The sequence below is a fragment of the Simplicispira sedimenti genome, from assembly GCF_022760965.1.
Taxonomy (GTDB): Bacteria; Pseudomonadota; Gammaproteobacteria; order Burkholderiales; family Burkholderiaceae_C; genus Simplicispira; species Simplicispira sedimenti.
On sequence record NZ_JAKVIJ010000002.1, the window covers coordinates 336,345 to 383,065 of the forward strand.

Consider the following 46,721-nt stretch of genomic DNA (forward strand, 5'->3'; position numbering starts at 1 on the left):
GATCATCTTCACGCCGAGCTTCGGCTACATGGAGCCCACGCTCAAGGTGGCGCAGGATTTCCCCGATGTGAAGTTCGAGTCCATCACCGGCTACAAGCAGGCGGCCAACGTGGCCACAGCCAACGCGCGCTACTACGAGGGCCGCTACCTCGCGGGCATCGCGGCGGGCCGCATGAGCAAGACCGGCGTGGCCGGCTACGTGGCGGGCTTCCCCATCCCCGAGGTGCTGCAGGGCATCAACGCCTTCACGCTGGGCATGCGCTCGGTGAATCCGCGGGCCACGGTGAAGGTGGTGTGGCTCAACGTCTGGTTCGACCCGCCCAAGGAGCGCGACGGCGCCATGGCGCTGTTCAACCAGGACGCCGATGTGCTCGCCTTCCACACCGGCTCCACGGCGGTCATGGCGGCGGCGCAGGAGCGCGGCAAGCTGGCCGTGGCCTACCACTCCGACATGCGCCGCGTGGGGCCGGACGCGCAGATCGTGGCGGTCACGCACCAGTGGGGCGACTACTACACGGCCCGCGTGCGCGCCGTGCAGAACGGTACCTGGAAGAGTGGCAAGGTCTGGGGCGGCGTGAAGGAGGGCATGATCCGCGTGGGCGACTTCGGCAGCAAGGTGCCGCAGGCCGTGCAGCAGGAAGTGCTGGCGCGCCAGAAGGACATTGCCGCAGGCAAGCTGCACCCCTTCCAGGCCGCCCAGGCCGCTGTGCGCGACAACGAAGGGCGCGAAGTGATCGCCAAGGGGCAGACGCTTGGTGACGCCCAGATCCTCGGCATGAACTGGCTGGTTGAAGGCGTGCAGGGCAAGATCACGCGCTGACCCTGTTGCGGGCGGGTTTTTCCCGGCTGGCAACCCGCATTGTGCGGGCATAGAATCCACGGCTGCGCTACAGCGCAAAGAGGGGGATGCAACGCCAACACCCCGGTGCTGCATCCCAATCCCATAACGCAAGCGCGCGACACAATCGCGTGCGGAGACCGTGGATGACATCGCACACAGCCCTGCGGCTGCATGTGCCGGAGCCTACTGGGCGCCCGGGCTGCAAGACCGACTTCTCCTACCTCAGCGTCTCGCCGGCCGGCGCAGTACGCAGACCTTCCCCCGATTCCCCCGCCTTTGATACCGCCGACCTGGCCAACAGCTTGGTGCGCGTACTCGATGACGAGGGCCGCGCCGTCGGCCCCTGGGCCCCGGCCATCCACCCTGAGCGCCTGCGGCGCGGGCTGCGCGCCATGATGAAGACGCGCATCTTCGATGCCCGCATGCTGGTGGCCCAGCGCCAGAAGAAGCTCTCGTTCTACATGCAGTGCCTGGGCGAGGAGGCCATCGCCGTGGCCCATGCGCAGGCGCTCCAAGACGGCGACATGTGCTTCCCCACCTACCGCCAGCAGGGTCTGCTGCTCTCGCGTGACGACATCCCCATGTCCGAGCTGATCTGCCAGCTCATGAGCAACGAGCGTGACCCGCTCAAGGGCCGCCAGCTGCCCGTGATGTACTCGTACAAGCGCGCGGGCTTCTTCTCGATCTCGGGCAATCTGGCCACCCAGGTCATCCAGGCCGTGGGCTGGGCGATGGCCTCGGCGATCAAGGGCGACACCAAGATCGCCTCCGCCTGGATCGGCGACGGCGCCACAGCCGAGTCCGACTTCCACACCGCGCTGACCTTCGCCCACGTGTACCGCGCCCCGGTGATCCTCAACGTGGTCAACAACCAGTGGGCCATCTCCACCTTCCAGGCCATCGCGGGCGGCGAGGGTACTACCTTCGCCCAGCGCGGCGTGGGCTGCGGCATCGCCTCGCTGCGCGTGGACGGCAACGACTTCCTGGCCATCTACGCCGCCTCGCAGTGGGCGGCGCAGCGCGCGCGCGCCAACCACGGGCCGACACTGATCGAGTGGGTGACCTACCGCGCCGGCCCCCATTCCACCTCGGACGACCCGTCCAAGTACCGCCCCGCCGACGACTGGCAGCGCTTTCCCCTGGGCGACCCGATCGAACGCCTCAAACAGCACCTGATCGCCATCGGCGAGTGGAGCGAAGAGCGCCACGCCCAGGCCCAGAAGGAGCTGGAGCAGGAGGTGATCGCCGCGCAGAAGGAGGCCGAGAGCCACGGCACGCTGCTCGACGGCCGCGTGCCGAGCGCCGCCACGATGTTCGACGATGTGTACAAGGACATGCCGGAGCATCTGCGCCGGCAGCGCCAGCAACTGGGGGTCTGAGCCATGGAAACGCAAGAAAAAGACACGGCGGCCACGGCAGGGACCGTGCCGATGACCATGATCCAGGCGCTGCGCTCGGGCCTGGACGTGATGATGGAACGCGACGATGACGTCATCGTCTACGGCCAGGACGTGGGCTACTTCGGCGGCGTGTTCCGCGTCACCGAAGGCCTGCAGGCCAAGTACGGCAAGTCGCGCTGCTTCGACGCGCCGATTTCCGAGGGCGGCATCGTCGGCACCGCCGTGGGCATGGGTGCCTACGGGCTGCGCCCGGTGGTGGAAATCCAGTTCGCCGACTACTTCTACCCGGCCATGGACCAGATCGTCTCCGAGGCGGCGCGCCTGCGCCACCGCTCGGCGGGCGACTTCACCGCGCCGCTCACCATCCGCATGCCCTGCGGCGGCGGCATCTACGGCGGCCAGACGCACAGCCAGAGCCCCGAGGCCATCTTCACCCACGTGTGCGGCCTGCGCACGGTGATGCCGAGCAATCCTTACGACGCCAAGGGCCTGCTGATCGCCTCCATAGAAAACGACGACCCGGTCATCTTCCTGGAGCCCAAGCGCCTCTACAACGGCCCGTTCGACGGCCACCACGACCGCCCGGTCGTGCCCTGGTCCAAGCATGCCCTGGGCATGGTGCCCGAGGGCTACTACACGGTGCCACTCGACAGCGCCGCCGTGTTCCGCCCCGGCAAGGCCGTCACGGTGCTGACCTACGGCACCATGGTCTGGGTGAGCGAATGCGCCGCGCGCGAATCCGGCATCGACGCCGAGATCATCGACCTGCGCTCCATCTGGCCGCTGGACCTGGAGACCATCGTCAACTCCGTGAAGAAGACCGGCCGCTGTGTCGTGGTGCACGAGGCCACGGGCACCGGCGGCTTCGGCGCCGAACTCGCGGCGCTGGTGCAGAAGGAATGCTTCTACCACCTGGAAGCCCCCATCGAGCGCGTGACCGGCTGGGACACCCCCTACCCGCACGCCCAGGAATGGGCCTATTTCCCGGGACCCGCGCGTGTTGGCGCGGCCCTCAAGCGTGCAGTGGAGGCATGACATGGGTATTTATGTAATCCGCGTGCCCGACATTGGCGAGGGCATTGCCGAAGTGGAACTGGTGGCCTGGCATGTCCAGCCCGGCGACGTGGTGGCCGAGGACCAGCCCATCGCCGATGTGATGACCGACAAGGCCACGGTGGAGATTCCGTCGCCCGTGGCGGGCAAGGTGCTGGCGCTGGGCAGTGTGGTGGGCCAGTCCATCGCCGTGGGCTCCGAGCTCGTGCGGCTGGAGGTGGAGGGCGACGGAAATTTGAAGCCAAATGCAGCTCCAGCGCCCGTCCATCAAGCGCCAGTAGCTCCTGTTTCAGTAGCATCCGAGGCGCCCCCGGCGCCCACCCCCGTTGTGGCACCTGCGGCCGCGCGGCCCACGGCGGCGCCCCGCGCCGCCGTGGTGCCGCGCACTGCGGACGAGCGCCCGCTGGCCTCGCCCGCGGTGCGCCGCCGTGCGCTGGACCTGGGCGTGGAGCTGCGCTACGTGCACGGTAGCGGCCCGGCCGGCCGCATTGAGCACGACGACCTCGACGCCTACCTGGCCGGTGGCGGCCAGGCGCCGGGACAGGGCGCTTCGCCCTATATGGAGCGCCATGGCGAGGAAGCCATCCCCGTCATCGGCCTGCGCCGCAAGATCGCGCAGAAGATGCAGGAGGCCAAGCGCCGCATTCCGCATTTCAGCTATGTGGAAGAGGTGGACGTGACCGAGCTGGAGGCCTTGCGCCAGCAGCTCAACAAGCTCCACGGTGCCACGCGCGGCAAGCTCACGCTGCTGCCCTTCCTGGCGCGGGCCATGGTGCTGGCGCTGCGTGACTTCCCGCAGATCAACGCCCGCTTCGACGACGAGGCCGGCGTGGTCACGCGCCACGCGGCCGTGCACCTGGGCGTGGCCACGCAGACCGACGGTGGCCTCATGGTGCCGGTGCTGCGCCATGCCGAGGCGCTGGACCTGTGGGCCTGCGCGGCGGGCATCGCGCGCGTGGCCGAAGGCGCGCGCAGTGGCAAGGCGCCGCGCGAGGAGCTGTCGGGTTCGACCATCACCCTCACCAGCCTGGGGGCGCTGGGCGGCATTGCCAGCACGCCGGTCATCAACCACCCCGAGGTGGCCATCGTCGGCGTCAACCGCATGGTCGAGCGGCCCATGTTCCGCAATGGCCAGGTGGTGGCGCGCCAGCTCATGAACCTCTCGTCCTCGTTCGACCACCGCGTGGTCGATGGCATGGACGCGGCGCAATTCATCCAGGCCATGCGCGCGCTGCTCGAAACCCCGGCCCTGCTGTTCGTCGAGTGAAGCGGGAGGAATACACATGAAAGAAATCACCACCAAGCTGCTGGTCATCGGCGGCGGTCCCGGCGGCTACGTGGCCGCCATCCGCGCCGGCCAGCTCGGCATTCCCACCGTGCTGGTCGAGGGGGAGAGCCTGGGCGGCACCTGCCTCAACATCGGCTGCATCCCGTCCAAGGCGTTGATCCATGCCGCGCACGCGTTCGACGCTGCACGCCACCAGGCCCACGGCTCGCCGCTGGGCATCAAGGTGCAGGAACCGAGCATCGACATCTCGCAGACCGTGCGCTGGAAGGACGGCATCGTCAAGCGCCTCACCGGCGGCGTGGGCGCGCTCTTGCGCAAGGCCGGCGTGCGGGTGCACAAGGGCTGGGCGCACATCGAGGACGGCAAGTCCGTGACCGTGCAGCCCGCCGAAGGCGGCGAGCCCGTGCGCGTGCGCTGCGAGCACCTGCTGCTGGCCACGGGCTCCGAGCCGGTCGAGCTGCCCATGCTGCCGTTCGGCGGTGCCGTCGTCTCGTCCACCGGTGCGCTCTCGCCGGACAGCCTGCCGCGCCGCCTCGTCGTCGTGGGCGCGGGCTACATCGGCCTGGAGCTGGGCATGGCCTACCGCAAGCTGGGCGTGGAAGTCGCCGTGGTCGAGGCCGCCGAGCGCGTGCTGCCCGGCTACGACGAGGAACTGACCCAGCCAGTGCTCGACGCTCTGGAGAAGAGCGGCGTCGTGCTGCACCTGGGCTGCAGCGTGCAGGGCTACGACGCGCAGCACGGTGTGCGCGTGCGTAGCGCGCGCGCCGACGAGTTCGCGCTGCCCGCCGACCGCGTGCTCGTGGCCGTGGGCCGCAAGCCGCGCACCACGGGCTTCGGGCTCGAATCGCTGCAGCTCGACATGGCCGGGCGTTACGTGGCGGTGGATGCGCAGTGCCGCACCTCCATGCGCAACGTCTGGGCCATTGGCGACATCACCGGCGACCCCATGCTGGCGCACCGTGCCATGGCGCAGGGCGAGGTGGTGGCCGAGGTGATCGCGGGCAAGCACCGCCGCTTCGAGCCCATGGCCATTCCGGCCGTGTGCTTCACCGACCCCGAGGTCGTGGTCGTGGGCAAAACGCCGGGCGAGGCGCGTGCCGCAGGGCTGGACTGCATCGACGCGGCCTTCCCGTTCGCCGCCAACGGCCGCGCGATGACGCTGGAAGCCACCGGCGGCTTCGTGCGCGTGGTGGCCCGGAAGGACAACCACCTGATCCTCGGCTGGCAGGCCGTGGGCCAGGGCGTGGCCGAGCTGGCGGCGGCCTTCACCCAGTCCATCGAGATGGGCGCGCGGCTGGAGGACGTGGCGGGCACCATCCACGCCCACCCCACGCTGGGCGAGGCGGTGCAGGAAGCGGCGCTGCGGGCGCTGGGGCACGCGTTGCACATTTGACGCACCCCCGGATGGAGGGGCTCCCCCCTGAGTCGCCTTCGGCGCCTTCCCCCCTCTCTGCTTCGCTGCGCTGCGCGGAGGGGGGACGCCACCGGTGCTGCGGGGCGGCCCTTGCACGGTGGCCCTGGTCGGGGCCTCGCCAGTGTCGTCCAGCGCTGGCGGTGCTTGCTCCACACCATACAACGGAGGGGCTTTGCCGGAGAAAAGGCGCGGCTGGCTCCGGTAAGCTTGCAGCCATGCACATTTACCGTTCTGCCCTGTTGCGTTTTTCCGAGGATGGCCAGGCCTTGTACGACGAGGATGGCCTGCTCGCCATCGGCCCCGATGCCCAGGGCCGCCAGCGTGTGCTGGCGGTAGGAGCCTGGCAGCAACTCGCGCCGCAGTTCGCGGGTCAACACGTCACCCATTGGCCGGGGCGCCTGATCGCGCCGGGCTTTGTGGACATGCATGTCCACTACCCGCAGACCGACGTGATCGGCTCGCCCGCCGAGGGCCTGCTGCCCTGGCTGGAGAACTACACCTTTCCGCACGAGAAGCGCTTTGTGGCCCAGGGCTACGCCGAGCAGGTGGCCGAGTTCTTTCTCGATGAGCTGCTGCGCAACGGCGTGACGACGGCACTGGCCTTCGCGACCTCGCACCCGCAGTCGGTCGATGCGCTGTTCGGCGAGGCGCGGCGCCGACACCTGCGCCTGATGACGGGCAAGGTGCTGCAGGATCGCCATTCGCCCGATGGTGTGCGTGACGAGACGGAGCAAAGCCTGATCGATACCGAAGACCTCATCACGCGCTGGCATGGCGTGGACCGACTGGGCTACGCCATCACGCCACGCTTCGCGCCCACCAGCAGCCCGGCGCAGCTGCGCGGGGCAGGGCAGCTCGCGGCGCGGTATCCGGATGTGTGGATTCAGTCCCATGTGGCCGAGAACCTCGACGAGGTGCGCTGGGCGTGCGAGCTGTATCCGCGCTCGCGCAGCTACCTCGCGGTGTACGACGATTTCGGCCTGATGCGCGAGCGCGCCGTGTATGCGCACTGCATCCATTTCGATGCGGCCGACCGCGCGCTGATGCACCAGCGCCGCACGGCCGCAGCCGTCAGCCCCACAAGCAACCTGTTCCTGGGCAGCGGCTTCTTCGACTACCAGGCGGCCGACCGCGCGGGCTTCGCCTACGGCCTGGCCAGCGACGTGGGCGGGGGCACGAGCTTCTCGCCGTTCCGCACCATGCTGGCCGCCTACACCGTGGGGCGTGAGGGGCAGACCAAGCCGGGCCTGAGCCTCTCGCCCCAGCAGCTGTGGTGGCAGCACACAGCGGGTGCGGCGCGCGCGCTGGGGTTGGACGGCGTGGTGGGCAACCTGCAGCCGGGCTGCGAGGGCGACTTTGTGGTGCTCAACCCCCAGGCCACGCCGCTGCTGGCGCGGCGCACCGCGCAGGCGGGCAACCTGGACGAATTGCTGTTCGCCATGATCGTGCTCGGCGACGACCGCCTGGTTGAGCAGACCGTGATTTCACAGGCAAAATATGGCCCTGGCGCTTGATGTTCAAGCGCAACCAGCTATCAAAATCGTAGTACCTGGCGAGGAACCCGCACCATGAGCATCAAGAGCGACAAATGGATCCGCCGCATGGCGGCCGAGCACGGCATGATCGAGCCCTTCGAGCCCGGCCAGGTGCGCGAGGCCGAGGGCCGCAAGATCATCAGCTACGGCACCAGCAGCTACGGCTACGACATCCGCTGCGCGCCTGAATTCAAGGTCTTCACCAACATCCACAGCACGGTGGTGGACCCGAAGAATTTCGACGAGAAAAGCTTCGTCGATTTCGAGGGCGACAGCTGCATCATCCCGCCCAACAGCTTCGCGCTGGCGCGCACCGTCGAATACTTCCGCATCCCGCGCAACGTGCTCACCGTCTGCCTGGGCAAGAGCACCTACGCACGCTGCGGCATCATCGTCAACGTCACGCCCTTCGAGCCCGAATGGGAAGGCTACGTGACGCTGGAGTTCTCCAACACCACGCCGCTCCCCGCGCGCATCTATGCCGGCGAGGGCTGCGCCCAGGTGCTGTTCTTCGAGAGCGACAAGGACGACGTCTGCGAGGTCTCGTACAAGGACCGGGGCGGCAAGTACCAGGGCCAGCACGGCGTCACCCTGCCGCGGGCCTGACCCCGGCCGTCAGTGCAGGGCGCCCGCGCCCGCGGCGATGTCCTGCCGGTGCAGCACGGCGGCCCACAGCATGGCGTGCACGCCGCGCACCATGTCGCGGAGCTGCATAGCGGGCGCGCCCTGCTCCGGCAGCCAGGGCACGTGCACGAAACCGCCGCGCGCCCCGGCTGCGGCGCCAGCGGCGAGCTGGTGCAGCAGGCCGTAGAACACCGCATTGCACACGAAGGTGCCCGCCGTCTGCGACACCTCGCAGGGCAGGCCGGCCCGTTGCGCCGCACGATGCAGGGCCTTGACGGGCAGGGTGGCGAAATACGCGGCCGGGCCTGCGGGGACGACGGGCGCATCGACCGGCTGCTCGCCCTGGTTGTCGGGAATGCGCGCGTCCACCAGGTTGATGGCAATGCGCTCGACCGACAGTGCGCCGCGCCCGCCCGCCTGGCCCAGGCACAGCACCAGCGCGGGCCGCGTGGGCCGCGCGTAATATGCACAGGCATCACAGGAGCAGGCCATGAAATGGGAAGGCAACCGCGAATCGGACAATGTCGAAGACCGCCGTGACGGCGGTGGCGACGGTTTCCAGATGCTGGGCGGGCGCAGCATCGGCATTGGCACCATCGTCGTGGCGCTGTTGGGCGGCTGGCTGCTGGGCGTCAATCCGCTGACCCTCCTCGGGCTGCTCAGCGGTGGTGGCGTGCCGCCCGCCCAGGTGCAGCAGGCGCCTGCACAGCGCCCGCCAGCCGACGACCGGCTTGCGCGGTTCGTCTCTACCGTGCTGGCCGACACCGAGGACGTGTGGCATGGCGTGTTCCGACAGGCCGGCGGCAGCTACCAGGAACCCCGGCTGGTGCTGTTCCGCGGCGCCACGCCCACGGCCTGCGGCACGGGCCAGGCGGCCATGGGGCCGTTCTACTGCCCGGCCGACCAGAAGGTGTACATCGATCTGGGCTTCTACGAAACCCTCCAAAGCCGCCTCGGCGCGCCGGGCGACTTCGCCCAGGCCTACGTGATCGCCCACGAGGTGGGCCACCACGTGCAGAACCTGCTGGGCATCAGCGCCAAGGTGGACCAGATGCGCGGCCGCGTCAGCCAGGCCGAATACAACCGCCTGTCCGTGCGTCTGGAACTGCAGGCCGACTGTTTCGCCGGCGTGTGGGCCCACCACGCCCAGAATGCCCGCCAGATCCTGGAGCAGGGCGACGTGGAGGAAGCCATGAACGCGGCCGCGCAGATCGGCGACGACGCGCTGCAGCGCTCCAGCGGCGGCGCCGTGGTGCCCGAGTCGTTCACCCACGGCACCAGTGCGCAGCGCCAGCGCTGGTTCCACGCCGGCATGCAGCAGGGCAGCCTCAAGGCCTGCGACACCTTCGCGGCGCGCGCACTCTGAAGCCACGCCGCGCAGACGGAGCCCCATGCCGGACACCCAGGTCCACCCCGAGTCCGCCACCCCGGTGCGCCGGGGTGCCCGTGCCGTGCCCGTGCCGGCCTCGGGCATGGCGGCCGCGTGGTCGGCTGCCGCTGTCACCGTGCCCCATGCAGTGGGTCTGGGGCTGCTGGCGTTTGCGCCTTTGGCGGCAGACCATTCGCTGGCAGCGCTGGCACTGTGGTCGGCAGCCCTGCCCGGTTTGTTGCTGACGCTGGCGGCACCCCGTGCAGGGGTGGTGTATGCGCCCACTACGGTGGTGGCACTGTTGTTTGCGGCGGTGCTGGCCACGGTGCATGGTGCGGCGCCTGGGTTGGGGCTGAATGCGCGCCAGGTGCTGGCGGTGACGGGTACGACAGTGGCACTCGCCTTTGTGTTCCAGTGGCTGCTGGGGGTATTGCGCCTGGCGTCGGTGGCGCGTTTTTTGCCCATTTCGGTCACACATGGCTTTGCGGCCGGGGTCGGGCTTTCCATGGTGCTGGGGCAGGTGCGCAACGGCTTTGGCAGCGGTGCATTGGGCGATGAGCGCACCGCCTGGCATGCCCTGGCAGCGCTTGGCGTGGCGGCCCTGGCCTGGTGGCTGCGCGGGCGCTGGCCGCGCATGCCGGGATTGCTCACGGCCGTGGCCGTGGTGTCTGTGGCGGTGGCCGTGGCAGGCATTTGGGGCGCAGGCCTGGGGGATGTGTTTGTTGCCGCCGTGCAGCCCAGTGCCTTTGCCGGGCCGCTGTGGCCCGACTGGGGCGGTGTGCCCTGGATGGCGGTGGCCGAGCGCCACGGACAGGCGCTGGTGTTGCTGGCCTTGCTCATGGCCTTGGTCAACAGCCTGGAGGTGCTGGTGTTCCACCAGGAGCTGGAACTGGACCACGGCCTGCGTGTGGATGCCAACGCGGCCCTGCGCCGCGAGAGCTTGCTGGGCGCGCTGTGCGCGCTGGTGGGCATGATTCCCGCATCCACCAGCGCTTCACGCTCGCGCATTGTGCTGGCCCAGGCGGGGCCATCGCTTCAGGCGATGCGCTGGCACGCAGCCATCATGCTGGGGGTGGCACTGACGGGCGCCTGGTGGTTGCACTGGGTGCCCATGGCCTGCCTGGCCGGGGGGTTGGTGCTGGCCGGGTTGCTGCAGGTTCCGGGCCTGATGTGGTCAAGCCAGTACGCGCGCCAGGCGCGCTTTACCTGGGTACAGAGCTGGCTGGTGGCCCTGGTGTTTGCCGTGTTTGGCGGTGTGGTGGCGCTGGTGGCCGGGCTGGTCGTGGCCACCTTTGTGCTGTTGCACGATTCCGCCACCACGGTGCTGCGCCACGTGCGCATGGATGGTGAATTGCGCTCGCGTCGCTTGCGTCGAGCAGCGTCTGACGGATGGATTGCGCCGCGCATGAACCAGGTGGCGGTGTTCGAGCTGCAAGGCGTCATGTCCTTCGGTGTGGCGGCCCATCTCGCGGAACAGGTGCGCCTGCTGCTGCAGCCCCGGCACCGCTGGGCTGTGCTGGACGCCAGCCGCGTGCCCGCCTGGGACAGCACCGCGCTGGCGCAACTGCGCGCCCTGGTGCGCGACCTGCAGCAGCAGGGCATTGCCGTGGCAGTGGCCTCACTCGATGGGATCGCGGCGGCGCAGGTAGGCAGTGCGGTGCGCAGCTTTGCCGACCTGGACCGCGCGCTGGAATGGGCCGAGGCGGCCATCCTGGCGCAGCGCCCACAACACCTGCGTGTGTGCCATTCCGACAGCGACCCGCTCGGAGAGATCGGCGAGGGCCTGCAGGCACAGGCGCGCCAGGCGCTGGAAGCGGTGCTGCGCCCGCAGCTGGTGCCCGGCCACAGCATCGTGTTTGCGGCGGGCGATACCGACCGCGATCTGCTGATCGTGCAGTCCGGCCACATCACCCTGGTGACCCACTGGCCGGCTGCCAGTGGCCTGCGCCTGGCCACGGTGGGGCCGGGCATGGCGTTCGGGGAGATGGCCTTTCTCAGCGGCGCGCCACGCACCGCCTGCGCGGGCACCGAGCACGGCAAGGCGCGCCTGGTGCGCCTGGCCCGAGCCGATTTCGACGCCTGGGCGCAGCAGCACCCGCAGGCCGCCCTCACCGTGATGAACAATCTGGCCCAGATCGGCACCCGCCGCCTGGCCGCCACCACGCGGCAGTTGCGTGCGGTGCTGGAGTAGTGATTTTTCGCTACCGGCGGCGCTCAGGCTACGGCGCAGACCATGCCCAATAAAAAACCGCCCCGGAGGGCGGTTCTGTGCGCAGGCGCGCTGAAAGGGGTTGGGGCCTGGCCTTCAGCCCTCGGTACCCAGGAGCTTCTTCAGCTCGCCCGATTCGTACATCTCCATCATGATGTCCGAGCCGCCGATGAACTCTCCCTTGATATAGAGCTGGGGGATGGTGGGCCACTGGCTGTAGTCTTTGATGCCTTGGCGGATTTCGTCGTCGTCGAGCACATTGACGGTGGCGATGGCCTTGGGATCCACGCCACAGGCCTTGAGCACCTGGACGGCGCGGCCGGAAAAGCCGCACATGGGGAAGCTGGCGGTGCCCTTCATGAAGAGCAGGATGTCGTTGGATTTGACGAGTTCGTCGATGCGTTGGCGGATGTCGCTCATGGGGGGCTCCAAAAGGGTGGGGCGTGTGCGCCCGAGGGGTGGTTAAAAGGTGGATTTGGCGTGATTATTTCACTGTCGGCCTTTGCCCGCCGGAGCATCGCGCGATGCCGGCGAGGTCTTTGCGGGTTTGCACGGCCTGCAGGCCCGCAGCCTGCAGCAGCGCGCACACGGTCGGGGCCTGGTCGTGGCCATGCTCCAGCAGCAGCCAGCCGCCCGGCACCAGGTGTGCGGGGGCCTGGGCAATGATGGTGCGGATGTCGTCCAGACCATCGGCACCACTGGCCAGCGCCTGCAGTGGTTCATGCTGCAGGGCCGCCAGGTGCGGGTCGGCCGTGGGGATGTAGGGCGGGTTGGACACGATGGCGTCGAACGCGCCCTCCAGCCCCTCCATCCAATGCCCGCGGCGGAACTGCACCGGCAGGCCCAGGCGCTGGGCGTTGGCCTGGGCCACGGTGAGCGCGTCCAGGCTGGCGTCCACCGCCAGCACACGGGCATCGGGCCGTTCTTTTTGCAGGGCCAGCGCGATGGCGCCGCTGCCCGTACCCAGGTCCAGCACGCGCGGGGCGGCGACGGGGGCCAGGACTTCCAGTGCCCAGTCCACCAGGGTTTCGGTGTCGGGGCGGGGGTCGAGCACGCGGGCATCCACCTGCAGCTCCAGTCCGTAGAAGGCCTTGGTGCCCGTGAGGTAGGCCACGGGTTCGCCATCCAGGCGGCGGCGGCACAGAGCCTCGAAGCGCTGCTGTGCTGCGGGGGGCAGCGGGTCGCTGTCGTGCGTGATGAGCCAGGCGCGTTCGTCCGTGGGGCGGCCCAGCGTGTGCAGCAGCAGCATTTGGGCGTCGATGCGCGCAAGCCCTTGCTGCAGGGCCTGCGCCAGCGCCGCCTGCACGGTGATATTTGCTATCGAATGAATAGCTGATTGCGCTTTATCCATGGGCGTTGGGTGCCGATTTGGCATCAAACCGTGCTTTGTTCGAGATCGGCCAGTTGTTCGGCCTCGCGGGCATGGCGCAGGGCCTCCAGCACTTCACCCAGGTCGCCCTCCATGATGGTGAGCAGCTTGTACAGCGTGAGGTTGATGCGGTGGTCGGTCAGCCGTCCCTGCGGGAAGTTGTAGGTGCGGATGCGGTCGCTGCGGTCGCCGCTGCCGATCAGGCCCTTGCGCTCGGCGGCCTCCTTGGCGGCGCGCTCGCTGCGCTCCTTTTCCTGGATGCGCGCCTGCAGCACCTGCAGCGCCTTGGCCTTGTTGCTGTGCTGGCTGCGCCCGTCCTGGCACTCGGCCACGATGCCGGTGGGTAGGTGCACCACGCGCACGGCGGAATCGGTCTTGTTGATGTGCTGGCCGCCCGCGCCGCTGGCGCGGAAGGTGTCGATGCGCAGGTCGGCCGGGTTCAGCTTGATGGCTTCCTGCTCGTCGGGTTCGGGCATTACGGCCACGGTGCAGGCGCTGGTGTGGATGCGACCCTGCGTTTCGGTGGCGGGCACGCGCTGCACGCGGTGGCCGCCCGATTCAAAGCGCAGCGCGCCGTACACGTCGTCCCCGATCATGCGCAGCACGATTTCCTTGTAGCCACCCAGCTCCGACGGGCTCTCGCTCACCACCTCGACCTTCCAGCCCACATTGGCGGCGTAGCGGGTGTACATGCGCGCCAGGTCGCCCGCGAACAGGGCCGACTCGTCGCCGCCCGTGCCGGCGCGGATTTCGAGGAAAGCGTTGCGCGCGTCGTCGGGGTCCTTGGGCAGCAGCAGTCGCTGGAGTTCGTCTTCGAGCTGCGCCAGCTCGGCCTCGCAGCCGGCGATCTCCTCCTGCGCCATCTCGGCCATGTCGGGGTCGGTGAGCATGTCACGTGCACCGGCCAGGTCGGCCTCGCGCTGCAGGTAGCGCGCATAGCGACCAGCGATCTGCGTGACCTCGGCGTGTTCCTTGGAGATGGCGCGGTACTGCACCATGTCGGCCATGATGTCCTCGCGCGAGAGCAGGAAGTCGAGTTCCTGCAGGCGCCGGGCAAAGCGCTCCAGTTGGGTGCGGAGAAAGGGTTTCATGGCGATCCGAAAAGGGGTTTGCTACTGATTTTGTAGCTGATAGCGCTTATGGATAAAGCGCTGGAGGCCTGTTGGGCCTGAAGAGCCGTAAGAGCGCCGCTACAGGCTGTTCTTGCTCTGCGAGCGCAGGAACAGGCGCGAGGCGGTGCGCGCCGTTTGTTCACGGGTTTCGGCGTCGCCCGCGCGCAGCTCGGCCAGGGTGCCGTGCAGCATCTTCTGCGCCAGGCCGCGCGAGAGCGCGTCGAGCACGGTGTCGATGTCCTCGCCCTTGGCCAGGCGCTTGCGCGCGCGGTCGAGTTCGATGGTGCGCCACACGTCGGCCTGGTCCTGGATCTGGCGGATCAGCGGCACCACGCCGTGCTCTGGGTGGCGCTGGTCCATCCAGTGCATGAAGCTCTGCACGCCCGCGTCGATGATGGCCTCGGCCTGCGCCACGGCCGCCTGGCGGTTGGCCTGGGCGGTCTGCACCACGCTGGCCAGGTCGTCCACGGTGTAGAGGTACACGTCTTCGAGCTGCTTGACCTCGGGCTCGATGTCGCGCGGCACGGCCAGGTCCACCATGAACATGGGGCGGTGGCGGCGCTTCTTGAGTGCGCGCTCCACGGCGCCCAGGCCCACGATGGGCAGGGTGCTGGCGGTGCAGCTCACCACGATGTCGAATTCGTGCAGGCGCTCGGGCAGGTCGGACAGGCGCATCACCTCGCCGCCAAAGCGGGTGGCGAGCTTCTCGCCGCGCTCCAGCGTGCGGTTGGCGATGGCGATCTGCTTGGGGTTGCGCGCGGCAAAGTGCGTGGCGCACAGCTCGATCATCTCGCCCGCGCCGACGAACAGCACGCGCGTGCGGCCCAGGTCTTCGAACAGCTGGCTGGCCAGGCGCACGGCGGCGGCGGCCATGCTGATGCTGTGTGCGCCGATCTCGGTGCTGGTGCGCACTTCCTTGGCCACGGCAAAGCTGCGCTGGAACAACTGGTTGAGCGTGGAGCCCAGGGCGCCCGCGCTTTCGGCGGCGCGCACGGCGTCCTTCATCTGGCCCAGGATCTGGGCCTCGCCCAGCACCATGGAATCGAGCCCGCTGGCCACGCGGAAGGCGTGGCGCGCCACGGGGCCGTTTTCCAGGCTGTAGGAATGTTCGCGCAGCACCTCGGGGCTCACGCCGCCGCTGTGGGCCAGCCAGCCCAGGGTGTGGTCGAGCGCGGGGCGCTCGCCTGCGCAGTAGATTTCGGTGCGGTTGCAGGTGGAGATGATGGCCGTCTCCACCGCACCGCAGGCGGCAGCATTCTGGCTCAGCGACTGGCGCAGGCCGTGCAGCGTGGGGGCGATCTGGTCCAGCGCAAACGCAAACCGGCCGCGCAGATCGAGCGGCGCGGTCGTGTGGTTGATGCCCAGGGCCCAGACTGACATAGGCCGCGATTATAAAATTCTTGCCGCCGCGGTTCCTCTCGGACTGCACGAGTCTTGATTTACGTCATTTCCGCCATGGGTCCACTGGACACGTTCAACCACCTGCTCAACTTCGTCGCGCCCGCTGCGGTGCTGGCGTTGCTGCTCGTTCCCATGGCGCGGCTATTGATGCCGAAATCGGCCCCAGCGCTTTCCTGGTGGGCGCAAGCAGCTATCGTTTTCATAGTGGGTTGCGCGGTGTTGGTTGCCGGTTTGTGGCTGCAGGGGCGTGACGGAAAGATGAGTACCTACGCTGCACTGGTGTTGGCCAGTGCCACCTGCCAGTGGCTGCTGCGGCGTGGCTGGAGGGGTTGAGGCGCGATTTCACTGCCCAGCGGCGCATCCATCGCCATGCCAGGGCGCCCGTGGAACGGGCTTGGCCCGGCCACTGGGTGCGTCCCCCTCCCGCGAAGCGCAGCGTAGCGAGAGAGGGGGGGGAGCCGCGCAGCGCGCTCAGGTGGGAGTCACCCCAACACCGCCCAATGGTTTCCTGCCGCCATGCCCGCAGGCCAGCGCAGCATATGGCCGGGCTCGGTGGCATGCCAGCGGGCCAGGCCCAGGCCGCCGCCAATGGTCACGCCCGGCGCGTCGTCCAGGGGCCACAGTCCGCAGGGGTTCTGCACCTTGCCGATGGTCAGCAGCTTGGCGGGTTCCTGGGGCTGCCACAGCACGACGCGGTTGGCAAACTGCGCCGTCAGCACGAAGCCGCCGTTGGGGCCTGCGGCCACGTCGCCCGCGTAGCCGTCGGCCACCATGTGGGTGGGGATCTTCAGTTCCTTGCCGTCCCACACCGCCAGCAGGGGGGCGTCGCGCCGCTTGGACGGGTCGTCGTGCTCGGCCTGCAGGCCGATGCCCAGGAGTTGCGGGCTGTCGGCCAAAGGGCGGTTCCAGGCGATGTGGTGCGGTGCCAGGCGCTTGTCGCGCAGGCTCCACTCGCCCAGCTTTTCGCCGTTGTCGGGGTTCAACAGCACCAGCTTGGGGTCCATCAGCTCCAGATTGCGCTTGAGGCCCTCGGGGGTGCGTGGAATGCCACCGTTGGCCACCACCAGGCGGCCTTGGGCGTCCACCAGAATCTGGTGCGGGTCGATGCCATGGGTGCGGTGCTCGGCCACTTTGCGCAGGTTTTTGGCATCGCGCACGCTGACCCAGCCCGCGCCGGTTTTGCGGTCGGTCTCGCCGGTGTAGAGCCAGCGTCCGTCGTGGCTGGCGATGACGTGCCCGTCCAGCGTACGGGTGTCGCCTTCCTCGGCCATGGTCAGGCGCTGCACCAGCTTGCCCTGCGCGTCCACCCGCACCATCCAGGTGCCGGGGCGCGTGGCCACGGCCAGGAAGCCGCCGCCTTCTTCGGGCACGATGGCGTGGGGCAGGGTGGGCAGGGTGTGGGCGAATTCGGTCTTGACCTGGCCCTGTTCCCAATCGACGCTGAGTGCTCCGATCTGATAGTCGCGCTCGTTCATGCGCCAGCCGCCGGCCACGCGCAGGCGGGTGCCGCTGGCCTGGGCATGGGCCAGCGCAGGCAGGCAGGTGGTTCCAAGGGCTGCACCAAGCTGCAGCAAGAAGTGGCGACGGTCCACGGTCATCCTTTCTGGGTCTGGACCAATTAAGGGCCGGGATATTATGACAAATGAGAGTGATTTGCGTTGATATTACTCAATGCGGTAGCAGGGGCTTGCCGGTGCGGACTCCCAGCAATCAGGCGGGCGCGAACAGATCGACGCGGTCGGTGATGATGCCGTCGGTGCCCAGGGCGATCAGGCGCTGGGCAGCCCATTCGTCGTTGACGGTGTAGCTCAGGGTGCGCATGCCCAGTGCGTTGACTTGGGCGACCAGCGCCGCGTCCCACAGTGCGTGGTTGCACACAATGGCCACGCAGCCCAGGCGGCTGGCTTCGTCCAGGCAGCCGTCCCACAGCGCATCGATGAGCAAGGCGCGCGGAATGTGCGCTGCCGTGGCTTGCGCGCCTGCCAGCGCCTTGGGCTTGAAGGACGAGAACAGCGGCGGCACTGCCTGGCCTTGCCACAGGCGCGCGGCGGTCTCGCCCACCACGCGGCCGGTGCGTTCTTCATGGCCCGGTGTGGGCTTGATCTCGATGTTCAAGAAGCAGCCGTTGGCGATGCAAAAGCGGGCCAGTGCCTCCAGCGTCGGCACGGCCTCGCCCGCATAGGTGCGGGAATGCCAACTGCCCGCATCCAGCTGGGCCAGTGCACCCAGGGGCAGGTCGCCGGCTGTGCCCTGGCCATTGGTGGTGCGCTCCAGGGTCGCGTCGTGCAACAAAAAAGGCACGCCGTCGGCGCTGAGTTTGGCATCGCACTCGAACATGCGGTAGCCGTGCTGCGCTCCCAGGCGGAAGGCGGCCAGGGTGTTCTCGGGGGCGAGCTTGCCTGCGCCGCGGTGGGCAATCCAGCGGGGGTAGGGCCAGGGCGTGGTCATGGGCGCGCTCACAGCCGCTTGCCCGTGCTGGCGTCAAACCAGTGCAGGCGGTCTTCACGCGGGCGCACGCGCAGGGTGCTGCCGGGCAGCGGGGCGCTGGCGCCTTCTTCCACGCGCACGATCAGTGGCTCGTCGCCCAGGCGGGCATAGATCAGGCGCTCCGCGCCCAGCAGTTCCACGGTGTCAACGTGCAGTTCCCAGCCCTCGCTGGCCACCACGTCCAGGTGTTCGGGGCGGATGCCCAGGGTCTGGCCTGGTTTGCCGCCGGGGGCCTGCTGCAGCAGGTTCATGGGCGGCGCGCCGATGAAGCTGGCCACAAAGGTGCTGGCCGGGCGGTGGTACACCTCCTCGGGCGTGCCGAACTGTTCCATGTTGCCGCCGTTCATCACGATCATGCGCTGCGCCAGCGTCATGGCCTCGACCTGGTCGTGCGTGACGAACAGGCTGGTGATACCCAGTTCGCGGTGCAGTTTTTGAATTTCCAGCCGTGTTTGCGCGCGCAGCTTGGCGTCCAGGTTGGACAGCGGCTCGTCGAACAGGAATACCTGCGGCTGGCGCACGATGGCGCGGCCCATGGCCACGCGCTGGCGCTGGCCGCCCGAGAGCTCGCGCGGCTTGCGCTCCAGCAGGTGGCCCAGCTCCAGGATTTTGGCGGCCTTGTCCACCCGCGTCTTGATTTCGTCCTTGGGCACCTTGGCGATCTTCAGGCCGTAGGCCATGTTGTCGAACACGCTCATGTGCGGGTACAGCGCGTAGTTCTGGAACACCATGGCGATGTCGCGCTCGGCGGGTTCGAGCTGGTTGACCACGCGGCTGCCGATGGCGATCTCGCCGCCGCTGATCTCCTCCAGCCCGGCCACCATGCGCAGCAGCGTGGATTTGCCGCAGCCCGAGGGGCCCACGATGACGACGAACTCGCCATCGTGGATTTCGGCATTCACGCCGTGGATCACCTGGTTGGCCTTGGGCCCGTGGCCGTAGCGCTTGACGATGTTGCGCAGCGAGATGGATGCCATGTTTTTGCTATAAAAAGTGTAGCTGTTTGCGCTTTGTAGATAAGCGCTGGAGCCAAATTTTGCTTATTTTTCCGAGTCCACCAGACCCTTGACGAACCATTTCTGCATGAGCAGCACCACCAGCGCGGGCGGGATCATGGCCAGGATGGCCGTGGCCATGACGATGTTCCAGTCGTTGGCGGCGTCGCCGCCCGAGATCATGCGCTTGATGCCCATGACCACGGGGTACATGGATTCGTCGGTGGTCACCAGCAGCGGCCAGAGGTACTGGTTCCAGCCGTAGATGAACTGAATGACGAACAGTGCCGCGATGCTGGTGCGTGACAGCGGCAGCAGCACGTCCCAGAAAAAGCGCATGGGCCCGGCGCCGTCCACGCGCGCGGCCTCCACCAGCTCGTCGGGCACGGTCAGGAAGAACTGGCGGAACAGGAAGGTGGCCGTGGCCGAGGCAATGAGCGGCACCGTGAGACCGGCATAGCTGTTGAGCATGCCGAGGTCGGAGACCACCTGGTAGGTCGGGCCGATGCGCACCTCCACCGGTAGCATCAGCGTGACGAAGATGGCCCAGAAGAAGAACATGCGCCCCGGAAAGCGGAAATAGACGATGGCAAAGGCCGACAGCAGCGAGATGGCGATCTTGCCGATGGCGATGACCAGTGCGGTGACCAGGCTCACCGCCATCATGCGGCCCACGGGCGCGGTAGAGGCCGCGCTGCCGCTGGTGCCGTTGATGGCGTGGGTGAAGTTTTCGATCAGGTGCGGGCCGGGCAACAAGGGCATGGGGGTCTGCACGATCTCCTGCGCCGTGTGCGTGCTGGCCACAAAGGTGATGTAGAGCGGAAAGGCCACCACGATGACGCCCAGGATGAGCACCAGGTGCGAGATGGCGGTGGCAAGAGGGCGGCGTTCGACCATGGTCAGTAGTTCACTTTACGTTCCACGTAGCGGAACTGGATGATGGTGAGCACCACCACAATGGCCATCAGCACCACCGACTGCGCGGCCGAGCCGCCCAGGTCCAGCGCCTTGAAGCCGTCGTAATACACCTTGTAGACCAGGATGGCCGTGTCCTTGCCGGGGCCGCCCTCGGTCGTGGCGTCCACGATGGCGAAGGTGTCGAAGAAGGCATAGACGATGTTGATGACCAGCAGGAAGAAGGTGGTGGGCGAGAGCAGCGGGAAGACGATGCTCCAGAAGCGCCGCCACGGCCCTGCGCCGTCGATGGCGGCGGCTTCGATCAGGGACTTGGGGATGGATTGCAGCCCCGCCAGGAAGAACAGGAAGTTGTAGGAAATGTGCTTCCACACGGCGGCAAACACGATCAACGCCATGGCCTGGTTGCTGTTGAGCAGGTGGTTCCATTCCACCCCGATCTGGCGCAGCGCATAGCTCACGATGCCGATGGACGGCGCAAACATGAACAACCACAGCACCCCGGCCACGGCGGGTGCCACGGCGTAGGGCCAGATCAGCAGCGTCTTGTAGAACGACGCGCCGCGCACCACGCGGTCGGCAAACACCGCCAGCGCCAGCGACAGCACCAGGCCCAGCACCGCCACCAGCACCGAGAACACAGCCGTGGTCTTGAAGGACGCGATGTAGCTTTCGTCACCCCACAGGCGTTGGAAATTCTCCAGCCCGACCCATTCGACCGAGGTGCCAAAGGCGTCCTGCTGCTGGAGCGACTGCACCAGCGCCTGGCCGGCGGGCCAGAAGAAGAACACGGCGATCACCACCACCTGCGGCGCCAGCAGCACGGCGGGGAGCCACCAGCTCTTGAAGCGCACCCGTTTTTCTATGGTCAAAAGAGGACTCCTGCATCAAAAACGGCCGGGCATGGGACCCGGCCGTGTTGCGAATGGACCCAAGGCTTACTTGTTGGCCTTCTGGAAGCGCTCCAGTTGCTCGTTGCCGCGCTTGACGGCAGCGTCCAATGCTTCCTTGGCCGTCTTCTTGCCGGCCCAGACCAGCTCCAGCTCCTCGTCCATGATGGCGCGGATCTGGTTGAAGTTGCCCAGGCGCACACCACGCGACTTGTCGGTGGTCTTGCGGATCATCTGGTTCACGGCCGTGTCGGTGCCGGGGTTCTGCTTGTAAAAGCCTGCCTTCTCGGTCATCTCGAACGAGGCCAGGGTGATGGGCAGGTAGCCCGTGCGCTGGTGGCTGGCGGCCTGCACTTCGGGGTTGGTCAGGTACTGGAAGAACGCAGCCACGCCCTTGTATTCCGCGGGCTTCTTGCCTGCCATGACCCACAGCGAGGCGCCGCCGATGATGGTGTTCTGCGGTGCGCCCTGCACGTCGGGGTAGTAGGGCAGGGGGGCAATGCCGAAGTCGAACTTGGCGTTCTTCTTGATGCTGGCGTAGGTGGAAGAACTGGCGGTGGCCATGGCGCATTCACCCGAGTAGAACGGCGCATCGCCCTTGTTGCCACGGCCACGGTAGTGGAACAGGCCCTGCTTGGCCATGTTGGCCAGGTTTTCGATGTGGCGCACATGCAACGGGCTGTTGAAGGCCAGGCGCGCGCTGGTGCCGCCAAAGCCGTTGTTCTGCGTGGCAAACAGCGTGTTGTGCCAGGTGGAGAAGCTCTCCAGCTGCGTCCAGCCTTGCCAGCTCGTGGTGAACGGGCAGCTCACGCCCGAGGCCTTGAGCTTGGCGGCGGCCGAGACCAGTTCAGGCCAGGTGCTTGGCGGCTTGTTCGGGTCCAGGCCCGCCTTCTTGAACAAGTCCTTGTTGTAGTTGAGCACCGTGGTCGAGCTGTTGAAGGGGTAGCTCAGCATTTCGCCGCTGGGGGCGGTGTAGTAACCCACCACGGCCGGGATGTAGGCCTTGGGGTCGAACTTGTGGCCGGCATCCGCCATGACCTTGCCCACGGGCACCACGGCGCCCTTGGCCGCCATCATGGTGGCGGTGCCCACTTCGTACACCTGCAGGATGTGCGGCGCGTTGCCCGCGCGGAAGGCAGCGATGGAGGCCGTCATGGACTCGTCATAGGTGCCCTTGTAGGTGGGCACGATCTTGTAGTCCTTCTGGCTGGCGTTGAAGTTGTTGGCGATGTCCACCACCCAATCATTCAGCCCGCCGGTCATCGAATGCCACCATTGGATTTCGGTCTGTGCAAAGGCGGCGTTGGAGCCCATGGCGGCCAGGGCGGCGCTCAGGGCCAGCGTACGGAATTTCATGCGGTTGCTCCTTGGGAAAAGGTAGGACAGTGAAAAGCAAACAGCGTATGGCGAAATTGTTACAGAAAGAAGTCGTCACACCCGCGAAGGGCCTTTGTAACCACGTCGGGGCGTCTGGAGTGACCGGGTAAACCCCGGTATGCAGGTGCAAACCCCTTGCCCCTGACGCTGGTAGTGGCGCCTCTCCAGAAGGCGGTTTTGTGCGCCGCACCATGCTAGGATGGCCCGCCATCCCGAAGCTGGGCGCCCCTGTGGCGGGCCGCCTGCGCTTCACCGACCCAGGACTGCCATGAACCCCACCTCGCTCGACAAAAGCAAGATCAAGTTTCTGTTGCTCGAAGGCCTGCACCCCTCTGCCTTGCAGGTGCTGCAAAACGCCGGTTACAGCCAGATCGAATCCCTCTCCGGTGCACTGCCGCAGGACGAACTCATCCAGCGCATCGCTGATGTGCACTTCATCGGCATCCGCTCGCGCACCCAGCTCACGGCCGAGGTGCTTGCACACGCGCACAAGCTCGTGGCCATCGGGTGCTTTTGCATCGGCACCAACCAGGTGGACCTGAACGCCGCGCGCGACCGGGGCATTGCCGTGTTCAACGCGCCCTATTCCAACACCCGCTCGGTGGCCGAGCTGGTGCTGGCCGAGGCCATTTTGCTGTTGCGCGGCGTGCCTGAGAAAAATGCCGTGGCGCACCGCGGTGGCTGGCTCAAGAGTGCCGAGAACGCCTTCGAGGCACGCGGCAAGACGCTGGGCATCGTGGGCTATGGCGCCATTGGCTCGCAGCTCTCGGTGCTGGCCGAGGCGCTGGGCATGCAGGTGGTGTTCCATGACGTGGTGGCCAAGCTGCCGCTGGGCAACGCACGTCAGGCGGCCAACCTGAAGGACCTGCTGGCGCAGAGCGACATCGTCTCGCTGCATGTGCCCGAGCTGCCGTCCACGCAGTGGATGATCGGCGCCGCCGAAATCGCCGCCATGAAGCCGGGCAGTATCCTCATCAATGCCTCGCGCGGAACGGTGGTCGAGATCGAGCCGCTGGCCGATGCGCTCAAGGCTGGCAAGCTGCTCGGCGCGGCGGTGGACGTGTTCCCGGTCGAGCCGCGCACCAACAAGGATGAATTCGTCTCGCCCCTGCGCGGGCTGGACAACGTCATCATCACGCCGCACATCGGCGGCTCCACGCTGGAGGCGCAGGCCAACATCGGCGTGGAAGTGGCCGAGAAGCTCGTGCGCTACAGCGACAACGGCACGACCACCTCGTCGGTCAACTTCCCGGCCGTGGCCCTGCCGGCCCAGAGTGGCAAGCACCGTCTGCTGCATGTGCACCGCAACGTGCCGGGCGTGCTGTCCGAGATCAACCGCATCTTCTCCGACAACCAGATCAACGTGTCCGCCCAGTACCTGCAGACCAACGAGGCCATCGGCTATGTGGTGATCGACATCGATGCCGAATCGTCCGAACTGGCGCTGCAAAAGCTCCAGCAGGTGCCGCACACGCTGCGCTGCCGCGTGCTGTTCTGATCGACAGGGCCTGTCCGCTGCGCTGTGGCAGCGGGCTGGCCGGGGATGCGTCGCCTGCGCTGCAGCGGGCGATGCGTCAATTTTTTAGAATGTCAGGTCCGAGTCTCCCAGGCTGTAGCCTGAGCACAGCGTTTTGCCCCGGCAAACCCGTTGAGCGCAGGCCCGAGGCGCACTGCCCTAACCCAGGTTCCACCGAATGAATGCCCCCACCGCGTTGGCCGCCCTCACGGCGCAGGCCCCCGAACCCGTGCGTTTGCGCGAGATTCCCTACAACTACACGAGCTTTTCGGACCGCGAGATCGTCATCCGCCTGCTGGGGATGAAGGCCTGGGGCACCCTGCAGCAGCTGCGCCAGGAGCGCCAGACCGGCCGCTCGGCGCGCATGCTCTACGAGGTGCTGGGCGATATCTGGGTGGTGCAGCGCAACCCCTACCTGCAGGACGACCTGCTGGACAACCCCCAGCGCCGCCGCCAGCTGGTGCAGGCGCTGGAGCACCGCCTGGGTGAGGTGCAAAAGCGCCGCACCCCCGACAAGGATGCCGCGCGCGACGCGCTGGTGGGCGAGCTGCTGGAGGCCGCACGCGCTGCGGTGGGGCGGTTTGACGCCTCGTTCCAGCAGACGGCCGAACTGCGCCGCAAGGCACGCCGGGTGCTGGGGCGGCTGACGGCGGGCGACAACATCAAGTTCGACGGCCTCTCGCGCGTGAGCCATGTGACCGACGCGACCGACTGGCGCGTGGAATACCCCTTCGTGGTGCTCACCCCCGACACCGAGGCCGAGATGGCCGGGCTGGTCAAGGGCTGCTTCGAGCTGGGGCTGACCGTCATCCCGCGCGGGGGCGGCACGGGCTACACCGGCGGCGCCATTCCGCTGACCGACCGCAGCGCCGTCATCAACACCGAAAAGCTCGAGGCCATGACCGAGGTGGAGATGGTGCGCCTGCCCGGGCTGGACCGCGAGGTGGCCACCATCTGGACCGAAGCCGGTGTGGTGACCCAGCGCGTGGCCGATGCCGCCGAGCGCGGCGGCTACGTGTTTGCCGTGGACCCCACCAGCGCCGAGGCCTCGTGCATCGGCGGCAACGTCGCCATGAACGCGGGCGGCAAGAAAGCCGTGCTGTGGGGCACGGCGCTGGACAACCTGGCGAGCTGGCGCATGGTGACGCCTGACGCGCAATGGCTGGAGGTGGTGCGCCTGGACCACAACCTGGGCAAGATCCACGACGCTGCCATGGCCAGCTTTGAGCTGCGCTACTTCGAAGCCGACGGCAAGACCCCGGTGCGCACCGAGCGGCTGGACATTCCCGGCGCGCAATTCCGCAAGGAGGGCCTGGGCAAGGACGTGACCGACAAGTTCCTGTCGGGCCTGCCAGGGGTGCAGAAGGAGGGCTGCGACGGCCTCATCACCAGCGCACGCTGGGTGGTGCACCGCATGCCCGCGCACACGCGCACGGTGTGCCTGGAATTCTTCGGCAATGCCAAGGACGCCGTGCCCAGCATCGTCGAGATCAAGGACTTCATGTTCGCCGAGCAAAAGCGCTCGGGCGTGGTGCTGGCCGGCCTGGAACACCTGGACGACCGCTACCTCAAGGCCGTGGGTTATGCCACCAAGTCCAAGCGCGGCGGGCTGCCCAAGATGGTGCTGGTGGGCGACATCGCCGGCGACGACCAGGACGCCGTGGCCCGCGCCACCAGTGAGGTGGTGCGCATCGCCAACTCGCGCAGCGGCGAGGGCTTTGTGGCCATCAGCCCCGAGGCACGCAAGAAGTTCTGGCTCGACCGCAAGCGCACGGCGGCCATCAGCCGCCACACCAACGCCTTCAAGATCAACGAGGACGTGGTGATCCCGCTGCCACGCATGTGGGAATACACCGACGGCATCGAGCGCATCAACATCGAGCTGTCGCTGCGCAACAAGCTGCGCCTGTGCGACGAGCTGGACGCCTTCCTGCGCCGGGGCAACCTGCCGCTTGGCAAGACCGACGACGCCAGCGAGCTGCCCAGCGCCGAGCTGCTGGAAGACCGCGTGCAGCAGGCCTTGGCCCTGGTGGCCGAGGTGCGTGCCCTGTGGGCGCAGTGGCTGCGCGAGGTGGACACACTGTTCCCGCAACTGCAGGACCACAGCCTGCGCGCCAGCTGGAAGACGCAAATCCGCACCCCGCTGCAGCAGATCTTCAATGGCGGCGCCTTTGCGCCCCTGCTGGCCGAGTGCACGGCCATCCACCAGCGCGTGCTCAAGGGCCGCGTGTGGGTGGCGCTGCACATGCACGCGGGCGATGGCAACGTGCACACCAACATCCCCGTCAACAGCGACGACTACGAGATGCTGCAGACCGCGCACGAAGCGGTGGGGCGCATCATGCACCTGGCGCGCAGCCTGGGCGGCGTGATCTCGGGCGAGCACGGCATCGGCATCACCAAGCTGGAGTTTCTGTCCGAAGACGAGCTGCGCCCCTTTGCGCAGTACAAGCAGCGCGTCGATCCCCACGGCCGCTTCAACAAAGGTAAGTTGCTACGAAATCAGGAGCATTCAGCGCTTGCTGAGAAAGCGTCAGAGGCCAAAAATGCCCAGGATTCCTTGCCGCTGTTCGCCGACCTGACCAACGCCTACACGCCCAGCTTCGGCCTCATGGGGCACGAGTCGCTGATCATGCAGCAGAGCGACATCGGCGCCATTGCCGACAGCGTGAAGGACTGCCTGCGCTGCGGCAAGTGCAAGCCCGTGTGCGCCACGCATGTACCGCGCGCCAACCTGCTGTACTCGCCGCGCAACAAGATCCTGGCCACCTCGCTGCTGGTCGAGGCCTTTTTGTACGAAGAGCAGACGCGCCGGGGCGTGAGCATCAAGCACTGGCAGGAGTTCGAGGACGTGTCCGACCACTGCACCGTGTGTCACAAGTGCTACACGCCCTGCCCGGTGAAGATCGACTTCGGCGACGTCACCATGAACATGCGCAACCTGCTGCGCAAGATGGGCAAGAAGAGCTGGCGCCCCGGTAACAAGCTGGCCATGGCCATGCTCAATGCCACCAATCCCGACACCATCAAGCTGCTGCGCGCCGCCATGGTGGGCGCGGGCTTCAAGGCGCAGCGCATGGCGGTGGACGTGCTGCGCAGCATCTCGCGCCGCCAGACGCAGCGCCCGCCTGCCAGCGTGGGCCCGGCGCCGGTCAAGGAGCAGGTGATCCACTTCGTCAACAAGAAGCTCCCCGGCGGTCTGCCCACCAAGACAGCACGCGCGCTGCTGGACATCGAGAACAAGGACTACGTGCCCATCATCCGCGACCCGGCCACCACCACGGCCGACACGGAGGCAGTGTTCTACTTCCCTGGCTGCGGCTCCGAGCGTCTGTTCAGCCAGGTGGGCCTGGCCACGCAGGCCATGCTGTGGCATGCGGGCGTGCAGACCGTGCTGCCGCCGGGCTACCTGTGCTGCGGCTACCCCCAGCGCGGCAGCGGCCAGTTCGACAAGGCCGAGAAGATGATCACCGACAACCGGGTGCTCTTCCACCGCGTGGCCAACACGCTCAACTACCTGGACATCCAGACCGTGGTGGTGAGTTGCGGCACTTGCTACGACCAGCTCCAGGGCTACGAGTTCGACAAGATCTTCCCTGGCTGCCGCATCATCGACATCCACGAATACCTGCTCGAAAAAGGCATCACGCTGCCGGCTGGGCAGGGCGGCTACCTGTACCACGAGCCCTGCCACAACCCCATGAAGCAGGGCGACTCGATGAAGACCGTGCGCGCCCTGGTGGGCGACAAGGTGCTCAAGAGCGAGCGCTGCTGTGGCGAATCGGGCACGCTGGGCGTCACGCGGCCCGACATCTCCACCCAGGTGCGCTTCCGCAAGGAGCAGGAAATCCGCAAGGGCGAAGCGCAACTGCGCGCCAGCGGCGCCGTGGGCGCGCAGGACAACATCAAGATCCTGACCAGCTGCCCGAGCTGCCTGCAGGGCATCACGCGCTACCAGGACGACCTCTCCACCGGCCTGCTCGAAGCCGACTACATCGTCATCGAGATGGCCAAGCAGATCATTGGCGAGAACTGGCTGCCCGAGTACGTGGCCAAGGCCAACGCGGGCGGCATCGAGCGGGTGCTGGTGTGATGACCTGTCCGCTGTGCATGACGGACGGCGGACAGCTGGTTTGGCGCGGCACGCAGCTGCGCGTGATCCGCGCCGACGAGCCGGGCTTCCCGGCGTTTTACCGCGTGGTCTGGAACGCCCATGTGGCCGAGTTCTCCGACCTGACGCAGGCCGAGCGCCGGCACTGCATGGACGCCGTCACGGTGGTCGAGCAGGTGTTGCGCGAGCACTTGGCACCCACCAAGGTCAACCTCGCCGCCCTGGGCAACATGGTGCCGCACCTGCACTGGCATGTGATTGCGCGCTTTGGCTGGGACAGTCACTTTCCGGCGCCGGTGTGGGCCAGTGCGCAGCGTGAACGCGACAGCGCCCAGGAAGCGGTGCTGCGCGAGCGGCTGCCCGCGCTGGACGCGGCGCTGCACGAGCTTCTGGAACGCAGCCTGCCCAGCGTTGGGTGAAGCCGCAGACACCGCCTTCCACCCTCACGCGCAACGCGTGCATTGTCAGGGGACTTGCCCAGGCAATGGGACAATGGCGTTGTTCATCTCACTTCCACACGATGCATTCCCATGGCAGGCCTGACCCCCGGCTCCCCTACGCCCCAATCCATCACCGTACACGGCCAGTCGCGCCAGTTGGAGCTGGTGTTCTCCGACGGCGCTGCATTCCGCCTGCCGTTTGAGCTGCTGCGCGTCTATTCCCCATCGGCCGAGGTCATGGGCCATGCCCCTGGCCAGGAGGTGCTGCAGACGGGCAAGCGGAATGTGGAAATCGCCGACATCGAGCCCGTGGGCAACTACGCCGTCAAGCTCCAGTTCTCGGATGGGCACGACAGCGGCATCTACTCCTGGGACTACCTCTACGCGCTGGGCCAGCACCAGGCTGCGCGGTGGGAGGATTACCTGCGCCGCCTGGAGGCTGCAGGGGTGGACCGGGACACCCCCATGCCTGGGCGCAAGCCCTCCCATGGCCATGGATCGGGGTGCGGCTCCGGTTCCGGCTGTGGCTAAAGCCAATTTGCAACACTTCGCGTGCTATCATTTTTATAGCTGATGGCGCTTTATCGATAAGCCTTGGATGCCGCTAAGGCTTTAGAATCCTATATCCCACGCATTCGCGGGGTTGAACCCTTCACCGCTAGCATTTCCACCATGAGCACCACGCATTTCGGTTTCCAGTCGGTCGATGAGAAAGAAAAGGCACGCCGTGTGCGCGGAGTGTTCGACTCGGTTGCGTCCAAGTACGACCTGATGAACGACCTGATGTCTGGCGGCCTGCACCGCGCCTGGAAGGCCTACACCGTGATGGTGGCCAACCTGCAGGAAGGCCAGCAGGTGCTGGACATTGCCGGGGGCACGGGCGACCTGTCGCTGGCTTTTGCCCGCAAGGTGGGCGCCAGTGGCCGTGTGGTGCATACCGACATCAACGAAGCCATGTTGCGCGTGGGTCGCAACCGACTGATCGACAAGGGCGTGGTGTTGCCCACCCTGGTGTGCGATGCGGAGCAGCTCCCGTTTCCCGACCAGCACTTTGACCTGGTCAGCGTGGCCTTTGGCCTGCGCAACATGACGCACAAGGACATTGCGCTGCGCGAGATGTGCCGCGTGCTCAGGTCCGGCGGCAAGCTGCTGGTGCTGGAGTTCTCGCGCGTGGCCCAGCCATTGGCCAAGCCCTACGACTGGTATTCCTTCAACATCCTGCCGCGCCTGGGTCAACTGGTCACGGGCGATGCCGACAGCTACCGTTACCTGGCCGAATCCATCCGCATGCACCCCGGTCAGGAAGAGCTCAAGGCCATGATGCACGAGGCCGGTTTCGGCCATGTGGACTACCACAACATGACCGGCGGCGTGGTCGCCCTGCATGTGGGTATCAAGTGTTGAGTTGAGAGAGCAAGTGTGACTTCCAAGGAGATCCCCGCCATGAAAACCCTTTTGTCTGCCCTGTTTGTGCTGGCCCTGGTGTTCGTCCAGCCTGAAGCGCAGGCCAAGCGCCTGGGCGGAGGCAAATCGATGGGCCAGCAGTCCAGCAATGTGACGCAACGCGATGCCACCCCCCCGGCTGCACCAGGGGCACCCACACAGAATGCCGCTGCACCGGCCAAGCCAGCGACGCCTGCGGCTGCGCCGCAGGTCGCCCCCAAGAAGCCCTGGGGCGCCATGCTGGGCGGCCTGGCGGCAGGCCTGGGCCTGGCCTGGCTGGCCCACAGCCTGGGCATGGGGGAAGGTTTCGGTCAGTTTCTGTTGGTGTTGTTGGTCGCCGTGGCGGCCTTCGCGGTCATCCGCATGGTGATGCGCGGCCGCAAGGCGCCTGCCGTGGCGGGTGGTGCGCCTCTGGCCTTCCAGGGGGCGGGCGCGCCTGCGGCTTCTCCCCAGGAGGCGTCGGTGCCGCGTGACTACAGTCCCGCCAATGTGGGCAACGACGCTTCGGCGCGCCCTTGGGAGCGAAGCAGCATGGCGTTCGAGGCGCAGCGCCAGGCCGGTGCGGGCTCTGTCATCGGTTCGGCACTGGGTGGTTCGCAAAACTGGGGCGTGCCTGAGGGTTTTGACGTGGCGGGCTTTACCGAAGCTGCGCGGCGCAATTTCATCACCCTGCAGGCTGCGTGGGACAAGGCCGATGTGGCCACCCTGCGCTCCATGATGACCGACGCCATGCTGGACGAGATCCGCAGCCAGCTTGCCGAGCGCGAAGCCCAGGGCGCAGGCCAGCCCAACCAGACCGATGTGGTCATGCTGGAGGCACAGTTGCTCGGTATCGAGGATGTGGGCAACGCCTACATGGCCAGCGTCGAGTTCTCGGGCCTGATCCGCGAGGAGCCCTCGGCCGGCCCCAGCCCGTTCCGTGAAGTCTGGAACATGACCAAGCCCAAGGAAGGGCGCAGCGGCTGGCTGGTGGCGGGCGTGCAAGCGCTGCAGTAAAGCCGTGTATTTGACCGGACCATGCGCCTGAGCGCGCGGTTCGGGGAATAATCGGGGACTATGGCAACACAGTCCCCTTTTTCTTTTGTCGGCAGCGTGTTCGAGCGCGTGGCCGCAGGCCCGCAGCCCCCGCAGTGGCTGGTGCACGAGGTGCAGCACCGCGTGGTGTTGCTGCTCAACCATGTCTTGATGCAGGAAAGCGCGGCCACCCAGCGGCTGGTTCCGAGCCGTGGGCGGGTGGTGCGCATGCAGTGGCGCCATTTCTTCATGGCGCTGCAGGTCACACCGGCGGGCCTCTTTGATCTGGCACCCCCAGCGGCCACGCCCGATCTGCGCCTGGAGGTCATGCAGGCGTCGCCCCTGGATCTGGCGCAGGCCGCACTGCGCGGAGAACGCCCGAGCGTGCGCATTGATGGGGATGTGCAGTTTGCCGGCGATATCCAATGGCTGGCCGACAACCTGCGCTGGGACGTAGAGGACGATCTGGCGCGCCTGATCGGGGACGTGCCTGCGCACACCCTGGCCAACCTGGCGGGCAGCGCGGCGCAGGCCTTGCGCGGCTTTCTGCAGGACCGTGTGCCGCCCGCTGGTGGGCCGTCGGGCTGGTCCGTGGAACGTACCACTCCATGAAGCAGTTCTTCCGAGGGGCCACCATCGTCTGGGTGGTGCTGCGTTTTGGCCTGGACGAGCTGGTGCTCACCAGCTTCCAGAAGCCCTGGCTGCGCCTGCTGGCGCGCACCGTGTCGGTGGGGCGCGACCTGAGTGCGCCGCGCGGGCAGCGTCTGCGTGAGGCGTTGGAGCGGCTGGGGCCGATTTTTGTGAAGTTCGGCCAGGTGCTGTCCACGCGGCGCGATCTGATGCCGCCGGACATCGCCGATGAATTGGCGCTGCTGCAGGACCGGGTGCCGCCGTTTGACCCCGCCGTGGCCATTGCCACCATTGAGCGCGCCTTCAAGCGACCCATTGGCGAGGTGTTCGAGCATTTCGAGCGTGAGCCGGTGGCCAGCGCCTCCATTGCCCAGGTGCACTTCGCCCGCCTGCGTGACCGCAAGGGCCAGCAGCACGAGGTTGCTGTCAAAGTGTTGCGGCCGGGCATGCTGCATGTCATCGAGAAAGACCTGAGCCTCATGCGCATGATGGCAGGCTGGGTGGAAAGCCTGTCGGCCGATGGCAAGCGCCTCAAGCCGCGCGAGGTGGTGGCCGAGTTCGACAACTACCTGCACGACGAGCTGGACCTGGTGCGCGAGGCCGCCAATGCCGCTCAGTTGCGCCGCAACATGGAAGGGCTGAACCTCGTGGAAGTACCCATCATTCACTGGGACTTCTGCCACCCCGAAGTGATGGTGATGGAACGCATGAATGGCGTGCCCATCAGCCAGGTGGATCGTCTGCGCGAAGCGGGGGTCGATATTCCCAAGCTGGCGCGCGACGGGGTGACCATCTTCTTCACCCAGGTGTTTCGCGACGGTTTTTTCCATGCGGACATGCACCCCGGCAACATCCAGGTCAGCCTGGACCCGGCCACTTTCGGGCGCTATATTTCGCTGGACTTTGGCATTGTGGGCACGCTCACCGAGTTCGACAAGGAATACCTGGCGCAGAACTTCACCGCGTTTTTCCGGCGTGACTACAAGCGCGTGGCTGAGCTGCACATCGAAAGCGGCTGGGTGCCGCCCGAGACCCGCGTCAACGAACTGGAGGCGGCGGTGCGCACGGTGTGCGAGCCGTATTTCGACCGACCCCTGAAGGAAATATCCCTGGGCATGGTGTTGCTGCGGCTGTTCCAGACCTCGCGGCGCTTCAACGTCGAGATCCAGCCCCAGCTGGTGCTGCTGCAGAAAACCCTGCTCAACATCGAAGGCTTGGGTCGCCAGCTCGACCCCGACCTGGACCTGTGGAGCACGGCCAAGCCCTTCCTGGAAAAGTGGATGCTGGACCAGCTTGGCCCCCAGCGCCTGCGCCGCGAACTGCGCGACCAGTTGCCGCACTACGCCAAGATCCTGCCCGCCTTGCCCCGACTCTTGCACGACCACCTGCAGCGCCAGGGGACGCCCCAGCAGCAGCGTGAGCTGCTGGAGCTGCTGCGCGAGCAACGGCGCACCAATCATCTGTTGCAGGGACTGCTGTACTCGGGCTTGGGATTTGTGCTGGGTCTGATCGTGATGCAGATCATCGTGCGGGTGCGGGTTTTCTAGGGGTTTCTTCCCATCTCGGTGGTGCCCGGTCCCGTTGTGCAACGGATGCGCAGATAATGCGCGTCGTTTTATCTTGAACAGGTTCTTAACCTTACCCTGATCGCGGAGCGGCGCATGCTGGTCACCTTCATCGTTCTGTATTTGCTGGCATCCATTGCAATTGGCCTGTATGCCGCCACGCGCGTGCACAACACTGCGGACTATGCGGTGGCGGGCCGCAGCCTGCCGCTGGCCGTGGTGATTGCGACCACGTTCGCGACCTGGTTTGGCTCCGAGACGGTGCTTGGCGTCTCGGCGCGGTTCGTCGATGGCGGGCTGGGCGCTGTGGTCGAGGACCCGTTCGGTGCGTCCATGTGCCTGGTGCTGGTCGGCCTGTTCTTTGCCTACCGGCTCTACCAGAAGAACCTGATCACGCTGGGTGACTACTACCGCCAGCGTTTCGGGCGGTCCATCGAGGTGCTGTGTTCCGCCATCATCATCTTCAGCTACCTCGGCTGGGTGGCCGCGCAGATCACGGCCCTGGGTCTGGTCTTCAACCTGCTCACGCAGGGCGCCATGTCCATCACCGCGGGCATGGTGCTCGGTACGCTGGTGGTGCTGGTCTATACCTTGTATGGTGGCATGTGGTCGGTGGCGCTGACCGATTTTGTGCAGATGATCGTCATTGCCCTGGGCCTGATCGCCATCGCCTGGTTTGCTGCCGATCTGGCCGGTGGCGCCGGCAAGGTCATCGACTATGCTGCGCGCGAAGGAAAGTTCCAGTTCTTTCCCAAGGATGGGGGGATGAAGGAGTGGTCCTTCTTCATTGCGTCGGCCATCACCATGATGCTGGGTTCCATTCCGCAGCAGGACGTGTTCCAGCGCGTCATGTCCTCCAACAGTGCCAGCACGGCGCGCACCGGCCCGGTGATCGGTGGCGTGCTCTACCTGCTGTTCGCCTTCATCCCGATGTTCGTGGTCACCTCTGCCATTTTGATCATGCCCGAGACGGCACAGGCCCTGCTGAAGGACGATCCGCAGAAGGTGCTGCCCACGCTGGTCATGGAGCGCATGCCGCTGGTATTGCAGATTGCCTTCTTTGGTGCGTTGCTGTCGGCCATCATGTCCACGGCGTCGGCCACGCTGCTGGCGCCATCGACCACCTTCGTCGAGAACATCCTGCGCAACCTGCGTCCAGGCATGAGCGATGCCATGACGCTCAAGGCCATGCGGGTGTCCGTGCTGGTGTTCACGGGCTGTGTGCTGACCTATGCCATCACCATGCAGGGCACGTCGATCTATGAAATGGTCTCTGGTGCCTACCAGGTGCCGCTGGTGGGGGCGTTCGTGCCGCTGGTGTTCGGCCTCTATTGGAAGCGCGCCACCACGCAGGGCGCTTTGATGGCGGTGGCCATGGGCCTTGGTGTGTGGTTGCTGTTCGTGGCCAGTGCATCGCTGTCGGAGGCGTTCCCGCAGCAACTCGCCGGGTTGCTGGCTGCCTTGGTGGGCATGGTGGCGGGCTCGCTGCTGCCGCAGTTCGTGCCGGACCACAAGGGGCATGTGCACCATTACGAGGGCAGCGCCGGGGCCTGAATCGGGCGGTAACCGTGCAGCTCTGGTTGCGGCCTTCCGGCTTGAAAGCAGGGAGGCCGCCTATAATTGAAGGCTTTGCACTAACAGTCCAGGCTCGCGATATGCCAATCTATGCCTACAAATGCGGCTCCTGTGGCCATGCCAAGGATGTGCTACAAAAAATCTCGGATCCTCTGCTGACCACCTGCCCGGCCTGTGGGGCGGAAGCCTTTTCCAAACAGATCACGGCTGCCGGTTTCCAGCTCAAGGGCTCGGGCTGGTATGCGACCGATTTCCGTGGCGGTAGTAGCGGTGCTGCAGCCGGTTCCGGCGAATCTGCGCCCGCAGCCGCAAAGGAATCCTGCGCCAGCTGTCCGGCTGCCGCTGCGGCCAGGCCGGCCGCGTCGAGTTGAGCCCCAGATGGCTCCCTTGCGCAAGTGGCTTTTCACCGGTCTGCTGGTGATCGTTCCTGGAGCGATCACCATTTCGGTGCTTCACTGGATCGTCGGCATGCTGGACCAGACGCTGCTGATCCTGCCCGAGGCCTGGCATCCGGACCGCTTGCTGGGTTTCCACATCCCCGGTTTCGGGGTTCTGCTGACGCTGCTCATTCTGCTGGTGACCGGTGCGGTGGCCAGCAACTTTGCCGGGCGCAAGCTGGTCGCCTGGGGCGACCACCTGGTCAGCCGCATCCCGGTGGTGCGGTCGATCTATTCGAGCGTCAAGCAGGTGTCGGACACCCTGTTTTCCGAAAGCGGCAATGCCTTCCGCACCGCGGTGCTGGTGCAGTGGCCGCGCGAGGGGGTGTGGACAGTGGCCTTCGTCACCGGCGCACCCAGCGGCGAGGTGGCTGCTTACCTGCGCGATGAATTCGTCAGCGTGTACGTGCCCACCACGCCCAACCCGACGGGCGGGTATTTCGTGATGGTGCGCAAGAGCGATTGCGTCGAACTCGACATGAGTGTCGATGCGGCTTTGCGCTACATCGTTTCCATGGGCGTGGTCGCGCCGGTTGACCCCGTTCCCGCAACAATCAAGTAACCTTTTTTATGCGCCACGACGGCGCCGGAAGTTTTGCCATGGCCATGCGTTCCCACTACTGCGGTCTAGTCACTGAAGCCCTGCTGGGCCAAACCGTCACCCTCGCTGGCTGGGTCAATCGCCGCCGCGACCATGGCGGCGTGATCTTCATCGACCTGCGTGACCGTGAAGGCTCCGTGCAGGTGGTGTGCGACCCCGACCGCGCCGAGATGTTCAAGACCGCCGAGGAAGTGCGCAACGAGTTCTGCGTGCAGGTGGTGGGCCTGGTGCGCGCGCGCCCCGAGGGCACGACCAACGACGGTCTCAAGAGCGGCAAGATCGAGGTGCTGTGCCACGAGCTCAAGGTCCTCAACCCCTCCGTCACGCCGCCGTTCCAGATGGACGACGAGAACCTGTCGGAAACCACGCGCCTCACGCACCGCGTGATGGACCTGCGCCGCCCGCACATGCAGCGCAACATGATGCTGCGCTACAAGACGGCCATCCAGGTGCGCAACTTCCTCGACAAGGAAGGCTTCATCGACATCGAGACGCCCATGCTGGGCAAGAGCACGCCCGAGGGCGCGCGCGACTACCTGGTGCCCAGCCGTGTGCATGACGGCCAGTTCTTCGCGCTGCCCCAGTCGCCCCAGCTCTACAAGCAGATGCTGATGGTGGCCGGTTACGACCGCTACTACCAGATCACCAAGTGCTTCCGCGACGAAGATCTGCGCGCCGACCGCCAGCCCGAGTTCACGCAGATCGACTGCGAAACCTCGTTCCTGAGCGAAGAGGAAATCCGCGCCATCTTCCAGCGCATGATCAAGGAAGTGTTCCAGCAGCAGTTGGGCGTGGACCTGGGCGAATTCCCCACCATGACCTACCAGGAAGCGGCGCACCGCTTCGGCTCCGACAAGCCCGACCTGCGTGTCAAGCTCGAATTCACCGAGCTGACCGACGTGATGAAGGACGTGGACTTCAAGGTGTTCTCCGGCGCCGCCAACATGAAGGGCGGCCGCGTGGTGGCCCTGCGCGTGCCCGGTGGCTCGGTCGAAGGCGGCGGCATCAGTCGTGGCGAGATCGACGGCTACACCGAGTTCGTGAAGATCTACGGCGCCAAGGGCCTGGCCTACATCCGGGTGAACGATCTGTCCAATGGGCGCGATGGTCTGCAGTCGCCCATCGTCAAGAACATCCACGACGCCGCGCTGGCTGAAGTGCTCAAGCGCACGGGCTCGCAGAACGGCGACCTGCTGTTCTTCGGCGCCGACAAGGAAAAGGTCGTCAACGACGCCATCGGCGCGCTGCGCCTCAAGATCGGCCACAGCGAGTTCGGCAAGAAGAACGGCCTGTTCGAGAACCGCTGGGCGCCGCTGTGGGTGGTGGACTTCCCCATGTTCGAGCACGACGAGGAAGAAGACCGCTGGACGGCCGTGCACCACCCCTTCACCAGCCCGAAGGACGGTCACGAAGACCTGATGGATACCGACCCCGGCAAGTGCCTGGCCAAGGCCTACGACATGGTGCTCAACGGCTGGGAGCTGGGCGGTGGTTCGGTGCGTATCCACCGCGCCGACGTGCAGAGCAAGGTGTTCACCGCGCTCAAGATCACGCCCGAGGACGCCCAGGCCAAGTTCGGCTACCTGCTGGACGCCTTGCAGTACGGCGCGCCCCCGCATGGCGGCTTGGCCTTTGGCCTCGATCGCCTGATCACGCTCATGACGGGCGCCGAGTCGATCCGCGATGTGATCGCCTTCCCCAAGACCCAGCGCGCCCAGGACCTGCTGACGCAGGCACCGTCGCCCGTGGACGAGAAGCAGCTGCGCGAGCTGCACATCCGCCTGCGCAACCCGGACGCGGCCAAGGCCTGAACCCGGCCATGGGGCAGAATCAGGGGCGCCTTCGGGCGCCCTTTTTTCATGGCGCATGCGCCGTTTGACTGACCGAGGATGAACGTGGCCCGAGATTGCTTGAAAACTTCCTGCGTTGCGCTGCTGGTGGCACTGGCCCTGGTGGCCTGTGGCGAGAAGAAAACCGAACTGGGCCAGGGCGGCTCGGTAGTCACCGGATCGGCCGGGCCGCAGGGCGCGCAGAACGCCGCGCGCGAGCTGGTGCGTTGCGACGCACCCGTGGCCACGCTGGCGCTGGCCGAGAACCCCCATGGTTACGTGATGGGCGGTGCCTACCAGTTGCCGGCCTCGCCCGTGCCTTTGGTCAAGCTGCTGGCTCAGCAGAGTGGGTGCTTTCGCGTGGTGGACCGCGCGGCCGGCCTGCGCGGCACGCTGCAGGAGCAGGAGCTGCGCGAATCGGGCGTGCTGCGCAAGAACACCACCGTGGCCAAGGGCAAGGGCTACGAGGCGCAGTACACGCTCACCCCCAGCCTGACCTTCAGTGAGCAGGACGCCGGGCGCGGCCTGGCGGGCTTGCTGGGCATGATTCCGGTGCTGCGCGACATGGCGGGCCTGATCGGGCTGGCCGAACAGGTCAAGCTCAAGGAGGCGCAGACTGCACTGCTGTTGTCCGACAACGAAACCACCGAGCAGGTCGCGGCGGCCACGGGCTCGGCACGCACCACCGATCTGGGAGTGGCCGGCATTGCGTTTGGCAAGCTGGGCGGTGCTGCCGGTGCGGGCTGGAGCAACACCAACGAGGGCAAGGTGATTGCGGCGGCCTTCCTGGACGCGCACAACCAGCTGGTGGTGCAGGTGCGGGCCTTGCAGGCCAAGGAACTGCCGCCGGACGTGCCCGTGCGCGCTGGCGCGCAGAAGGAGCGTGGCGGCTGAGCAGGGCAGGGCGGTGCCTCGGTCGTACAAGATTCCCGAATCGGTGCTGGTGGTGATCCATACCGCCGCGCTCGATGTGCTGCTGATCCGACGGGCCGATGCGCCGGAGTTCTGGCAATCGGTCACCGGCAGCAAAGACCATCTTCACGAGAGCTTTGAAGAAGCCGCCGTGCGTGAGGTCTGGGAGGAAACCGGCATCGATGTGCGGGCGCCCGGCTGCATCCTGCGCGACTGGCATCTGGAGAACATCTACGGCATCTACCCGCAATGGCTGCACCGCTACGCGCCCGGTGTGTGCGAGAACACCGAGCACCTGTTCAGCCTTCAGGTGCCGGCCGGCACGCCGGTGGTGCTCAACCCGCGCGAGCATGTGGATTGGAAATGGCTCCCCTGGTTGGATGCGGCCGACGCCTGCTATTCGCCTTCCAATGCCGAGGCCTGCCTTTGGCTGCCACGCTTGGCGGTGCTGCCTGGTGTGCAGGGCGCTCCGGGGCCGTCAGGCCGCTGACGCGTTGGCGGTCGCGCGCAGCGCCACTCCACCGGGTTGGCGTTCGCTGTCTTGTCCGAGCAGGGCTCTTGCCGGGGCGCTGCCGCATTGGGTGCGCAGATCGTCGATCTGCTCTTGCAGCGCCGGTGCGTCGGGCAGATGGGTCTGGTGGCGCAGCAGGAGCTGCTGTGCCAGGTCGATGAGCTTGGTGTTGAGGTGTTTGCGGGTGGACTGCAGCAGGGAGTCGAGGGCCTGGGCAGGGGCGCCGGCCAGGTGCTGCGCCATGGCTTCTTCGGCCATCCGGTTCACGCGTTGCAGGCAATCGCGGATCTTGTCCGCATAGGCCTCGCAGCTGCGGCAGGCACTGGCCAGCAGCTCGCACAGGCCGCGCGTACTCGAATAGCGCATGCCGATCGCTTCGATCCACTCGTGGCCTTCTTGCAGGTCGATGGAGGTGTTGGCCAGCACCGACAGCAGACTGCCCAGGTTGCAGGCGGCCTCCAGGTCGAAGGCGCTGTGCCGGATCTCCGGAGCCATGCTGCGGACCAATTGCACGGCCAGGGCCACCTGATTTTGGTGGATGGCCTGCAGCGTGCCCACGACCTGTGCAAAACGCTGGATGCGCTGGCTGTCGCCATGTCTGTCCAGGACACGGCCAAAGTCCGCAATGCAGCGGTCGATGCCCTTGCCGTCCTTTTCATCGAAGTAGGCGAATGCGAGCAGCACGAGTGACTGGTAGTCGAACAGCTTGGAATCGATGCCCAGCACCACGGCACGCGAGAGCACCTGCACTGCGGTGGCGCGCTCACCCATGTAGTAGCACATCATGCCCAGCTTCTGCAGGCGCACCACGGAGTCGGGTGTCAGCTCGCTGGCCGTGCGATAGGTTTCGATTGCCTCGGCAAAATGCCCCATTTCCACCTGGGCGCGGCCCAGCACATCGTAGGCGTCGGCGTAGCCAGGGTCTTCGCCGATCAGGCCCATCAGCGTGGCCACGGCGCGTGTCGGGTGGCCTGCCTCGATCTGTGCGCGGGCCACGCCCAGTTTGGCCCAGGGAATGGCGCGGGCTTTGAGGATGGCCTCGAACAGCAGGCGCGCCTCCTCGTGGCGGCCCAGCCGCAGCAGCAGCTCCGAGCCTATGCGCGCGGCATACAGCCAGTAGGGCTTGCGCCCGGTGAACTGGGCAATGCACAGCTTGGCAGCGGCCTCGAAGTCGCCCTGTTCGATGGCGTCGAAGATGGGGCGCAGGTGCGTCTTGCGCTGGCGTGCTGCGCTCAGGCGCTCGAACAGCGTCAGCGGTGTGAAGGGCTTGAGCAGGTAGCCGTCCAGCGCCGATTCGGCCGCTTCGGCCACGGCCGCATAGGTGGCCTCGGTGGTGACCATGAAGAACACGGTTGAAAAGGGTAGCAGCTGAGCGCGGCGCAGGTCGTCCAGCAAGGTCTGGCCGCTGGATTGGGAGTCCGGAAAGTACTGGTCGCACAGCACGTAGTCGAAAACCGTGTGTTCCAGCCTACTGCGTGCGTCCTGGATGCGGCTGCACTGCACCACCTTGGTCACGCCGTAATCCCGCAATTGCGCCGACAGCAGGCCGCGCGAGGTGACATTGCTGTCCACCACCAAAGCCAGCGTGTCGGGGGAGCGGGAGGTTGCCATGGAAGAGGGGTACGTTCGGCGTAGCCGCGTAACAATGATGACGCCTTAGTGTAGAACTTTGTGTTCTGCATGAAACTCCCATCAGCGGGCTTTTCGGCTGGGCACCTGCTGGGTGACAATGATCAGATGCACAGCAGCAACATTCTTAGGGTTGCCACCTACAACATCCACAAAGGCGTACAGGGCCTGGGTCCGATGCGTCGGCTGGAGATCCACAACCTGGGCTTGGCCGTGGAGCAGCTCGATGCCGACATCGTCTGTCTGCAAGAGGTGCGCAAGCTGCACCGGCGCGAGGCGCGTTTTTTTCCGTACTGGCCGGACATGCCGCAGGCGGACTTTCTGGCGCCCGAAGGCTATGAGGCCGTTTACCGCACCAACGCGATCACCCGCCATGGCGAACATGGCAACGCGCTGCTGTCGCGTTGGCCGGTGGTGGGCCACCAGCACGAGGACATCTCCGACCACCGCTTCGAGCAGCGTGGCCTGCTGCATGTGCATGTGCATGCACACGGGCGCGACGTGCATGTGATCGTGGTGCATCTGGGCCTTATTCCGGGCAGCCGGGTGCGCCAGGTGGGCCTGCTGGAGCGCTTCATCGAACGCGAGGTTCCGCGCAATGGGCCGCTGTTGGTGGCGGGCGACTTCAACGACTGGGGGCAGCAAATCGGCCGCATGCTCGCGGGGCTGGGGCTGCTCGAATACGAGGAGCCGCGTGCCTTCACCTACCCCGCGCGCCTGCCGCTGGCGCAGCTCGATCATGTCTATGCCCGGGGCCTGACCCCAGTGGGCCTGCACGTGCCGCGCGGACGGGTGTGGTGGCGCATGTCCGACCACTTGCCCCTGATCGCGGAATTCAAGATCTGACGCGCGCGATGGCAAGTGTTCTGTTTGAACTGACCGAAGGCCACCAGGTACAGCTGCTGCAAGGGGCGCAGGAGCTGTTTCCCGCACTGATCGCCGCGATGGACGCGGCGTTGTCGGATATTCAGTTCGAGACCTACATTTTTGATTTCACCGGCACCGCCACCGAGGTGGCCCAGGCGCTGATGCGTGCGGCCCGGCGCGGGGTGCGCACCCACCTGGTGGTCGATGGCGTAGGTACCGGCCGTTTGCCGCAGGACTGGGCCGATCGCCTGCGCGCTGCGGGCGTGCATTGCCGAGTGTATTCGCCGCTGGGTCCGTTGGGGCTGTTGCTGCCGCGCCGTTGGCGGCGGCTGCACCGCAAGCTCTGCGTGGTCGATGGCCGGGTGCTGTTCTGTGGCGGCATCAACGTGCTGGACGATTTTCACGACCCCAACCACGGTCGCCTGGTGGCGCCGCGTTTTGACTTTGCCGTGCAGGCCACGGGCGCGCTCGTGGGCGTGGCCAGCGATGCCATGGAGCAACTGTGGTGGCGCATGCAGGCCGTGCGCGACGCCAGCCAGCGCCGCCTGCCCGAGGCCCTGCAGGCGCTGCGCGCCGCCAGCGCGGCCCACCATGCGCCGCCCGATGTCGACAGCGGCCCGGGCATGCGCGCCGCCCTGCTGCTGCGCGACAACGTGCGCCACCGCAGCCGCATCGAAAAGGCCTACCGCCGTGCCATTGCGGCGGCGCGGGAAGAAATCATCATCGCCAACGCCTACTTCGTGCCGGGGCGCAAGCTGCGCGTGGCCCTGCAGATGGCGGCGCGCCGGGGCGTGCGGGTGCGGCTGCTGCTGCAGGGGCGCTACGAGTACTTCATGCAGTACCACGCGGCGCGCCCGGTGTACGGCGCGCTGCTCAAGGCGGGGGTGGAGATCCACGAGTACGCGCCCAGCTTTCTGCACGCCAAGGTGGCGGTGATCGACGCCCATGGCGCGCGCCCCTGGGCCACGGTGGGCTCGTCCAACCTCGACCCGCTGAGCCTGCTGCTGGCGCGCGAGGCCAACGTGGTGGTGGAAGACGCCGCCTTTGCCCAGGACCTGCGCGCACGCCTGGAGCACGCCATGCTGCACGGGGGCAGGGTGCTGGACCCGACACGCTATGCGCTGCGCTCCTGGCACGAACGCGCCCTGGACCGCGTGGCCTTCGTGCTCATGCGCCTGGCGCTGTGGGTCACGGGCAACCGCTACTGACTTTGCTGGGATGCTATAAAAATAATAGCTACTGGCGCTTGTAGAATAAGCGCTGGAGGCCAAAAACCCTTTGAAACATCGGATGCCGATCGCTGCTACCATCTCCCCATGTTCCGACAACTGGCCGCCGACATGAACCCAGCACCCCTCGACGAAGGAACGCCCGTTTCCGTCAAGATCCGCGAGCGGATCCAGGCGGCGCGCAAGCGCTTCAATGCCAACGACAACATCGCCGACTTCATCCAGCCCGGCGAGCTGGAGCAGTTGCTCGACGAGGTCGAGTCCAAGATGCAGGGCGTGCTCGACAGCCTGGTGATCGACACCGCAGGCGACCACAACACCCAGAACACCGCGCGCCGCGTGGCCAAGATGTACCTGGGCGAGGTGTTCAAGGGCCGCTATGTGCAGCCGCCCACCATCACCGAATTCCCCAACGCCGAGCACCTCAACGAGCTGATGATCGTCGGCCCGCTCACGGTGCGCAGCGCCTGCAGCCACCACTTCTGTCCGGTCATTGGCAAGATCTGGATCGGCATCATGCCCAACGAGCACACCAACGTGATCGGCCTGTCCAAGTACGCCCGCCTGGTGGACTGGATCATGGGCCGCCCGCAGATCCAGGAAGAAGCCGTGGTGCAACTGGCCGACCTGATCATGGAAAAAACCCAGCCCGACGGCCTGGCCGTGGTCATGGAGGCCAGCCACTTCTGCATGTCCTGGCGCGGCGTGCGCGAGATGGACAGCAAGATGATCAACTCCGTGATGCGCGGCGTGTTCCTCAAGGACAGCGCCCTGCGCCGCGAATTCCTCTCTCTCATCCCTGGAAAGTGAACTGACCATGTTGGTACGCCTGCTCTATGCCAGCCGCGCGGTGGACACCTCACCCGAGGCCATCGAAGCCATTCTTGCCCAGTCGCGCCAGCACAACCCGGCCTGCGGCATCACCGGCGTGCTGTGCTACGGCGGCGGCATCTTTCTGCAGGCCATCGAGGGCGGGCGCTCGGCGGTGAGCGATCTCTATGGCCACATCCAGCGCGACGCTCGCCACAAGAACGTGGAGCTGCTGCACTTCGAGGAAATCGCCGAGCGACGCTTCGGCGGCTGGACCATGGGCCAGGTCAACCTCAGCAAGATCAACCATTCCATCCTGCTCAAATACTCCGAAAAGCCCGAACTCGATCCCTATGCCGTGTCGGGCAAGGTGTCGTTCGCGCTGCTCGAAGAACTCATGGCCACGGCGAGCATCATCGGCAGGGCCTGACTTTTCGGTGCACCCTGTGAAGGCCGCAGCCCCGGATGGGCGCTGCGGCCCTTTGTTTTTGCATGACCCTCCACGCCTTCGCCCTCATCATCCTGGCCGGGCTGATCCACGCCTGTTGGAACATTGCCGCCAAGAAGGCGGGTGGCGACGCGCGCTTTGCCTTCTTCACTTCGGTGCTGATGATGCTGTTCTGGGCGCCGCTGGGCTGGTGGCTGGGGCGCGACGCCGTGCCGCTGTGGGGCGCCGTGGAGTGGGGCATCATCTTGGCCAGTGGCGTGCTGCATGTGGTGTATTACGTCACGTTGCTGCGCGGCTACCGCAAGGCCGACCTGACCGTCGTGTATCCGCTGGCGCGGGGCACGGGGCCGCTGCTGTCCTCCCTCGTGGCCGTCACGCTGCTGGGTGAGCGCATCTCGGCGCTGGGGGCACTGGGCATCATCGGCGTGGTCGGTGGCGTCTTCCTCATTGCGGGAGGGCCGGCGCTGCTGCGTGCGGCGCACGACCCGGCGGCGCGGCAGCGCGTGCACAAGGGGCTGGTCTATGGTGTGGTGACCGGCGCCTTCATCGCCAGTTACACCGTGGTGGACGGCTACGCCGTCAAGGTGCTGCTGATGTCGCCCATTCTGGTGGATTACATGGGCAATTTTGTGCGTGTGGCGCTGCTGGCCCCGGTGGTGCTGCGCGACCTGCCCACGGCGGCGGTGCTCTGGGGCGCGCAGTGGCGCTTTGCGCTGCTGGTGGCCGTGGTCAGCCCCATCGCCTACGTGCTGGTGCTGTTTGCCATGCGCGAGGCGCCGCTGTCGCACGTGGCGCCGGCGCGCGAGGTGTCCATGCTGTTCGCTGCGCTCATCGGCGGCCACCTGCTGGGCGAGGGCGACCGGCTGGCCCGGCTGTGCGGCGCGGCGTGCATAGCGCTGGGCGTGACGGCCCTGGCGCTGGGGTAGCGGCATGGCCCCCGACACACCACCCCTGCTGCTGGGCGTTGATTTCTCCAGCAGCCCCAGCCGGCGCAAACCCATCGTCATGGCGCTGGGTGAGCTGGCGGGTTCGCGCGTGCGGCTGCAGTCCCTGCAAACCTTTGACACGCTGGACGCCCTGGGTCGCTGGCTGGCTGCACCCGGGCATTGGGTGGGCGGTTTCGACCTGCCGTTCGGCCTGCCACGCGAACTGGTGCAGCACCTGGGCTGGCCGCTGGCCTGGATCGATTGCATGCAGCACTACCGTCAGCTGTCGCGTGCGCAGATTCGCGATGCGTTCGCCGGTTTTTGCGCAGCCCGCCCGGTGGGCGGCAAGTTTGCGCACCGCGCCACCGACCTCCCGGCAGGCTCCAGCCCGAGCATGAAGTGGGTCAACCCGCCCGTGGCCTACATGCTGCATGCGGGCGTGCCGCTGCTGCTGGACGCCGGTGTGCATCTGCCGGGTCTGCATGCCGGTGATCCCGCCCGCGTGGCGCTGGAGGCCTACCCCGGCCTGCTGGCGCGTGAGGTGCTGGGGCGGCGCAGCTACAAAAGCGACGACCGCGCGCGCCAGACCCCGGAGCGCCTGATTGCACGCAAGGACCTGCTCACCGCGCTGGAGCTGGGCCACACGCGCCTGGGCCTGCAACTGCAACTGCGCCAGATCCAGCGCGAGGCGCTGGTGCAGGATGCGCAGGGCGACCGGCTCGATGCCGTGCTGTGCCTGCTGCAGGCAGCCTGGGCGCAGCAGCGCCATGCCGAAGGGGATGTGCGCTATGGGCTGCCTGAAAAGGCTGATCCACTGGAAGGCTGGATCGTGACGGCTTGATGTGGATTGTTCGTGCGCTCAACACCACCGGAATGCGCTTGCACTCGGGCGGATCGTCCGATCTGGTTCATCCAAGGCAGCTCGACACACAACACATCGCGGTACAAGAACATCAAGGCATTGAGGGCTTGCCGGTGCGTGGCAGGGGACACCTGTCGCTCATTGGCGAGCATGGTCAGGAAAGCCTCCACATCGCTGCCGCCCATATCACGCGGGTGCCGCATGCCGCCTTGCTGGGCCGACCACAGGATGAAGAAGCGTGCCCAGCACACATAGGCTTTGTCGTGAGGCTATAGTGCAGGTAACGGATGCGCTCGCGAACTTGATCCAGCAAACGCTTGGATACCAAGGGTGGCGCTGCGGCGAATTTGTGGGTTCTGTTATACCTGTTCATGCATCCAGTATGAAAACGTAAGCATATGAATTCATTGGATTTTTGGATTTTCTCAGCGCCACGTTATCCGACGGCTGCCGGGCATATCCGGTGAATTGCCGACTACATCAAAGTTAGGCCGCTTGGTCAGGCCTCGCCAGATCGGTGCACAGGCAATGAGCAAACTTCCCGCATTCCTTCTGATCATCGCGCTGCTTGGTGCGGCCGCTCTGCTGTTTCGGCAAGAGCGCCAGTATGTGGCTGGGTTCGTTGAGGCTCCCGCAGAGATTGTTGAGCTGCGAAGCGAGCGAGTAACCCAGGGTGACGGGCGGCAATACTCCACCAACGTTCACGCTGTAGTCGCGTACAACCTAAACGGTCAGCTGCACCACTTCAGCACGCAGTTTTTTGGGGTACCGAAGTGGCGCAAGGGTCAAACGGTAGTAGCGCTTGTGTCCCCATCGGCATCCGATGTAGGCCGGGTCAAGCGCCTGGACGACCTCTATCCGAAGAGTGCCGGCTTGGCTGCGCTCGCCGTACTGTGTGCCATTGCATTTGGCATTGGCTGGCTCGCACGCAAGTCTGGGCCGCGGCCTAACAATTCGTATATGGACTCCCCCACAACAGCAAGAGCCTGACCGATTGGGGACCAAGGGGTAAAGAACCTGCAGTCGTATATGGACTCCCCCACAACAGCAAGAGCCTGACCGATTGGGGACCAAGGGGTAAAGAACC

General features: G+C 66.5%; 44 protein-coding genes (1 of these 44 only partly in view). 31 read left to right on the top strand and 13 right to left on the bottom strand.

The window, feature by feature from the left end; translation table 11 throughout:
- From MJ602_RS04035 to dcd, 7 genes are all read left to right on the top strand, one after another.
- Positions 1-820 carry the 3' portion of a BMP family ABC transporter substrate-binding protein gene (locus tag MJ602_RS04035; protein WP_243019488.1) on the top strand. Its footprint begins 269 nt before the window's first position, so 820 of the gene's 1,089 nt are visible here — the last part of the coding sequence; its start codon lies off the left edge, out of view; the stop codon is at positions 818-820.
- 164 nt (positions 821-984) lie between these two features.
- Positions 985-2,220, top strand: coding sequence for a 3-methyl-2-oxobutanoate dehydrogenase (2-methylpropanoyl-transferring) subunit alpha (locus MJ602_RS04040; RefSeq protein WP_243019489.1), 1,236 nt, complete (start codon positions 985-987; stop codon positions 2,218-2,220).
- Between the two features lie 3 nt (positions 2,221-2,223).
- Positions 2,224-3,276, top strand: coding sequence for an alpha-ketoacid dehydrogenase subunit beta (locus tag MJ602_RS04045; RefSeq protein ID WP_243019490.1), 1,053 nt, complete (start codon positions 2,224-2,226; stop codon positions 3,274-3,276).
- Between the two features lies 1 nt (position 3,277).
- The gene (locus MJ602_RS04050) at positions 3,278-4,561 is read left to right on the top strand and encodes a dihydrolipoamide acetyltransferase family protein (RefSeq protein ID WP_243019491.1); all 1,284 of its coding nucleotides are present in this window, start codon (positions 3,278-3,280) and stop codon (positions 4,559-4,561) included.
- 16 nt (positions 4,562-4,577) lie between these two features.
- Positions 4,578-5,975 (top strand): dihydrolipoyl dehydrogenase, encoded by a 1,398-nt coding sequence (gene lpdA, locus MJ602_RS04055; protein WP_243019492.1) that lies wholly within the window; start codon positions 4,578-4,580, stop codon positions 5,973-5,975.
- Between the two features lie 236 nt (positions 5,976-6,211).
- Complete coding sequence (gene guaD / locus MJ602_RS04060) at positions 6,212-7,510, top strand: guanine deaminase (RefSeq protein WP_243019493.1); 1,299 nt, start codon at positions 6,212-6,214, stop codon at positions 7,508-7,510.
- 54 nt (positions 7,511-7,564) lie between these two features.
- A complete protein-coding gene (dcd, locus tag MJ602_RS04065) occupies positions 7,565-8,137 on the top strand; it encodes a dCTP deaminase (RefSeq protein WP_119965610.1) in 573 nt (190 codons plus the stop codon).
- Between the two features lie 9 nt (positions 8,138-8,146).
- Here dcd and MJ602_RS04070 read toward each other — a convergent pair whose 3' ends face one another.
- On the bottom strand, positions 8,147-8,647 hold the full coding sequence (locus tag MJ602_RS04070; protein WP_341474724.1) for a pyroglutamyl-peptidase I family protein: 501 nt from the start codon (positions 8,645-8,647) through the stop codon (positions 8,147-8,149).
- Here MJ602_RS04070 and ypfJ point away from each other — a divergent pair.
- Positions 8,646-9,521, top strand: a complete 876-nt coding sequence (gene ypfJ, locus MJ602_RS04075; RefSeq protein WP_243019495.1) for a KPN_02809 family neutral zinc metallopeptidase — start codon at positions 8,646-8,648, stop codon at positions 9,519-9,521. The two genes, MJ602_RS04070 and ypfJ, sit on opposite strands and share 2 nt — an antisense overlap.
- A gap of 25 nt (positions 9,522-9,546) precedes the next feature.
- Positions 9,547-11,715, top strand: coding sequence for a SulP family inorganic anion transporter (locus MJ602_RS04080; protein ID WP_243019496.1), 2,169 nt, complete (start codon positions 9,547-9,549; stop codon positions 11,713-11,715).
- Positions 11,716-11,829: 114 nt separating this feature from the next.
- Here the strand turns inward: MJ602_RS04080 and grxD are convergent, their stop codons facing one another.
- The 4 genes from grxD to hemA form a co-directional block, all read right to left on the bottom strand.
- On the bottom strand, positions 11,830-12,153 hold the full coding sequence (gene grxD, locus MJ602_RS04085) for a Grx4 family monothiol glutaredoxin (RefSeq protein WP_162017086.1): 324 nt from the start codon (positions 12,151-12,153) through the stop codon (positions 11,830-11,832).
- Between the two features lie 64 nt (positions 12,154-12,217).
- A complete protein-coding gene (prmC, locus tag MJ602_RS04090) occupies positions 12,218-13,084 on the bottom strand; it encodes a peptide chain release factor N(5)-glutamine methyltransferase (RefSeq protein WP_243019497.1) in 867 nt (288 codons plus the stop codon).
- Positions 13,085-13,107: 23 nt separating this feature from the next.
- Positions 13,108-14,193, bottom strand: a complete 1,086-nt coding sequence (gene prfA, locus MJ602_RS04095; RefSeq protein ID WP_243019498.1) for a peptide chain release factor 1 — start codon at positions 14,191-14,193, stop codon at positions 13,108-13,110.
- A 99-nt stretch (positions 14,194-14,292) separates the two neighbouring features.
- Positions 14,293-15,594, bottom strand: coding sequence for a glutamyl-tRNA reductase (gene hemA, locus MJ602_RS04100; RefSeq protein WP_162017084.1), 1,302 nt, complete (start codon positions 15,592-15,594; stop codon positions 14,293-14,295).
- A gap of 75 nt (positions 15,595-15,669) precedes the next feature.
- Here hemA and MJ602_RS04105 point away from each other — a divergent pair, with 75 nt between their 5' ends.
- Positions 15,670-15,948, top strand: a complete 279-nt coding sequence (locus MJ602_RS04105; protein WP_162017083.1) for a hypothetical protein — start codon at positions 15,670-15,672, stop codon at positions 15,946-15,948.
- Between the two features lie 149 nt (positions 15,949-16,097).
- Here the strand turns inward: MJ602_RS04105 and MJ602_RS04110 are convergent, their stop codons facing one another.
- The 6 genes from MJ602_RS04110 to ugpB form a co-directional block, all read right to left on the bottom strand.
- Positions 16,098-17,207 carry a DUF1513 domain-containing protein gene (locus tag MJ602_RS04110; RefSeq protein ID WP_243019499.1) on the bottom strand — a complete coding sequence of 370 codons (1,110 nt, stop codon included), beginning with the start codon at positions 17,205-17,207 and terminating at the stop codon, positions 16,098-16,100.
- Between the two features lie 118 nt (positions 17,208-17,325).
- Positions 17,326-18,063, bottom strand: coding sequence for a glycerophosphodiester phosphodiesterase (ugpQ, locus tag MJ602_RS04115; RefSeq protein WP_243019500.1), 738 nt, complete (start codon positions 18,061-18,063; stop codon positions 17,326-17,328).
- A gap of 8 nt (positions 18,064-18,071) precedes the next feature.
- Positions 18,072-19,079 (bottom strand): sn-glycerol-3-phosphate import ATP-binding protein UgpC, encoded by a 1,008-nt coding sequence (locus MJ602_RS04120; protein WP_162017080.1) that lies wholly within the window; start codon positions 19,077-19,079, stop codon positions 18,072-18,074.
- Between the two features lie 63 nt (positions 19,080-19,142).
- A complete protein-coding gene (gene ugpE / locus MJ602_RS04125) occupies positions 19,143-19,994 on the bottom strand; it encodes a sn-glycerol-3-phosphate ABC transporter permease UgpE (protein ID WP_243019501.1) in 852 nt (283 codons plus the stop codon).
- Positions 19,995-19,996: 2 nt separating this feature from the next.
- Positions 19,997-20,878 carry a sn-glycerol-3-phosphate ABC transporter permease UgpA gene (gene ugpA / locus MJ602_RS04130; RefSeq protein WP_162018132.1) on the bottom strand — a complete coding sequence of 294 codons (882 nt, stop codon included), beginning with the start codon at positions 20,876-20,878 and terminating at the stop codon, positions 19,997-19,999.
- Positions 20,879-20,950: 72 nt separating this feature from the next.
- A complete protein-coding gene (ugpB, locus tag MJ602_RS04135; RefSeq protein WP_243019502.1) occupies positions 20,951-22,258 on the bottom strand; it encodes a sn-glycerol-3-phosphate ABC transporter substrate-binding protein UgpB in 1,308 nt (435 codons plus the stop codon).
- A gap of 289 nt (positions 22,259-22,547) precedes the next feature.
- Between ugpB and serA the strand changes: the two genes are divergently transcribed.
- From serA to nudB, 14 genes are all read left to right on the top strand, one after another.
- Positions 22,548-23,777 (top strand): phosphoglycerate dehydrogenase, encoded by a 1,230-nt coding sequence (gene serA, locus MJ602_RS04140; RefSeq protein WP_162017077.1) that lies wholly within the window; start codon positions 22,548-22,550, stop codon positions 23,775-23,777.
- Between the two features lie 196 nt (positions 23,778-23,973).
- Complete coding sequence (locus MJ602_RS04145) at positions 23,974-27,888, top strand: DUF3683 domain-containing protein (RefSeq protein ID WP_243019503.1); 3,915 nt, start codon at positions 23,974-23,976, stop codon at positions 27,886-27,888.
- Positions 27,888-28,325 (top strand): HIT family protein, encoded by a 438-nt coding sequence (locus MJ602_RS04150; RefSeq protein ID WP_243019504.1) that lies wholly within the window; start codon positions 27,888-27,890, stop codon positions 28,323-28,325. The genes MJ602_RS04145 and MJ602_RS04150 overlap by 1 nt, the downstream gene beginning before the upstream one ends.
- Before the next feature lie 111 nt (positions 28,326-28,436).
- Entirely contained in the window at positions 28,437-28,877 is a 441-nt protein-coding gene (locus MJ602_RS04155) for a gamma-butyrobetaine hydroxylase family protein (RefSeq protein ID WP_243019505.1), read from the top strand.
- Between the two features lie 141 nt (positions 28,878-29,018).
- Positions 29,019-29,750 (top strand): bifunctional demethylmenaquinone methyltransferase/2-methoxy-6-polyprenyl-1,4-benzoquinol methylase UbiE, encoded by a 732-nt coding sequence (ubiE, locus tag MJ602_RS04160; protein WP_243019506.1) that lies wholly within the window; start codon positions 29,019-29,021, stop codon positions 29,748-29,750.
- 39 nt (positions 29,751-29,789) lie between these two features.
- Positions 29,790-30,785: a Tim44 domain-containing protein gene (locus MJ602_RS04165; protein ID WP_243019507.1), complete on the top strand. Its 996-nt coding sequence runs from the start codon at positions 29,790-29,792 to the stop codon at positions 30,783-30,785.
- 60 nt (positions 30,786-30,845) lie between these two features.
- Positions 30,846-31,415, top strand: a complete 570-nt coding sequence (locus MJ602_RS04170) for a hypothetical protein (RefSeq protein WP_243019508.1) — start codon at positions 30,846-30,848, stop codon at positions 31,413-31,415.
- Positions 31,412-32,980: a ubiquinone biosynthesis regulatory protein kinase UbiB gene (ubiB, locus tag MJ602_RS04175; protein ID WP_162017070.1), complete on the top strand. Its 1,569-nt coding sequence runs from the start codon at positions 31,412-31,414 to the stop codon at positions 32,978-32,980. The genes MJ602_RS04170 and ubiB overlap by 4 nt, the downstream gene beginning before the upstream one ends.
- A gap of 114 nt (positions 32,981-33,094) precedes the next feature.
- On the top strand, positions 33,095-34,552 hold the full coding sequence (locus tag MJ602_RS04180) for a high affinity choline transporter 1 (protein WP_162017069.1): 1,458 nt from the start codon (positions 33,095-33,097) through the stop codon (positions 34,550-34,552).
- Between the two features lie 101 nt (positions 34,553-34,653).
- On the top strand, positions 34,654-34,944 hold the full coding sequence (locus MJ602_RS04185) for an FmdB family zinc ribbon protein (protein WP_243019509.1): 291 nt from the start codon (positions 34,654-34,656) through the stop codon (positions 34,942-34,944).
- Positions 34,945-34,951: 7 nt separating this feature from the next.
- Positions 34,952-35,572: a DUF502 domain-containing protein gene (locus MJ602_RS04190; protein WP_243019510.1), complete on the top strand. Its 621-nt coding sequence runs from the start codon at positions 34,952-34,954 to the stop codon at positions 35,570-35,572.
- Positions 35,573-35,610: 38 nt separating this feature from the next.
- Positions 35,611-37,422, top strand: coding sequence for an aspartate--tRNA ligase (gene aspS / locus MJ602_RS04195; RefSeq protein WP_243019511.1), 1,812 nt, complete (start codon positions 35,611-35,613; stop codon positions 37,420-37,422).
- Between the two features lie 78 nt (positions 37,423-37,500).
- On the top strand, positions 37,501-38,334 hold the full coding sequence (locus MJ602_RS04200; RefSeq protein WP_423246685.1) for a CsgG/HfaB family protein: 834 nt from the start codon (positions 37,501-37,503) through the stop codon (positions 38,332-38,334).
- Positions 38,324-38,842 (top strand): dihydroneopterin triphosphate diphosphatase, encoded by a 519-nt coding sequence (gene nudB / locus MJ602_RS04205; protein ID WP_243019514.1) that lies wholly within the window; start codon positions 38,324-38,326, stop codon positions 38,840-38,842. Before MJ602_RS04200 ends, nudB begins: the two co-directional genes overlap by 11 nt.
- Here nudB and MJ602_RS04210 read toward each other — a convergent pair.
- Positions 38,831-40,474, bottom strand: coding sequence for a response regulator (locus tag MJ602_RS04210; protein ID WP_243019516.1), 1,644 nt, complete (start codon positions 40,472-40,474; stop codon positions 38,831-38,833). The genes nudB and MJ602_RS04210 overlap by 12 nt on opposite strands.
- Positions 40,475-40,600: 126 nt before the next feature.
- Here MJ602_RS04210 and MJ602_RS04215 point away from each other — a divergent pair, with 126 nt between their 5' ends.
- The 6 genes from MJ602_RS04215 to MJ602_RS04240 all read left to right on the top strand — a co-directional run bounded on the left by MJ602_RS04215 (position 40,601) and on the right by MJ602_RS04240 (position 45,613).
- Entirely contained in the window at positions 40,601-41,338 is a 738-nt protein-coding gene (locus tag MJ602_RS04215; protein WP_243019547.1) for an endonuclease/exonuclease/phosphatase family protein, read from the top strand.
- An 8-nt stretch (positions 41,339-41,346) separates the two neighbouring features.
- Positions 41,347-42,567, top strand: a complete 1,221-nt coding sequence (clsB, locus tag MJ602_RS04220) for a cardiolipin synthase ClsB (protein WP_243019518.1) — start codon at positions 41,347-41,349, stop codon at positions 42,565-42,567.
- A gap of 108 nt (positions 42,568-42,675) precedes the next feature.
- Positions 42,676-43,398, top strand: coding sequence for a GTP cyclohydrolase I (folE, locus tag MJ602_RS04225; RefSeq protein WP_243019519.1), 723 nt, complete (start codon positions 42,676-42,678; stop codon positions 43,396-43,398).
- Positions 43,399-43,405: 7 nt separating this feature from the next.
- Positions 43,406-43,828: a BLUF domain-containing protein gene (locus MJ602_RS04230; protein ID WP_243019521.1), complete on the top strand. Its 423-nt coding sequence runs from the start codon at positions 43,406-43,408 to the stop codon at positions 43,826-43,828.
- Positions 43,829-43,890: 62 nt separating this feature from the next.
- A complete protein-coding gene (locus MJ602_RS04235) occupies positions 43,891-44,772 on the top strand; it encodes a DMT family transporter (RefSeq protein ID WP_243019523.1) in 882 nt (293 codons plus the stop codon).
- A gap of 4 nt (positions 44,773-44,776) precedes the next feature.
- Entirely contained in the window at positions 44,777-45,613 is an 837-nt protein-coding gene (locus MJ602_RS04240) for a DUF429 domain-containing protein (RefSeq protein WP_243019525.1), read from the top strand.
- On the opposite strand, the gene MJ602_RS16865 is transcribed toward MJ602_RS04240, so the two are convergent.
- Complete coding sequence (locus MJ602_RS16865) at positions 45,559-45,837, bottom strand: phage integrase N-terminal SAM-like domain-containing protein (RefSeq protein ID WP_479725625.1); 279 nt, start codon at positions 45,835-45,837, stop codon at positions 45,559-45,561. The genes MJ602_RS04240 and MJ602_RS16865 overlap by 55 nt on opposite strands.
- A 325-nt stretch (positions 45,838-46,162) precedes the next feature.
- Here MJ602_RS16865 and MJ602_RS04250 point away from each other — a divergent pair, with 325 nt between their 5' ends.
- Positions 46,163-46,624 carry a DUF3592 domain-containing protein gene (locus MJ602_RS04250; protein ID WP_243019527.1) on the top strand — a complete coding sequence of 154 codons (462 nt, stop codon included), beginning with the start codon at positions 46,163-46,165 and terminating at the stop codon, positions 46,622-46,624.
- The last annotated feature ends 97 nt before the right edge of the window (positions 46,625-46,721 follow it).

What these genes read in the sequence shown, in the direction of transcription:
- MJ602_RS04040 (WP_243019489.1), top strand. Translation starts at nt 985, where the DNA reads ATGACATCGCACACAGCCCTGCGGCTGCATGTGCCGGAGCCTACTGGG.
- MJ602_RS04045 (WP_243019490.1), top strand. Translation starts at nt 2,224, where the DNA reads ATGGAAACGCAAGAAAAAGACACGGCGGCCACGGCAGGGACCGTGCCG.
- MJ602_RS04050 (WP_243019491.1), top strand. Translation starts at nt 3,278, where the DNA reads ATGGGTATTTATGTAATCCGCGTGCCCGACATTGGCGAGGGCATTGCC.
- lpdA (WP_243019492.1), top strand. Translation starts at nt 4,578, where the DNA reads ATGAAAGAAATCACCACCAAGCTGCTGGTCATCGGCGGCGGTCCCGGC.
- guaD (WP_243019493.1), top strand. Translation starts at nt 6,212, where the DNA reads ATGCACATTTACCGTTCTGCCCTGTTGCGTTTTTCCGAGGATGGCCAG.
- dcd (WP_119965610.1), top strand. Translation starts at nt 7,565, where the DNA reads ATGAGCATCAAGAGCGACAAATGGATCCGCCGCATGGCGGCCGAGCAC.
- ypfJ (WP_243019495.1), top strand. Translation starts at nt 8,646, where the DNA reads ATGAAATGGGAAGGCAACCGCGAATCGGACAATGTCGAAGACCGCCGT.
- MJ602_RS04070 (WP_341474724.1), bottom strand. Translation starts at nt 8,647, where the DNA reads ATGGCCTGCTCCTGTGATGCCTGTGCATATTACGCGCGGCCCACGCGG.
- MJ602_RS04080 (WP_243019496.1), top strand. Translation starts at nt 9,547, where the DNA reads ATGCCGGACACCCAGGTCCACCCCGAGTCCGCCACCCCGGTGCGCCGG.
- grxD (WP_162017086.1), bottom strand. Translation starts at nt 12,153, where the DNA reads ATGAGCGACATCCGCCAACGCATCGACGAACTCGTCAAATCCAACGAC.
- prmC (WP_243019497.1), bottom strand. Translation starts at nt 13,084, where the DNA reads ATGGATAAAGCGCAATCAGCTATTCATTCGATAGCAAATATCACCGTG.
- prfA (WP_243019498.1), bottom strand. Translation starts at nt 14,193, where the DNA reads ATGAAACCCTTTCTCCGCACCCAACTGGAGCGCTTTGCCCGGCGCCTG.
- hemA (WP_162017084.1), bottom strand. Translation starts at nt 15,594, where the DNA reads ATGTCAGTCTGGGCCCTGGGCATCAACCACACGACCGCGCCGCTCGAT.
- MJ602_RS04105 (WP_162017083.1), top strand. Translation starts at nt 15,670, where the DNA reads ATGGGTCCACTGGACACGTTCAACCACCTGCTCAACTTCGTCGCGCCC.
- ugpQ (WP_243019500.1), bottom strand. Translation starts at nt 18,063, where the DNA reads ATGACCACGCCCTGGCCCTACCCCCGCTGGATTGCCCACCGCGGCGCA.
- MJ602_RS04120 (WP_162017080.1), bottom strand. Translation starts at nt 19,079, where the DNA reads ATGGCATCCATCTCGCTGCGCAACATCGTCAAGCGCTACGGCCACGGG.
- ugpE (WP_243019501.1), bottom strand. Translation starts at nt 19,994, where the DNA reads ATGGTCGAACGCCGCCCTCTTGCCACCGCCATCTCGCACCTGGTGCTC.
- ugpB (WP_243019502.1), bottom strand. Translation starts at nt 22,258, where the DNA reads ATGAAATTCCGTACGCTGGCCCTGAGCGCCGCCCTGGCCGCCATGGGC.
- serA (WP_162017077.1), top strand. Translation starts at nt 22,548, where the DNA reads ATGAACCCCACCTCGCTCGACAAAAGCAAGATCAAGTTTCTGTTGCTC.
- MJ602_RS04145 (WP_243019503.1), top strand. Translation starts at nt 23,974, where the DNA reads ATGAATGCCCCCACCGCGTTGGCCGCCCTCACGGCGCAGGCCCCCGAA.
- MJ602_RS04150 (WP_243019504.1), top strand. Translation starts at nt 27,888, where the DNA reads ATGACCTGTCCGCTGTGCATGACGGACGGCGGACAGCTGGTTTGGCGC.
- MJ602_RS04155 (WP_243019505.1), top strand. Translation starts at nt 28,437, where the DNA reads ATGGCAGGCCTGACCCCCGGCTCCCCTACGCCCCAATCCATCACCGTA.
- ubiE (WP_243019506.1), top strand. Translation starts at nt 29,019, where the DNA reads ATGAGCACCACGCATTTCGGTTTCCAGTCGGTCGATGAGAAAGAAAAG.
- MJ602_RS04165 (WP_243019507.1), top strand. Translation starts at nt 29,790, where the DNA reads ATGAAAACCCTTTTGTCTGCCCTGTTTGTGCTGGCCCTGGTGTTCGTC.
- MJ602_RS04170 (WP_243019508.1), top strand. Translation starts at nt 30,846, where the DNA reads ATGGCAACACAGTCCCCTTTTTCTTTTGTCGGCAGCGTGTTCGAGCGC.
- ubiB (WP_162017070.1), top strand. Translation starts at nt 31,412, where the DNA reads ATGAAGCAGTTCTTCCGAGGGGCCACCATCGTCTGGGTGGTGCTGCGT.
- MJ602_RS04180 (WP_162017069.1), top strand. Translation starts at nt 33,095, where the DNA reads ATGCTGGTCACCTTCATCGTTCTGTATTTGCTGGCATCCATTGCAATT.
- MJ602_RS04185 (WP_243019509.1), top strand. Translation starts at nt 34,654, where the DNA reads ATGCCAATCTATGCCTACAAATGCGGCTCCTGTGGCCATGCCAAGGAT.
- MJ602_RS04190 (WP_243019510.1), top strand. Translation starts at nt 34,952, where the DNA reads ATGGCTCCCTTGCGCAAGTGGCTTTTCACCGGTCTGCTGGTGATCGTT.
- aspS (WP_243019511.1), top strand. Translation starts at nt 35,611, where the DNA reads ATGGCCATGCGTTCCCACTACTGCGGTCTAGTCACTGAAGCCCTGCTG.
- MJ602_RS04200 (WP_423246685.1), top strand. Translation starts at nt 37,501, where the DNA reads ATGAACGTGGCCCGAGATTGCTTGAAAACTTCCTGCGTTGCGCTGCTG.
- MJ602_RS04210 (WP_243019516.1), bottom strand. Translation starts at nt 40,474, where the DNA reads ATGGCAACCTCCCGCTCCCCCGACACGCTGGCTTTGGTGGTGGACAGC.
- MJ602_RS04215 (WP_243019547.1), top strand. Translation starts at nt 40,601, where the DNA reads ATGCACAGCAGCAACATTCTTAGGGTTGCCACCTACAACATCCACAAA.
- clsB (WP_243019518.1), top strand. Translation starts at nt 41,347, where the DNA reads ATGGCAAGTGTTCTGTTTGAACTGACCGAAGGCCACCAGGTACAGCTG.
- folE (WP_243019519.1), top strand. Translation starts at nt 42,676, where the DNA reads ATGTTCCGACAACTGGCCGCCGACATGAACCCAGCACCCCTCGACGAA.
- MJ602_RS04230 (WP_243019521.1), top strand. Translation starts at nt 43,406, where the DNA reads ATGTTGGTACGCCTGCTCTATGCCAGCCGCGCGGTGGACACCTCACCC.
- MJ602_RS04235 (WP_243019523.1), top strand. Translation starts at nt 43,891, where the DNA reads ATGACCCTCCACGCCTTCGCCCTCATCATCCTGGCCGGGCTGATCCAC.
- MJ602_RS04240 (WP_243019525.1), top strand. Translation starts at nt 44,777, where the DNA reads ATGGCCCCCGACACACCACCCCTGCTGCTGGGCGTTGATTTCTCCAGC.
- MJ602_RS16865 (WP_479725625.1), bottom strand. Translation starts at nt 45,837, where the DNA reads ATGCGGCACCCGCGTGATATGGGCGGCAGCGATGTGGAGGCTTTCCTG.
- MJ602_RS04250 (WP_243019527.1), top strand. Translation starts at nt 46,163, where the DNA reads ATGAGCAAACTTCCCGCATTCCTTCTGATCATCGCGCTGCTTGGTGCG.